The organism is Rhodococcus sp. AB351 (assembly GCF_049538275.1).
In the GTDB taxonomy this organism is placed as follows: domain Bacteria; phylum Actinomycetota; class Actinomycetes; order Mycobacteriales; family Mycobacteriaceae; genus Rhodococcus.
This window is the reverse complement of the sequence record NZ_JBMVFW010000001.1, coordinates 1,144,416-1,198,978: the sequence shown is the minus strand read 5'-3', so window position 1 is coordinate 1,198,978 and position 54,563 is coordinate 1,144,416. Positions and strand designations below refer to the sequence as shown.

Annotated in this window: 66 protein-coding genes and 4 tRNA genes (2 of these 70 cut by a window edge); 18 read left to right on the top strand and 52 right to left on the bottom strand. The window is 68.8% G+C overall.

Annotated elements, in window-relative coordinates; translation table 11 throughout:
* The 15 genes from ACPCXD_RS05615 to ACPCXD_RS05545 all read right to left on the bottom strand — a co-directional run.
* Positions 1 to 142: the 5' end (the start) of an MlaE family ABC transporter permease gene (locus ACPCXD_RS05615; protein WP_006552286.1), read on the bottom strand. 650 nt of this gene lie to the left of the window's left edge; 142 of the gene's 792 nt are visible here — the first part of the coding sequence; it begins with the start codon at positions 140 to 142; the stop codon falls past the left edge of the window.
* An 85-nt stretch (positions 143 to 227) separates the two neighbouring features.
* Positions 228 to 1,304: an ABC transporter ATP-binding protein gene (locus tag ACPCXD_RS05610; RefSeq protein WP_324256240.1), complete on the bottom strand. Its 1,077-nt coding sequence runs from the start codon at positions 1,302 to 1,304 to the stop codon at positions 228 to 230.
* A gap of 314 nt (positions 1,305 to 1,618) precedes the next feature.
* Positions 1,619 to 2,005, bottom strand: a complete 387-nt coding sequence (gene rplL / locus ACPCXD_RS05605) for a 50S ribosomal protein L7/L12 (protein WP_003937621.1) — start codon at positions 2,003 to 2,005, stop codon at positions 1,619 to 1,621.
* A gap of 123 nt (positions 2,006 to 2,128) precedes the next feature.
* Entirely contained in the window at positions 2,129 to 2,656 is a 528-nt protein-coding gene (rplJ, locus tag ACPCXD_RS05600) for a 50S ribosomal protein L10 (RefSeq protein WP_006552288.1), read from the bottom strand.
* Between the two features lie 397 nt (positions 2,657 to 3,053).
* Positions 3,054 to 3,767, bottom strand: a complete 714-nt coding sequence (gene rplA / locus ACPCXD_RS05595; protein ID WP_016694305.1) for a 50S ribosomal protein L1 — start codon at positions 3,765 to 3,767, stop codon at positions 3,054 to 3,056.
* Positions 3,768 to 3,881: 114 nt separating this feature from the next.
* A complete protein-coding gene (rplK, locus tag ACPCXD_RS05590; protein WP_006552290.1) occupies positions 3,882 to 4,316 on the bottom strand; it encodes a 50S ribosomal protein L11 in 435 nt (144 codons plus the stop codon).
* Positions 4,317 to 4,411: 95 nt separating this feature from the next.
* Positions 4,412 to 5,248: a transcription termination/antitermination protein NusG gene (gene nusG / locus ACPCXD_RS05585; RefSeq protein WP_016694306.1), complete on the bottom strand. Its 837-nt coding sequence runs from the start codon at positions 5,246 to 5,248 to the stop codon at positions 4,412 to 4,414.
* A 50-nt stretch (positions 5,249 to 5,298) separates the two neighbouring features.
* Positions 5,299 to 5,724, bottom strand: a complete 426-nt coding sequence (gene secE / locus ACPCXD_RS05580; protein WP_423658733.1) for a preprotein translocase subunit SecE — start codon at positions 5,722 to 5,724, stop codon at positions 5,299 to 5,301.
* A 32-nt stretch (positions 5,725 to 5,756) separates the two neighbouring features.
* Positions 5,757 to 5,829 (bottom strand) — tRNA-Trp (locus ACPCXD_RS05575).
* Between the two features lie 179 nt (positions 5,830 to 6,008).
* Complete coding sequence (hadB, locus tag ACPCXD_RS05570; protein WP_019291230.1) at positions 6,009 to 6,434, bottom strand: (3R)-hydroxyacyl-ACP dehydratase subunit HadB; 426 nt, start codon at positions 6,432 to 6,434, stop codon at positions 6,009 to 6,011.
* On the bottom strand, positions 6,421 to 6,996 hold the full coding sequence (gene hadA / locus ACPCXD_RS05565; protein ID WP_016694308.1) for a (3R)-hydroxyacyl-ACP dehydratase subunit HadA: 576 nt from the start codon (positions 6,994 to 6,996) through the stop codon (positions 6,421 to 6,423). Before hadA ends, hadB begins: the two co-directional genes overlap by 14 nt.
* 84 nt (positions 6,997 to 7,080) lie before the next feature.
* Positions 7,081 to 7,248, bottom strand: a complete 168-nt coding sequence (gene rpmG, locus ACPCXD_RS05560) for a 50S ribosomal protein L33 (RefSeq protein ID WP_003941903.1) — start codon at positions 7,246 to 7,248, stop codon at positions 7,081 to 7,083.
* A 59-nt stretch (positions 7,249 to 7,307) separates the two neighbouring features.
* A tRNA-Met gene (locus ACPCXD_RS05555) sits at positions 7,308 to 7,383 on the bottom strand.
* A 43-nt stretch (positions 7,384 to 7,426) separates the two neighbouring features.
* A tRNA-Thr gene (locus ACPCXD_RS05550) sits at positions 7,427 to 7,499 on the bottom strand.
* Positions 7,500 to 7,861: 362 nt separating this feature from the next.
* Positions 7,862 to 7,944, bottom strand: a tRNA-Tyr gene (locus ACPCXD_RS05545).
* Positions 7,945 to 8,093: 149 nt separating this feature from the next.
* Between ACPCXD_RS05545 and ACPCXD_RS05540 the strand changes: the two genes are divergently transcribed.
* Positions 8,094 to 8,585, top strand: a complete 492-nt coding sequence (locus ACPCXD_RS05540; protein WP_016694310.1) for a YajQ family cyclic di-GMP-binding protein — start codon at positions 8,094 to 8,096, stop codon at positions 8,583 to 8,585.
* A gap of 130 nt (positions 8,586 to 8,715) precedes the next feature.
* On the opposite strand, the gene htpX is transcribed toward ACPCXD_RS05540, so the two are convergent.
* A complete protein-coding gene (gene htpX / locus ACPCXD_RS05535) occupies positions 8,716 to 9,576 on the bottom strand; it encodes a zinc metalloprotease HtpX (protein WP_088897125.1) in 861 nt (286 codons plus the stop codon).
* 102 nt (positions 9,577 to 9,678) lie between these two features.
* Positions 9,679 to 10,725, bottom strand: a complete 1,047-nt coding sequence (locus ACPCXD_RS05530; protein ID WP_088897084.1) for a polyprenyl synthetase family protein — start codon at positions 10,723 to 10,725, stop codon at positions 9,679 to 9,681.
* A gap of 112 nt (positions 10,726 to 10,837) precedes the next feature.
* Here ACPCXD_RS05530 and ACPCXD_RS05525 point away from each other — a divergent pair, with 112 nt between their 5' ends.
* Positions 10,838 to 12,109: a geranylgeranyl reductase family protein gene (locus tag ACPCXD_RS05525; RefSeq protein ID WP_145693280.1), complete on the top strand. Its 1,272-nt coding sequence runs from the start codon at positions 10,838 to 10,840 to the stop codon at positions 12,107 to 12,109.
* 89 nt (positions 12,110 to 12,198) lie between these two features.
* Here the strand turns inward: ACPCXD_RS05525 and ACPCXD_RS05520 are convergent, their stop codons facing one another.
* From ACPCXD_RS05520 to menD, 3 genes are all read right to left on the bottom strand, one after another.
* Positions 12,199 to 12,900, bottom strand: a complete 702-nt coding sequence (locus ACPCXD_RS05520) for a demethylmenaquinone methyltransferase (RefSeq protein ID WP_088897082.1) — start codon at positions 12,898 to 12,900, stop codon at positions 12,199 to 12,201.
* Between the two features lie 82 nt (positions 12,901 to 12,982).
* Entirely contained in the window at positions 12,983 to 13,435 is a 453-nt protein-coding gene (locus ACPCXD_RS05515; RefSeq protein ID WP_145693279.1) for a DUF3592 domain-containing protein, read from the bottom strand.
* On the bottom strand, positions 13,432 to 15,051 hold the full coding sequence (gene menD / locus ACPCXD_RS05510) for a 2-succinyl-5-enolpyruvyl-6-hydroxy-3-cyclohexene-1-carboxylic-acid synthase (protein WP_026061593.1): 1,620 nt from the start codon (positions 15,049 to 15,051) through the stop codon (positions 13,432 to 13,434). Before menD ends, ACPCXD_RS05515 begins: the two co-directional genes overlap by 4 nt.
* Before the next feature lie 52 nt (positions 15,052 to 15,103).
* Here menD and ACPCXD_RS05505 point away from each other — a divergent pair, with 52 nt between their 5' ends.
* Both ACPCXD_RS05505 and ACPCXD_RS05500 read left to right on the top strand, forming a co-directional pair.
* On the top strand, positions 15,104 to 15,709 hold the full coding sequence (locus tag ACPCXD_RS05505; protein WP_019291222.1) for a flavin reductase family protein: 606 nt from the start codon (positions 15,104 to 15,106) through the stop codon (positions 15,707 to 15,709).
* Positions 15,710 to 15,792: 83 nt separating this feature from the next.
* Positions 15,793 to 16,653, top strand: coding sequence for a siderophore-interacting protein (locus ACPCXD_RS05500; protein WP_423658726.1), 861 nt, complete (start codon positions 15,793 to 15,795; stop codon positions 16,651 to 16,653).
* A 91-nt stretch (positions 16,654 to 16,744) separates the two neighbouring features.
* Here ACPCXD_RS05500 and ACPCXD_RS05495 read toward each other — a convergent pair whose 3' ends face one another.
* The 3 genes from ACPCXD_RS05495 to ACPCXD_RS05485 all read right to left on the bottom strand — a co-directional run bounded on the left by ACPCXD_RS05495 (position 16,745) and on the right by ACPCXD_RS05485 (position 18,908).
* Positions 16,745 to 17,185, bottom strand: a complete 441-nt coding sequence (locus ACPCXD_RS05495) for a DUF6918 family protein (protein WP_033096107.1) — start codon at positions 17,183 to 17,185, stop codon at positions 16,745 to 16,747.
* Between the two features lie 98 nt (positions 17,186 to 17,283).
* Entirely contained in the window at positions 17,284 to 18,279 is a 996-nt protein-coding gene (locus tag ACPCXD_RS05490; RefSeq protein ID WP_019291219.1) for an o-succinylbenzoate synthase, read from the bottom strand.
* Positions 18,276 to 18,908 (bottom strand): PaaI family thioesterase, encoded by a 633-nt coding sequence (locus ACPCXD_RS05485; protein WP_160875265.1) that lies wholly within the window; start codon positions 18,906 to 18,908, stop codon positions 18,276 to 18,278. Before ACPCXD_RS05485 ends, ACPCXD_RS05490 begins: the two co-directional genes overlap by 4 nt.
* 64 nt (positions 18,909 to 18,972) lie before the next feature.
* On the opposite strand from ACPCXD_RS05485, the gene ACPCXD_RS05480 reads away from it, so the two are divergent.
* Positions 18,973 to 19,866 carry a 1,4-dihydroxy-2-naphthoyl-CoA synthase gene (locus ACPCXD_RS05480; protein ID WP_016694321.1) on the top strand — a complete coding sequence of 298 codons (894 nt, stop codon included), beginning with the start codon at positions 18,973 to 18,975 and terminating at the stop codon, positions 19,864 to 19,866.
* An 87-nt stretch (positions 19,867 to 19,953) separates the two neighbouring features.
* Here ACPCXD_RS05480 and ACPCXD_RS05475 read toward each other — a convergent pair whose 3' ends face one another.
* Positions 19,954 to 20,250, bottom strand: coding sequence for a DUF4193 domain-containing protein (locus ACPCXD_RS05475; RefSeq protein WP_016694322.1), 297 nt, complete (start codon positions 20,248 to 20,250; stop codon positions 19,954 to 19,956).
* Positions 20,251 to 20,435: 185 nt separating this feature from the next.
* Between ACPCXD_RS05475 and ACPCXD_RS05470 the strand changes: the two genes are divergently transcribed.
* From ACPCXD_RS05470 to ACPCXD_RS05440, 7 genes are all read left to right on the top strand, one after another.
* A complete protein-coding gene (locus tag ACPCXD_RS05470) occupies positions 20,436 to 20,882 on the top strand; it encodes a hypothetical protein (RefSeq protein ID WP_186455303.1) in 447 nt (148 codons plus the stop codon).
* A 2-nt stretch (positions 20,883 to 20,884) separates the two neighbouring features.
* Entirely contained in the window at positions 20,885 to 21,268 is a 384-nt protein-coding gene (locus ACPCXD_RS05465) for a VOC family protein (RefSeq protein WP_145693277.1), read from the top strand.
* Positions 21,269 to 21,461: 193 nt separating this feature from the next.
* The gene (locus tag ACPCXD_RS05460) at positions 21,462 to 22,643 is read left to right on the top strand and encodes an inorganic phosphate transporter (protein WP_229565343.1); all 1,182 of its coding nucleotides are present in this window, start codon (positions 21,462 to 21,464) and stop codon (positions 22,641 to 22,643) included.
* Complete coding sequence (locus ACPCXD_RS05455) at positions 22,640 to 22,900, top strand: hypothetical protein (protein ID WP_016694326.1); 261 nt, start codon at positions 22,640 to 22,642, stop codon at positions 22,898 to 22,900. Before ACPCXD_RS05460 ends, ACPCXD_RS05455 begins: the two co-directional genes overlap by 4 nt.
* Positions 22,901 to 22,912: 12 nt before the next feature.
* Positions 22,913 to 23,212, top strand: coding sequence for a DUF3349 domain-containing protein (locus tag ACPCXD_RS05450; protein ID WP_006552314.1), 300 nt, complete (start codon positions 22,913 to 22,915; stop codon positions 23,210 to 23,212).
* Entirely contained in the window at positions 23,209 to 24,354 is a 1,146-nt protein-coding gene (gene menE / locus ACPCXD_RS05445; RefSeq protein ID WP_145693276.1) for an o-succinylbenzoate--CoA ligase, read from the top strand. Before ACPCXD_RS05450 ends, menE begins: the two co-directional genes overlap by 4 nt.
* 48 nt (positions 24,355 to 24,402) lie before the next feature.
* Positions 24,403 to 25,272, top strand: a complete 870-nt coding sequence (locus ACPCXD_RS05440; RefSeq protein WP_085469622.1) for a 1,4-dihydroxy-2-naphthoate polyprenyltransferase — start codon at positions 24,403 to 24,405, stop codon at positions 25,270 to 25,272.
* A gap of 42 nt (positions 25,273 to 25,314) precedes the next feature.
* Here ACPCXD_RS05440 and ACPCXD_RS05435 read toward each other — a convergent pair whose 3' ends face one another.
* Positions 25,315 to 25,704 carry a phage holin family protein gene (locus tag ACPCXD_RS05435; protein WP_016694329.1) on the bottom strand — a complete coding sequence of 130 codons (390 nt, stop codon included), beginning with the start codon at positions 25,702 to 25,704 and terminating at the stop codon, positions 25,315 to 25,317.
* 111 nt (positions 25,705 to 25,815) lie between these two features.
* On the opposite strand from ACPCXD_RS05435, the gene ACPCXD_RS05430 reads away from it, so the two are divergent.
* A complete protein-coding gene (locus ACPCXD_RS05430) occupies positions 25,816 to 26,802 on the top strand; it encodes a hypothetical protein (RefSeq protein ID WP_160875267.1) in 987 nt (328 codons plus the stop codon).
* Between the two features lie 12 nt (positions 26,803 to 26,814).
* On the opposite strand, the gene ACPCXD_RS05425 is transcribed toward ACPCXD_RS05430, so the two are convergent.
* The 4 genes from ACPCXD_RS05425 to ACPCXD_RS05410 form a co-directional block, all read right to left on the bottom strand.
* Complete coding sequence (locus ACPCXD_RS05425) at positions 26,815 to 27,378, bottom strand: Clp protease N-terminal domain-containing protein (protein WP_202399736.1); 564 nt, start codon at positions 27,376 to 27,378, stop codon at positions 26,815 to 26,817.
* A gap of 5 nt (positions 27,379 to 27,383) precedes the next feature.
* On the bottom strand, positions 27,384 to 27,599 hold the full coding sequence (locus ACPCXD_RS05420) for a helix-turn-helix domain-containing protein (RefSeq protein ID WP_088897076.1): 216 nt from the start codon (positions 27,597 to 27,599) through the stop codon (positions 27,384 to 27,386).
* 75 nt (positions 27,600 to 27,674) lie between these two features.
* Positions 27,675 to 28,772, bottom strand: a complete 1,098-nt coding sequence (gene cds1 / locus ACPCXD_RS05415; RefSeq protein WP_088897075.1) for an L-cysteine desulfhydrase Cds1 — start codon at positions 28,770 to 28,772, stop codon at positions 27,675 to 27,677.
* Complete coding sequence (locus tag ACPCXD_RS05410; protein WP_016694334.1) at positions 28,769 to 29,152, bottom strand: DUF4229 domain-containing protein; 384 nt, start codon at positions 29,150 to 29,152, stop codon at positions 28,769 to 28,771. The genes cds1 and ACPCXD_RS05410 overlap by 4 nt, the downstream gene beginning before the upstream one ends.
* 208 nt (positions 29,153 to 29,360) lie before the next feature.
* On the opposite strand from ACPCXD_RS05410, the gene ACPCXD_RS05405 reads away from it, so the two are divergent.
* Together ACPCXD_RS05405 and ACPCXD_RS05400 are read left to right on the top strand one after the other, a co-directional pair.
* Positions 29,361 to 29,570, top strand: coding sequence for a BldC family transcriptional regulator (locus tag ACPCXD_RS05405; protein ID WP_006552323.1), 210 nt, complete (start codon positions 29,361 to 29,363; stop codon positions 29,568 to 29,570).
* A gap of 190 nt (positions 29,571 to 29,760) precedes the next feature.
* On the top strand, positions 29,761 to 29,961 hold the full coding sequence (locus ACPCXD_RS05400; RefSeq protein ID WP_026061601.1) for a hypothetical protein: 201 nt from the start codon (positions 29,761 to 29,763) through the stop codon (positions 29,959 to 29,961).
* A gap of 25 nt (positions 29,962 to 29,986) precedes the next feature.
* Here the strand turns inward: ACPCXD_RS05400 and ACPCXD_RS05395 are convergent, their stop codons facing one another.
* The 7 genes from ACPCXD_RS05395 to hemL all read right to left on the bottom strand — a co-directional run bounded on the left by ACPCXD_RS05395 (position 29,987) and on the right by hemL (position 37,117).
* Positions 29,987 to 30,952 (bottom strand): MinD/ParA family ATP-binding protein, encoded by a 966-nt coding sequence (locus tag ACPCXD_RS05395; protein WP_106201467.1) that lies wholly within the window; start codon positions 30,950 to 30,952, stop codon positions 29,987 to 29,989.
* A 51-nt stretch (positions 30,953 to 31,003) separates the two neighbouring features.
* Positions 31,004 to 31,993, bottom strand: a complete 990-nt coding sequence (gene ccsB / locus ACPCXD_RS05390) for a c-type cytochrome biogenesis protein CcsB (protein ID WP_229565345.1) — start codon at positions 31,991 to 31,993, stop codon at positions 31,004 to 31,006.
* Positions 31,993 to 33,660: a cytochrome c biogenesis protein ResB gene (gene resB / locus ACPCXD_RS05385; RefSeq protein WP_106201466.1), complete on the bottom strand. Its 1,668-nt coding sequence runs from the start codon at positions 33,658 to 33,660 to the stop codon at positions 31,993 to 31,995. The genes ccsB and resB overlap by 1 nt, the downstream gene beginning before the upstream one ends.
* A complete protein-coding gene (locus tag ACPCXD_RS05380; RefSeq protein ID WP_016696083.1) occupies positions 33,657 to 34,475 on the bottom strand; it encodes a cytochrome c biogenesis CcdA family protein in 819 nt (272 codons plus the stop codon). The genes resB and ACPCXD_RS05380 overlap by 4 nt, the downstream gene beginning before the upstream one ends.
* A 2-nt stretch (positions 34,476 to 34,477) precedes the next feature.
* Entirely contained in the window at positions 34,478 to 35,083 is a 606-nt protein-coding gene (locus tag ACPCXD_RS05375; RefSeq protein ID WP_106201465.1) for a TlpA disulfide reductase family protein, read from the bottom strand.
* Positions 35,080 to 35,730, bottom strand: a complete 651-nt coding sequence (locus tag ACPCXD_RS05370) for a histidine phosphatase family protein (protein WP_016696081.1) — start codon at positions 35,728 to 35,730, stop codon at positions 35,080 to 35,082. Before ACPCXD_RS05370 ends, ACPCXD_RS05375 begins: the two co-directional genes overlap by 4 nt.
* A gap of 61 nt (positions 35,731 to 35,791) precedes the next feature.
* Entirely contained in the window at positions 35,792 to 37,117 is a 1,326-nt protein-coding gene (gene hemL / locus ACPCXD_RS05365; protein ID WP_229565347.1) for a glutamate-1-semialdehyde 2,1-aminomutase, read from the bottom strand.
* 126 nt (positions 37,118 to 37,243) lie between these two features.
* On the opposite strand from hemL, the gene ACPCXD_RS05360 reads away from it, so the two are divergent.
* Positions 37,244 to 39,190, top strand: a complete 1,947-nt coding sequence (locus tag ACPCXD_RS05360; protein ID WP_145693272.1) for an acyl-CoA dehydrogenase family protein — start codon at positions 37,244 to 37,246, stop codon at positions 39,188 to 39,190.
* Here the strand turns inward: ACPCXD_RS05360 and mce1N are convergent.
* The 8 genes from mce1N to ACPCXD_RS05320 form a co-directional block, all read right to left on the bottom strand.
* On the bottom strand, positions 39,172 to 39,660 hold the full coding sequence (gene mce1N / locus ACPCXD_RS05355; RefSeq protein ID WP_423658878.1) for a transport-regulating membrane protein Mce1N: 489 nt from the start codon (positions 39,658 to 39,660) through the stop codon (positions 39,172 to 39,174). The two genes, ACPCXD_RS05360 and mce1N, sit on opposite strands and share 19 nt — an antisense overlap.
* 236 nt (positions 39,661 to 39,896) lie before the next feature.
* Entirely contained in the window at positions 39,897 to 40,430 is a 534-nt protein-coding gene (locus ACPCXD_RS05350; protein ID WP_229565349.1) for a hypothetical protein, read from the bottom strand.
* The gene (hemB, locus tag ACPCXD_RS05345; RefSeq protein ID WP_060650866.1) at positions 40,427 to 41,404 is read right to left on the bottom strand and encodes a porphobilinogen synthase; all 978 of its coding nucleotides are present in this window, start codon (positions 41,402 to 41,404) and stop codon (positions 40,427 to 40,429) included. Before hemB ends, ACPCXD_RS05350 begins: the two co-directional genes overlap by 4 nt.
* 86 nt (positions 41,405 to 41,490) lie before the next feature.
* Entirely contained in the window at positions 41,491 to 43,056 is a 1,566-nt protein-coding gene (locus ACPCXD_RS05340) for a bifunctional uroporphyrinogen-III C-methyltransferase/uroporphyrinogen-III synthase (protein ID WP_016693742.1), read from the bottom strand.
* Between the two features lie 63 nt (positions 43,057 to 43,119).
* Complete coding sequence (gene hemC / locus ACPCXD_RS05335; RefSeq protein WP_016693741.1) at positions 43,120 to 44,130, bottom strand: hydroxymethylbilane synthase; 1,011 nt, start codon at positions 44,128 to 44,130, stop codon at positions 43,120 to 43,122.
* The gene (locus ACPCXD_RS05330; protein ID WP_026061480.1) at positions 44,127 to 45,548 is read right to left on the bottom strand and encodes a glutamyl-tRNA reductase; all 1,422 of its coding nucleotides are present in this window, start codon (positions 45,546 to 45,548) and stop codon (positions 44,127 to 44,129) included. Before ACPCXD_RS05330 ends, hemC begins: the two co-directional genes overlap by 4 nt.
* Complete coding sequence (locus tag ACPCXD_RS05325; protein ID WP_026061479.1) at positions 45,545 to 46,414, bottom strand: redox-sensing transcriptional repressor Rex; 870 nt, start codon at positions 46,412 to 46,414, stop codon at positions 45,545 to 45,547. Before ACPCXD_RS05325 ends, ACPCXD_RS05330 begins: the two co-directional genes overlap by 4 nt.
* A 159-nt stretch (positions 46,415 to 46,573) precedes the next feature.
* Entirely contained in the window at positions 46,574 to 46,864 is a 291-nt protein-coding gene (locus ACPCXD_RS05320) for a glutaredoxin family protein (protein WP_145693271.1), read from the bottom strand.
* A gap of 241 nt (positions 46,865 to 47,105) precedes the next feature.
* Between ACPCXD_RS05320 and ACPCXD_RS05315 the strand changes: the two genes are divergently transcribed.
* Positions 47,106 to 48,062, top strand: coding sequence for an HAD family hydrolase (locus ACPCXD_RS05315; RefSeq protein ID WP_016693737.1), 957 nt, complete (start codon positions 47,106 to 47,108; stop codon positions 48,060 to 48,062).
* Between the two features lie 39 nt (positions 48,063 to 48,101).
* On the opposite strand, the gene ACPCXD_RS05310 is transcribed toward ACPCXD_RS05315, so the two are convergent.
* From ACPCXD_RS05310 to ACPCXD_RS05280, 7 genes are all read right to left on the bottom strand, one after another.
* On the bottom strand, positions 48,102 to 49,085 hold the full coding sequence (locus tag ACPCXD_RS05310) for a lysophospholipid acyltransferase family protein (protein WP_016693736.1): 984 nt from the start codon (positions 49,083 to 49,085) through the stop codon (positions 48,102 to 48,104).
* Positions 49,082 to 50,113, bottom strand: a complete 1,032-nt coding sequence (locus ACPCXD_RS05305) for an NAD-dependent epimerase/dehydratase family protein (protein WP_088897069.1) — start codon at positions 50,111 to 50,113, stop codon at positions 49,082 to 49,084. The genes ACPCXD_RS05310 and ACPCXD_RS05305 overlap by 4 nt, the downstream gene beginning before the upstream one ends.
* 224 nt (positions 50,114 to 50,337) lie before the next feature.
* On the bottom strand, positions 50,338 to 50,439 hold the full coding sequence (locus ACPCXD_RS05300) for a 30S ribosomal protein bS22 (protein ID WP_003402602.1): 102 nt from the start codon (positions 50,437 to 50,439) through the stop codon (positions 50,338 to 50,340).
* A 261-nt stretch (positions 50,440 to 50,700) separates the two neighbouring features.
* Positions 50,701 to 50,937 carry a helix-turn-helix domain-containing protein gene (locus ACPCXD_RS05295; protein WP_006552345.1) on the bottom strand — a complete coding sequence of 79 codons (237 nt, stop codon included), beginning with the start codon at positions 50,935 to 50,937 and terminating at the stop codon, positions 50,701 to 50,703.
* 260 nt (positions 50,938 to 51,197) lie between these two features.
* Complete coding sequence (gene proC, locus ACPCXD_RS05290) at positions 51,198 to 52,058, bottom strand: pyrroline-5-carboxylate reductase (RefSeq protein WP_026061476.1); 861 nt, start codon at positions 52,056 to 52,058, stop codon at positions 51,198 to 51,200.
* 77 nt (positions 52,059 to 52,135) lie between these two features.
* Complete coding sequence (locus tag ACPCXD_RS05285; RefSeq protein WP_229565353.1) at positions 52,136 to 52,993, bottom strand: thioesterase family protein; 858 nt, start codon at positions 52,991 to 52,993, stop codon at positions 52,136 to 52,138.
* Positions 52,990 to 53,655, bottom strand: a complete 666-nt coding sequence (locus ACPCXD_RS05280; protein WP_145693269.1) for a MerR family transcriptional regulator — start codon at positions 53,653 to 53,655, stop codon at positions 52,990 to 52,992. The genes ACPCXD_RS05285 and ACPCXD_RS05280 overlap by 4 nt, the downstream gene beginning before the upstream one ends.
* Before the next feature lie 94 nt (positions 53,656 to 53,749).
* Between ACPCXD_RS05280 and ACPCXD_RS05275 the strand changes: the two genes are divergently transcribed.
* Positions 53,750 to 54,166, top strand: coding sequence for a hypothetical protein (locus ACPCXD_RS05275; RefSeq protein ID WP_145693291.1), 417 nt, complete (start codon positions 53,750 to 53,752; stop codon positions 54,164 to 54,166).
* Here the strand turns inward: ACPCXD_RS05275 and ACPCXD_RS05270 are convergent.
* On the bottom strand, positions 54,125 to 54,563 hold the end of the coding sequence (locus tag ACPCXD_RS05270) for a sugar phosphate isomerase/epimerase family protein (protein ID WP_423658705.1). Its footprint extends 515 nt past the window's final position; 439 of the gene's 954 nt are visible here — the last part of the coding sequence; its start codon lies off the right edge, out of view; the stop codon is at positions 54,125 to 54,127. The two genes, ACPCXD_RS05275 and ACPCXD_RS05270, sit on opposite strands and share 42 nt — an antisense overlap.

Here is a 54,563-nt window from a genome sequence, read left to right as displayed (position 1 = left end):
ACCACGCCTGTTCGATGAATTCCCGGAATTGGAACGGTCGGCGGAAGGTGTTCCGCACGACGTCGACGAACAGTTCGACGATGTTGCCGGCCTGGGTGAGTGCGCCGTGAACCGGCCGCACGAGCGAGCTCCCCGCCCCCATCTACTCTCCTACTTCTCCAGCCTGCGGCTGTGCCACTACTGACGCTGTACCACTGCTGCGGCTGTTGCTACTGCTGCGGCTGTTGCTACTGCTGGGCCTGCTGCTCGTATCCCTCTCCGGTGTAGGCGGGAATGATCTGGGTGTCGTCGTCGGCATAGCCCCGGGCGGTGTGGGGCGCGCCGTTGTGATCGAGCGACTCGAGGATGGCGCTCTGGGCGGCCGGGGGCAGGGTGTGCAGGATCGACCGCACCCGCTCCTGCCGACGCGCCACCGCCTGCCGCTCGGGCATCCCCGGCGTGGCCTGCATCTGCGGCACGATCCCCTCGACATCGTCCACACCACCGGCATGATGACCCGCCTCGACGAGCGCCTGCTCGTGCGCCATCGTCGCCTCGTCCTTCTCCTCCGACATCCCGATCGGACCGATCATCGTGCCGTTGAGGAACTGCTTGACCACCGGCTCGTCCGAGGTCAGCAACACCTCGCGCGGACCGAACATCACCAACTGCCGGCGGAACAACATGCCGATGTTGTCCGGCACCGTGCGCGCCAGATTGATGTTGTGCGACACGATCAGGATCGTCGCATCGATCTCCGCGTTGATGTCGATCAACGTCTGCGAAATGTAGGTGGTGCGCACCGGATCGAGACCCGAATCCGGCTCGTCGACCAGGATGATCTCCGGATCGAGCACCAACGCCCGCGCCAGGCCGGCGCGCTTGCGCATCCCCCCGGAGATCTCACCCGGGAGCTTGTCCTCGGCGCCGAGCAGACCGACGAGCTCGAGCTTGCTCATCACGATCTGCCGGATCTCCGACTCGGACTTCTTGGTGTGCTCGCGCAGCGGGAAGGCGACATTGTCGTAGAGGTTCATCGACCCGAACAACGCACCGTCCTGGAACAGCACCCCGAACAACTTGCGGATCTCGTAGAGCTCCTTGCTCGAGCACTGCAGGATGTCGGTGCCGTCGATGACGATCGAGCCCTCCTCCGGGCGCAGCAGACCGATCAGCGACTTGAGGAACACCGACTTACCGGTACCCGACGGACCGAGCAACGCGGACACCTCACCCGCCGGCAGCGTCAACGTCACGTCCTGCCAGATACGTTGCGAGCCGAAGGACTTGGTCAGCCCCTCGACGGAAACCTCGACTCCCACGATTACCTCCGCTGTCCGATACCGTCGCCCCCGTGTGGGTTGGGTCACTCTATCGCATGAATAGTGGTACCTGTGACAAGCGATCCTACTCATGAGTAAGGACCTCGTACAAGGGGGCATACATATCTGGACTTATGCCGTGACCTGCATGAACACGATGTAAATATCGAATTCTGCCGATATCGGACATATCGCTCGGCATTCTTGTCCGAGAATGCGAAAGGGCCGTTCCCGCGAAAGTGAATTCGCGGAAACGGCCCTGTGCGGAACCGTCCCGGAGAGCGACGAACGCTCGACGGGGAAGTTCGGAAACCGTCTTACTTGACGGTGACCTTGGCGCCGGCCTCTTCGAGCTTGGCCTTGGCAGCGTCGGCAGCGTCCTTGGCGACCTTCTCGAGGATCGGCTTCGGAGCACCCTCGACGAGGTCCTTGGCTTCCTTCAGGCCCAGGCCGGAGACGATCTCGCGAACGACCTTGATGACCTGGATCTTCTTGTCGCCGGCACCCTCGAGGATGACGTCGAACTCGTCCTGCTCGGACTCGGCCTCGGCAGCAGCGGCCGGAGCACCGGCGGCAGCGACGGCAACCGGAGCAGCAGCGGTGACCTCGAAGGTCTCCTCGAATGCCTTAACGAACTCCGAGAGCTCGAGCAGGGTCAGTTCCTTGAACGCGTCGAGCAGCTCTTCGGTGGTGAGCTTCGCCATGGTGGCGGTCCTTCCTGATAAGTCCCATGTCGCTGATCCGCGACCGGATGGGATGGTGCGTGCCGGAGCACGCGCGGATGTATCTTTCGCGGTGATGCGGATTCGCAGTGATGCGGATCAGCGTCAGGCGGCTTCTTCGCCCGCCTTCTTCTCCTGCAGAGCGGCCGCGAGGCGGGCCACCTGAGAAGCGGGGGCGTTGAACAGGCCTGCGGCCTTTGCCAAGTTGCCCTTCATCGCGCCGGCGAGCTTGGCCAACAGCACCTCGCGGGACTCGAGGTCCGCGATCTGGTTGACCTGCTCCACGGACAGCGCAGCGCCGTCCATGTAGCCGCCCTTGATGACGAGAGCCTTGTTGTCCTTCGCGAAGTTCTTCAGAGCCTTCGCAGCGTCCACCGCTTCGCCCTTGACGAACGCGATGGCGGTCGGACCGACGAACAGGTCGTCGAGACCCTCGACGCCCGCCTCAGCGGCGGCACGCTTGACCAGGGTGTTCTTGGCGACGGAGTAGGTGGCACCCTCTCCGAGAGCGCGACGCAGCTCGGTCAGACTTCCCACCGACAGACCACGGTATTCCGTGATCACGGCAGCGGTGGAGGTCTTGAACTGCTCGGTGATCTCCGCAACTGCGGAAACCTTCTCGGGCTTTGCCATACTTCGCCTCCTCTCAGTAACAGTCGTTTTCCCGGTGTCCCGAGTGGGACGCCCCACCGGACGACCGCCGGGACCGGAAAACGACGAACGCCCCGGCGCAGGGCACACGGGGCGTGAAAGGAGGAGGAACTCGAATGCACCCGGAAGGCACATCACGGCTCACATCTCCCCTAACCTCGTCCTCCTGCGTGGGCCGCCGGACAACTCCGGACCTTCAACCGATCCGCACGCGGATTCGGTGACCAACGGTCTTGGGTAGAACATGATCGGGGTGAAGATCGGCGCACGCCGAACTACCCGACCACTGTAGCGGACGATATCCGCGAAATGCAAAACGGCCGGCACAGCGATGCTGTGCCGGCCGCTTCGAATGCACATCCACTGCGTGCAGTGCGAACTACTCCGCGATCTCGAGGAGGTTGCGGGTGCGCTGCGGATCCACCGGGATGCCCGGGCCGGTGGTCGTAGCGATCGTGACCTTCTTGATGTAGCGGCCCTTCGCGCTGGACGGCTTGGCGCGGAGCACCTCGTCCAGAGCAGCAGCGTAGTTCTCGACCAGCTTGGTCTCGTCGAACGAGGCCTTGCCGATCACGAAGTGCAGGTTGGCGTTCTTGTCGACGCGGAAGCTGATCTTGCCACCCTTGATGTCGGTGACGGCCTTCGCGACGTCCGGGGTGACCGTACCCGTCTTCGGGTTCGGCATCAGACCACGGGGACCGAGGACGCGGGCGATACGACCGACCTTCGCCATCTGGTCGGGGGTCGCGATCGCGGCGTCGAAGTCCAGCCAGCCGCCCTGGATGCGCTCGATCAGATCCTCGGCGCCCACGACGTCGGCGCCTGCGGCCTCGGCCTCGGCAGCCTTCTCGCCCACCGCGAAGACGATGACGCGAGCGGTCTTACCCGTGCCGTGCGGCAGGTTGACCGTGCCGCGCACCATCTGGTCCGCCTTACGGGGATCCACACCGAGTCGCATGGCGACCTCGACGGTGGCGTCGTAGTTCTTCGAGGTGGTCTCCTTCGCGAGCTTCGCAGCTGCGAGGGGGCTGTACAGGTTGTCCGAGTCGATCTTCTCGGCCGCGGCGAGGTATGCCTTGCTGCGCTTTGCCATGTTCTTTCCTAACTTCTCACCGGCAGGTGAATGGTTCGGGCGTGGTAGCGGGCCTGGCCGGCCCTCCCACGAGTGCTACTGCAGGCGGGGACGGGTCCCCGGAACAGTGAGGGCTCAGCCCTCGACCGTGATGCCCATCGACCGAGCGGTGCCGGCGATGATCTTCGCGGCAGCCTCGATGTCGTTGGCGTTCAGGTCTTCCTGCTTGGTCTTGGCGATCTCGCGCACCTGATCCATGGTCACCTTGGCGACCTTGGTCTTGTGCGGCTCGCCGGAGCCCTTCTGCACGCCTGCAGCCTTGAGCAGGAGCTTCGCGGCCGGCGGGGTCTTCAGCTTGAAGTCGAACGAGCGGTCCTCGTAGACCGTGATCTCGACCGGCACGACGTTGCCACGCTGCGACTCGGTCGCCGCGTTGTACGCCTTGCAGAACTCCATGATGTTGACGCCGTGCTGACCCAACGCGGGGCCGACCGGCGGAGCCGGGTTGGCCTGGCCGGCCTGGATCTGGAGCTTGATGAGCCCGGCGATCTTCTTCTTCTTGGGGGGCATCTCTATTCCTAGTTTCTTGCTCGGTGTGGTTCTTGCGTACTGCTACTGCAAGCTTGTGCGCGCCGGATGCCGGCGCCGTCGGGTCCCGGGGACCGTCAGATCTTCGACACCTGGTTGAACGACAACTCCACGGGAGTCTCACGGCCGAAGATCGACACCAGGACCTTGAGCTTCTGCTGCTCGGCGTTGACCTCGCTGATGGAGGCGGGCAGCGTCGCGAACGGGCCGTCCATCACGGTGACGGACTCGCCGACCTCGAAGTCCACCTCGATGGCGGGCTTCGCAGCGGCGGCGGGAGCCTGCTCGCCTGCGGCCGGGGCACCGGCCGCCGGCTTCTTCTTCGCCTGCTGCGGGAGGAGGAACTTCACGACCTCCTTGATCGTCAGCGGCGACGGACGCGACGTGGCTCCGACGAAGCCGGTCACGCCGGGCGTGTTCCGGACGGCACCCCACGACTCGTCGTTGAGTTCCATCCGGACGAGGATGTAGCCGGGCAGGACCTTGCGGTTGACCTGCTTGCGCTGACCGTTCTTGATCTCGGTGACCTCTTCGGTCGGCACCTCGACCTGGAAGATGTAATCGGCGAGGTCGAGGTTCTGGACACGGGTCTCGAGGTTGGTCTTGACCTTGTTCTCGTAACCGGCGTAGGAGTGCACGACGTACCAGTCGCCGGGCTCACGCCGCAGCTGCTTCTCGAGGGCCTCGGCCGGATCGACCTCGTCCTCTTCGGCGGGCGCGTCAGCGGCGTCCTCCGCTGCGTCGGAGACATCGGCATCGGACTCGACATCGGTGCCGGACTCGACAGCAGCGTCGGACTCGGAGACCTCGGTGTCCGCATCCGCCGACTCGGCCGTCACGTCGTCAACCAAGGCCTCGTCCGAAACGTGCTCCTCGGCCGAAGCCTCGTACGAGTCGTTCTCGGGGGTGCTCACCGGGCACTTTCCTCTCGTCGATCACATTTTTCGTCTCGCGCGGACAGGCGCTAACCGAACAACCAGCTGACGCCCTGTACGAACGCCAGATCCAATCCGAAGATGAACGCCGTCATGACGGTCACGAACGCAAGGACCACGAGTGTGTAGGTGGTCAACTGCTTGCGGTTGGGCCAGATCACCTTGCGGAGCTCGGCGACGACCTCACGGAAGAAGCGCACGAGTCGCTTGAAGATGTTCTCGGACTTCGCGGCGGGACGATCGCTCACGGCCGTGGCCGAACGCGACGTCGCCTTCATGGACACCGCGCTCGTCGTGGAAGCCGAGGAACCGGCTGCACCACGACGGGTGGCCCGCTTGCCGGTCGGCCGAGCAGCCGCGGAGGAACCGTCGGGGGTCGCGCCGGTAGCCGTTCCAGCGTCGCCGGGGATGTTCCCTGCGGTGCCGCTGTGGCGCTGACCGCGCTCCTCGCTCACATCGTTCCTCTCGGTCGCTGGCAGTCCGGGGGCAGGGGCGACAGGACTTGAACCTGCAACCTGCGGTTTTGGAGACCGCTGCTCTGCCAATTGAGCTACGCCCCTCTGGTCGGACATCCACACTCGTACGAAGCGAGTGTCCGGAACCGACCCATCTGCGACCACATGACACGCGCGCTACCCCGTCGGGCCGTTACGGCCTTCGTAGAGCAGCGCGCTGCTATGCGATCCCAGAAGCCTAAGTGTACTGCATTGCCCCGGGACAAACCCAATCCGCTCGGCCGTCAGGCCAAACGGACCGTTGCCGTGGCCCGACCGAAGATCTTGCGACCGTCGGACTTCGCCACGATAGCGACCACTGCTGTCTTGCTCTCCGCGTCCACCGACTTGATCTTGCCGGTGAACTCGATCTCGGCGGCCTTGTCGGCCTCCACATATACCGGACTGGTGAACCGAACGTTGTATTCGGTCACCGCGCCGGGGTCTCCCAGCCACTCCGTGACGAAGCCGGCCGCGATGCCCATCGAGAGCATGCCGTGCCCGACGACGTCGCGCAAGCCGGCCAGTTCGGCCACCTTGTCGCTCCAGTGGATCGGGTTGGGATCACCCGACACACCTGCATAGTTGACCAGATTTCCGCGCGTGAGTGTGACGACCTTCGACGGAAGCTCGTCCCCTACCGCGACATCCGCGAAACTACGGAGTGTCACTGTGCATCACCACATCCTTGACCGCGTGCGCGATGTTGTCGTCGACCTCGCCACCGGAACGGGCGACGAGCGTCGTCCAGGACGTGAGCACGAGATTGTCGTACTGATCGGTGATCACGTTCTTGGTGGTGATGATGTCGCTGCCGGCAGCCTGACGGAAATCGTCGAGGTAGACGTCGCAGAACAGCCTGTCGCCGGCCTGGATCGGGCGGTGGTAGACCATCCGCTGGTCGGTCTGCATGATCTGGCTCAGGTCGTATCCGGTGACGACCTCTTCGAACAGCTTGCGCTGCGCGATCATGCCGACGATCGAGACGAAGGTCAGCGGCGCGATCACTCCGTCGTACCCCAGCCCGCGGGCTGCGTCGTCGTCGTGATGCGCCGGATGCGAATCGCGCACGGCACGGGCGTACTCGCGGATCTTCTCGCGACCCACCTCGTAGTAGTCGTCCACCCGGTAGTGGTGGCCGACCATGGACTTGGCGTGCGCGGCGGCATCGAACGGGATCCCGGCCTGTTCGGTCGCGTCCACCGATTCCTGGTTCTCGAGTACGTTCGTCATACGCAAAACCTCCGCAATTCCGACGACGCCAACTGGCACGGTCGGTATTGCGGAGACCTTACGCGTCGACGTCGTTCCGACCGGCTACTTGGACTCGCGGTGCGACTGGTGCGTACCGCAGTTCGGGCAGAACTTCTTCAGTTCGAGCCGGTCGGGGTCGTTGCGACGGTTCTTCTTGGTGATGTAGTTGCGGTGCTTGCACACCTCGCAGGCCAAGGTGATCTTCGGCCGAACGTCAGTAGAGGAGGCCACGGGATGCCTTCTTTCGCGTCAATCCGATCAGTATCGATCAGGGTGGATCAATGAACTTTTGGTAGCGGTGACCGGACTTGAACCGGCGACGCAACGATTATGAGTCGTTTGCTCTACCAACTGAGCTACACCGCCTCGGTGCCGAGTGTCGCTACGAAGGCGGCACCTCAATCCAGCGAGCCCCCTGACGGAATCGAACCGTCGACCTTTTCCTTACCATGGAAACGCTCTGCCGACTGAGCTAAGGGGGCGTGGCCTCCGGAGCATCTCTGCTCGCTGCGGCCTCCAAAAGATTACACACACTCGGTCCTGGTGCAAAATCCGCTGGTAGAGGCCCATAAACGCCGCTGCTCTCCGAGCTCTGCGCACCCGCACCCACCCGTGCCCACACGTACGCGCGCGGTGGGCCGGCGGTGGGTACCGGGCGCGGGACGGAACGGCACCGCGTGCCGAGCCGGCCAGAACCTCGGGAGAGTCCCGGGAGAGCAGGACCCACACTCCCGGACCACACTCCAGGGCCTGCGCTACAAGGACCTGCACTACAGAGAATCCGCACTACAGAGACCCCGGAATGCAGAACGGCCCCGGTTCCGAAGAACCGGGGCCGTTCCGGTGGCAGGTGTAGGATTCGAACCTACGTAGGCGTAAGCCGACGGATTTACAGTCCGCTCCCATTGGCCGCTCGGGCAACCTGCCGGGTGCGATCGGGACCGCGTCCTCGATGCGTTTGGAAGAATACAACGCATACCCCCCCGAAACGCAAACCGAGTGGTCACAGCCCCGCGCGACCCGATAGCGTCGGGTGGACAGAACCCTTACAGACCGACCCGGAAGTGGAGTGAGACGTGGCTGATTCGTCGTTCGATGTGGTGAGCAAGGTCGACCGCCAGGAAGTGGACAACGCGCTGAACCAGGCGGCGAAGGAGATCGCCAACCGCTTCGATTTCCGGAACACCGGGGCGCACATCGAGTGGTCGGGTGACGAGGCCATCACGATCTCGGCCGAGACCGAGGACCGCGCACTCGCCGCGCTGGAGGTCTTCAAGGAGAAGCTGATCCGCCGAGACCTCTCGCTGAAGTCCTTCGACGCCGGCGAGCCGACGCAGTCCGGCAAGGTCTACAAGATCACCGGAACCCTGGTGCAGGGCATCAGCCAGGAGAACGCCAAGAAGATCTCCAAGCTCATCCGTGACGAGGGCCCCAAGGGCGTCAAGGCGCAGATCCAGGGCGACGAGCTACGCGTGACCAGCAAGAAGCGCGACGACCTGCAGGCCGTCATCTCGCTGCTCAAGAACGCCGACCTCGACATCGCCCTGCAGTTCGTCAACTACCGCTAGTTCGTCAACTACCGCTGGTTCGTCGAGCACCGCTGGTTCGTCGACCTCTGCTGACGAACCCCTCCCCTACGACACCGCCCGCGACTTCCGTCGCGGGCGGTGTCGTCTGTGGGTGTCGTGTGCCGTCCGGTTAGCGGATCCCGGCCATGCGCTCGAGTCGTTCGATGCGGTCGGCCATCGGCGGATGCGTCGAGAACAGCCGGCTCATCCTGTCGCCCGCCCGGAACGGGTTGGCGATCATCAGGTGCGACTGGGCCGCGAGCTTCGGTTCGGGCGGCAGCGGCGCGGCCTGCGTGCCGAGAGCGAGCTTGCGCAGCGCCGACGCCAGGGCCAGCGGGTCGCCGGTGAGCTCGGCACCGGACTGGTCGGCCTGGTACTCGCGCGACCTCGACACGGCGAGCTTGACGACCGATGCCGCGATGGGGCCGAGCAGGGAAACCAGCAGCAGCGCCAGCGGATTCGCGCCACCCTCCCGGTTGCCGAATGCCGACGCGAAGAACGCGAAGTTCGCCAGACCCGAGATGACGGCGGCCATCGCGCCGGCGACCGACGAGATGAGGATGTCGCGGTTGTAGACGTGGGCGAGTTCGTGGCCGAGCACCGCGCGCAGTTCCCGTTCGTTCAGGATCTCCAGGATGCCCGTCGTGCAGCACACGGCGGCGTTGCGCGGGTTACGTCCCGTGGCGAACGCGTTGGGGGCGTTGGTGGGGCTGATGTAGAGCCGCGGCATGGGCTGGTGCGCTGCGGTCGCGAGTTCGCGCACGATCCGGTACATCGCCGGAGCCTGCACCTCGGTGACAGGCTGGGCGTGCATCGCCCGTAGGGCGAGCTTGTCGCTGTTGAAGTACGCGTAGCCGTTCATGCCGACGGCGAGCACGATCGATATCAGCAGGATCGTCGAGTTCTGGAACAACGCTCCGACGAACACGATCAGCGCGGACATTCCGATCAGCAGACCGGCCGTCTTGAGACGGTTCGAGTATCCGTGCACGTCGCACCCCTTCCGCACCACGATTCCCCACTCGTTCGTCCAACGAACGAGCGCACGGCGCGGTTCCCGCCCCGAAACGGGGCGGGACCACACGACGGTCCGTCAGCCCACGCGGGCGACGGTGAAGTCCACGAGGCGACGCAACGCCTCGTTCGCCGGGCCCTGAGGCAGGGCGTCGAGTTCGGCGTGGGCGCGGGCGGCATAGGTCGCGAGGGTCGCCTTCGCCGCATCCATCCCCGGCGAGCGAACGAGCAGCTCGAGTGCCTCCGCGACGTGCGCTTCGTCCTCGATGGGACCGACGAGCAGTTCGCGCAGGCGATCGGCCTCCGGCCCGGTCTCCTGCAGCGCGTAGAGCACCGGCAGGGTGTACACGCCCTCGCGGAGATCGGTTCCGGGGGTCTTGCCCGACTCCGTGGTGTCGGACGCGATGTCGATGATGTCGTCGACGATCTGGAAGGCGGTGCCGACGGCGTCGCCGAGTCGTTCGAGACGCTCGACGTGTTCCGGATCGGCGCCCGAGAACGTACCGCCGAAGCGACCGCTGGCGGCGATCAGCGAACCGGTCTTCTCCCAGATCACCCGCAGGTAGTGCTCGACCGGGTCGTCGTTGCTGCGCACACCGATGGTCTCGCGCATCTGACCGGTGACCAGCTCGGCGAACGTCTCCGCGATGATCTGCACGGCCGACGGACCGAGGGTCGACACCAGTCGCGAGGCGTGCGCGAACAGGTAGTCGCCGGCGAGGATCGCGACGCTGTTGCCCCAGCGCACGTTGGCGCTCGGAGCTCCGCGACGCATCGTCGCCTCGTCCATCACGTCGTCGTGGTAGAGCGTCGCGAGGTGCACGAGCTCGACGACGGTCGCCGCCGTCACCACGGCGGGATCGGTGGGCTTCGGCCCGAGCTGCGCGGTGAGGATCGTGAACAGCGGCCGGAACCGCTTGCCACCCGCCTTCGCCAGGTGCAGTGCGGCCTCCGTCAGGAAGTCCTCACCGTCGGACAATTCCTCGACCAGGAGCTTCTCGACGCTCGCGAGGCCGTCCCCGACTGTCGCGGCGAGGACCGGATCGCCGAGTTCCACACCGGCCACGACGGTGCTCGGCGCCGCATCGGCCGAACCGGCGGTCCGAGCCGCCCCCTCAGTGCTCACGATGACGTACCCATCCTGTTCTGTCGCCTCGACTTCACCGTAGTGAACCTAGCCGTTCGTTCCCCGATCCACCTCGTCGAGGCGGCCGATCGCGGCCTGAGAAGATGGAGCGGTGGTGGCCGAACACTCCGCGCGAGATCCGCGGCAATCCCAGTCCTGCGTTCCCGACAGTACCGATGTTCTCGTCGTCGGTGCCGGTCCAGCCGGTTCCGCCGCCGCTGCGTGGGCTGCCCGCGCCGGTCGCGAGGTGCTGCTCGTCGATGCCGCGACCTTCCCTCGCGACAAGACCTGTGGTGACGGACTGACCCCGCGCGCCGTCGCCGAACTCGACGAACTCGGTCTCGGCGACTGGCTGCGCACCCGCACCGTCAACCGCGGTCTGCGTCTCGAGGGCTTCGGTGGCCGCTTCGAACTCCCCTGGCCCGACTCGTCGTTCCCCGTCGTGGGCAGTGCCGTGCCGCGCACCGAACTCGACGCCCGGATCCGGCAGGTCGCGCTCGACTCGGGTGCCCGCGCCGTGGACGGGACGAAGGCCGTCGACGTCGAACGCGACGGCGACCGGGTCTCGGCCGTGATCTTCCGCACCGCCGACGGACCGCGGACCGTCCGGTGCCGCATGTTGATCGTCGCCGACGGGGTGCGCTCTCCCCTCGGCAAGGTGCTCGGACGTCGCTGGCACCGCGACACCACCTACGGCGTGGCCGCGCGGGCCTACGCCACCTCCCCGCGCAGCGACGATCCGTGGATCACCTCGCACCTCGAACTGCGCGACGACGCGGGCGCCGTCCAGCCGGGTTACGGCTGGGTGTTCCCGCTCGGCACCGGCGAGGTGAACCTGGGGGTGGGCACCCTCGCGACCGCCTCGCGACCCGCGAACGGATCGCTGCGACCGCTCATCGACCTGTACGCGCGGCAGCGCCGCAGCGAATGGGAGCTCGGTGAGGTGACGCGGGTGGCGTCGGCGCTGCTGCCCATGGGCGGAGCCGTGTCGGGGGTCGCGGGCAGGAACTGGGCGTTGATCGGCGACGCCGCAGCGTGCGTCAATCCGCTCAACGGCGAGGGCATCGACTACGGACTCGAGGGCGGGCGGCTGGTCGCCGGGTTGCTCGACTCCGACGACCTCACCGAACTGTGGCCGGCGACGCTGCGCTCCCACTACGGCCGGGCGTTCTCCACCGCGCGTCGCCTCGCGAACCTGCTCACGATCCCGAAGTTCCTGCCGGCGACGGGTCCGATCGCGATGCGGTCGCGGACGATGATGTCGGTCGCGGTGCGGGTGATGGGCAATCTCGTCACCGACGAGGACGCCGACTTCGTGGCCCGGGTGTGGCGGACGAGCGGTCATCTCTCGATGCGCTGGGATCGGCAGCCGCTCTTCGCCTGAGCCGCTACATGTGCCGCGCGGCTACTTGCGTACCGCGCTGCACCGATGCGCGCGGCTACGTGCGTACCGCGCTGCACCGATGCGCGCGGCTACGTGCGTACCGCGCGGTGCAGGGCGGTGATGCCCCCGGTGAGATTGCGCCACTTCACGTCGCTCCAGCCCGCGGCCTCGATGCGCCGGGCGAGCTGTTCCTGATCGGGCCAGGCCCGGATCGATTCGGCGAGGTAGACGTAGGCGTCGGGATTGCTGCTGACCGCCCGCGCGACCCGCGGCAGCGTCCGCATCAGGTACTCCATGTAGACGGTGCGCAGCGGTTCGCGCACGGGCGTGGAGAACTCGCACACCACGAGGCGTCCACCCGGCTTGACCACGCGGGCGATCTCGCGCAGTCCCTCGTCCGGGTCGGCGACGTTGCGCAGGCCGAAGGAGATGGTCGCGGCGTCGAAGACGGCGTCGGCGAACGGCAGTCGCATCGCGTCGCCCGCGACCATCGGGACGTTGCGGAACTCACCGGCGTGCAGCATGCCCGTGGAGAAGTCGGTGGCGACGACCCATGCGCCGGACCGTCCGAGTTCGACGGTGGAGACCCCGGTGCCGGCGGCCAGGTCGAGCACGCGCTCGCCGGGCTTCAGGTCGAGGGCGGCACGGGTCGCGCGACGCCACCCGCGGTCCTGCCCGAACGACAGGACGGTGTTGGTCAGGTCGTAGCGTGCAGCGACCCCGTCGAACATGGACGCGACCTCACGCGGGTCCTTGTCGAGCGACGCGCGTGATCCGTGAGTTGTTGCCACGGCCGAAACGTTACCCGCTCCCCTGCGCCGTCCCGGCCGTCGTGCCGTCCCGGGAGCGACGTCGAGACGGACGTTGCGTTCGTCACACCCGAAGTTCCCGACCCTTCTCGTCGGAGGGGGCTGCGGCAGCCGCGTTCCTCTTCCGCCTGAGCCAGATCGACACGGGCATGGCGATCAGCCATGTGACGACAATCACTGATCCGGTGGGGATCAGTGCGACGCGAGCGTCCCGACCGGTCACGCGAACGAGATCGGGATCACTCCGGGCGTATTCGACGGCGATCCGCTGCCCGGTGGTCAGCCCCGTCGGATACAGAACACCCAGCTCGGGATTGTGTGTCACGCCGTCGGGGGTGACGAAACTCACCGCGGACCGGAGGGATCCGGCCGAGAGCACCTCGGCGACGGCCGTACCCGTGTCGGAGCGGATGGTGAGGTCGTTGCGGAGAGCGCCGAGGAACAGGATCACCGCGAGGGCGGAGATCGCCGCCGCGACGATGAGAACCGCGCGCCGCGCGCGCTCGGGTCCGCTCACAGCTGCGCCCGCACCGCCGCGTGCAGTTCGCGCAAGCCGGCCCGATCCGTGGTGACCTCGACCACACGGATGCCTGCGGGCGGCACCGTGTCGTCCGCGAGCGCCAGCGCGAGGCCCTGCAGATCCACCCGCTCGTGCGGGACGCGGTAGGCCGCGCACAGTGCCGCGAGGTCCATGCCGTGCGGCGTGCCGAATACACGCTCGAAGACACCTGCGTACTGCGGGTCGCCCTGTTCGAGCAATTCGAAGATTCCGCCGCCGTCGTCGTTCGCGACGACGATGGTGAGGTTCTGCGGACGCGGCTCCGACGGTCCGATGAGCAGGCCCGACGCGTCGTGCAGGAAGGTCAGGTCGCCGAGCAGCGCGACGGTCCGTCCCTGCTCGTAGGCGAGTGCGGCACCGACGGCGGTGGAGACCGTGCCGTCGATCCCGGCGACACCGCGGTTGGACAGCACCTTCACGTCCGGCTTCGGGTAGCTCACGAGCGCCGCGTCGCGCACCGGGTTCGACGCCCCGAGCAGCAGCTGGTCGCCGGGCTTCAGTGAATCCGTCACCACCGCGGCGACGTGCAGTCCGGTGGCCTTCGGATGCCCGTCGAGCTGGGCGCGCACGGCCTTGTCGGTGTGCGCCGAGAGCTGGCGGCATCGTTCGAGCCACGCCTCGTCGGGTGCTCCCGACACCACGGCGCGGGTGCCGGTGGCGATGACGTTGCCCGAGACGTCGGGCCAGCGCGGCCCGGTGGTCAGCGCGTAGACGGTGACGGCGGGGTCGGCGAGCAGGTTCGACACCGGCCGATGCAGCGTGGGCCGGCCGGTGATGATCGCCTGGCGCGGCTTCAGGTGCGGCAGCGCCATCGGATGCACCGGGATGCCGTGCAGCGGTGCGGTGGGTTCGGCGACGGTCGGCAGCCCGGACAGCTCGGGGCGGTGAGCGGAACCGTGACCGGAGACGACGATCGTGTCGGGGGTCAGATCGATCTCGAGCGGGACGTCGAGGGTGGCGTTCACCGTGGTGGTCCAGGCCTTGCCGTCGGGACGCCCCTCGGGCACCGGTCCCTTCGCGTCGAGCTCGGGCACGAGCGGTTCGCGCAGCGGGATGTCGAAGTGGACCGGGCCGGCGTTGCCGGAGCGGGTTCCGCGGGCGGCGGCGAGCACTCGGGAGACCGCCGAACGCCACTGGCTGTTCTGTTCGGTGCCTTCGGCGAGTCCGAGGCTGATGGTCGCGCGTACCTGGGTGCCGAACATTCCGAGCTGTTCGACGGTCTGGTTCGCGCCGGATCCGAGCAGTTCGTAGGGGCGATTGGCGCTGAGCACGACCAATGGGACGCGGGCGTAGTTCGCCTCGAGCACGGCCGGTGCGAGGTTGGCCACGGCGGTCCCGGAGGTCATGACAACCGGGACGGGACGACCCGAGGCGAGGGCCAGGCCGATCGCGAGGAATCCGGCGGTGCGCTCGTCGATACGCATGTGCAGGCGCAGACGTCCTGCGTTGTCGGCGGCCTGGAGCGCGAAGGCGAGCGGCGCGTTGCGCGAGCCCGGGCACAGCACGACGTCCCGAACACCGCCCCGGGCGAGTTCGTCGACGACAGCAGTGGCCTGGGCAGTGGACGGATTCACGGAGTCCAGGGTAATTGCGCCGGAAGTGTGGCCGGGTCCAGGTGTGGTCAGAATGGAGGCCGTGCGCACAGTCTTCGATCCCGCCGAGTCGAGTCCCGGCCGCTTCTACCGCCTTCTCACCGCGACAATCGTGCCGAGACCGATCGCATGGGTGTCGACCGAGGCCGAGGACGGTGTGTTCAATCTCGCTCCGTACAGCTTCTTCACGGTGGCGAGTACGGCCCCGCCGGTCGTGCAGTTCACGTCCGTGGGCCGCAAGGACAGCCTGCGGAACATCGAGCAGACGGGCGAGTTCGTGATCAACATCGCGACCGTGCCGTTGATGGAGAAGGTCAACGCCTCGTCGGCGGCGTTCCCGCACGACATCGACGAGTTCACGGAGGTGGGTCTGCACGCCGAGCCGAGCGAGCGGGTGCGGCCCCCGCGGGTCGCGGAGGCACCCGCCTCGATCGAGTGCCGGCTGCATCGAGTGATCGAGATCGGCGACTCGTTCGTCGTGATGGGCGACGTCCTCGCGGTGACGGTCGACCCCGAGGTGCTGGCGGAGGACGGTGCCCCGGATTTCGCGGCGCTCGGCGCGGTGAGCCGGTTGGGGCGGACGGAATGGGGCCTGACGCCCGCGGTGCGGAGACTGGAGCGGCCCGGCACTCCCGGGTGAGAACACAGGTTAGGCTCCGCTGAACGATCGTCGGGATGCTGCACGTCGTCAGTGATGGCATCCGAGCAACCTCGGAGGGCCGCATGGCGAAGAGCACCGGAACCGCACGGCGCAACCCCTATCTCAAGCCCGGGTCGCGGCGGATGGTGCGCGCGCAGGTACTCGCCGCCGAACGCATCAGCCCGACCTTCGTGCGCATCACCGTGAGCGGCGACGACGTCGACTCGATCGCACCGATGGGCTTCGACCATTGGTTCCGCATGTTCTTCCCCACCCCGGAGCAGCAGGAACTGACCCTCCCCGGGGCGACGGACGACCGTTGGTGGCCCGAATATCAAGAGCTCCCCGAGGAGCGGCGGCCCGTGCTGCGGAACTACACGTTCCGCCGCGTGCGACCTGCGGGAACCGGGCTGTTCGGCCCGACTTCCGAGATCGAGATCGATTTCGCGTCGCACGGCGATCTGGGCCCGGCCTCGGCATGGGCGGAGCGGGCACAGCCCGGCGACGAGATCGGCATCCTCGACGAGGGCATCAGCAACCTCCCTCTCGACGAGGCGCGGTCGTGGCTGCTCGTCGGTGACGAGAGCGCCGTGCCCGCCGTGGCCGGCATCCTCGACTCGATCCTCGCCCTCGATCCGCTCGCGTCCGTCGAGGTCTTCGTCGAGGTTCCGCACCCCGACGACCTCACCGCCCAGGACCTGCCGACGGGAGAGAACGTGCGGGTTCATCCGGTGATCAGGACCGATGCCGAGGCGGTACCGGGCAGTCTCGTCGCCGACGCGGTGCGGAAGTCGACCCCGTCGTCGGATTCCGCCCACGCATTCGTCGCGGGCGAGTCGTCGCTCGCGACCGGCGTGCGCCGTCATCTCGTGCGCGAGTGCGGCTGGGACCGGTCGGCGGTGACCTTCATCGGATATTGGAAGTACGGCGAGCCCGTCTACTGACGGTCCGAATCTTCCCCGGAACGACGAACGTCGCGGTACCGACCGGCGAACCGGTTCGGGACCGCGACGTCCGGATGTCGCTGGTGTCGGCTCAGCCGGCGTGCTTCTGGATGAGATCACCCAGGCGCGGCAGGGCCTCGACGACGTGCTTCTTGGCCGAGGGGCGCAGCGAGTCGTAGACCTTCTTGACGCCGGACTTCGACGTGCCGGCGATGCGCTCGTCGGTCACCCCGAGAAGAGCGTCGGCGACGACCTCGCCGCGGGCGACCAGGAAGTCCGAGAACGAACCGTTGCCTGCGTACTCCACCCAGAACGGCTGGAGCTTCTCGACGAATTCGGGCAGCAGACCTTCGACGGCACCCGGCACGATGCCCGGGCCGACCTTCTTCACTGCTGCGTAGCCACCCTTGAGGGCGAGACCGGACGCACCCTTCTTGTCCGACACCTCAGCATCGATCAGGGCTTCGACGTCTGCCTTGACCGCCGGGAACTTGTCGGCGCCGAGGAGGGCATCGCCCAGAGCTGCAACCACTTTCACTGCCTCCGTAGATGTGACACTTGTGACCGTTGGGACGCGGGGAACGATATACGACGATTCCGTGCCGTCACAGTCCGCGTCCGGCGAGGTCGTCACAGTCCGCGTCCGGCGAGCACCGTACGGCACCGACGCACCCGTTCGCACCACCACTCGACTCGATCGGGATCGGCCCGCAGCGCATCGAGCCGCTCGGGTTCGGGCTCGACCGCGACGACGTCGAGCGCTCCGTCGGACATGTGCAGAGCCGGCGCGACGTCGGCTTCGAAGAAGCCACCCGTGCCCAGCCCGCAGGCGTACGGGAGGTCGGGCAGGGCAGCGGCCGCCGCGAGACCGGTGGCGATTCCCACCGCCGAGTCGAGAGCGCTCGAGACGACCACCTCGACGCCGTGTCCGGCGAGTTCGTCGGCGAGCGCGACGAGGCGTCGGACCCCGCCGAGCGGCGCGACCTTCACGATGGCGACATCCGCTCCCCCGGCCCGCACGACCCGCAGGGGATCCTCGGCGCGGCGGATGCTCTCGTCCGCCGCGATGCGCACCCCGGGCAGTCGCCGGCGCACCTCGACGAGTTCGGGGACGGTCGCGCACGGCTGCTCGGCGTATTCGAGCGGACCGTCGGCGGTGAGTGCCGTGAGCGCACGGACGGCCTCGTCCACGCTCCAGCCGCCGTTCGCGTCGATCCGGACGTTGGGCACGTGCTCGCGCACGGCCCGGACACGAGCGACATCCTGCGCGAGATCCTGGCCCGGCTCGGCGACCTTCACCTTCGCGGTGCGCGCGCCGGGGAACCGGGCGAGCACCTCGGGGACGCGCTCCGGGCCGATGGCGGGCACGGTCGCGTTGACAGCGATCCGGGAGCGGCGCGGAGCCGGATGGCCCTGCCAGGCGGATTCGATCGCCGACTGCAACCAGTGCGCCGCCTCGTCGTCACCGTATTCGGGGAACGGCCCGAACTCGCCCCACCCGGCGGGTCCGCGCAGCAGCAGCACCTCGCGTTCGGTGATGCCGCGGAACCGGACGCGCATGGGCATCGAGACGACGACCGCCCCGTCGAGCAGCTCGTCCGCGGACGGGAGGGGTAGGGAGGTCACGGCTGGCCCGGCAGCAACTGGACCATCAGCGCCTCGCAGTCGGCGAGGAGGTTGCCGTCGACATCGCGCAGTTCGGCCTTGCAGAAGGCCTTGCGACCGTCCACGCGGTCGACCCAGCCGTCGACGACGAGTTCGGTCTCGATCGGGGTGATCCTGCGGTAGTTGACGTGGAGATAGGCAGTGCGGGCGATCGGCCGGCCGTTGGCGTGGATGACCATGCCGAACAGGTCGTCGAACAGCAGCGGCAACGTGCCGCCGTGCGCGGCCCCGTTGCCTCCGAGGTGGTAGCGGCGGAAGACGCCGCGTTCACGGACACCGTCCGGTCCGTACTTCTCGATCGTCCACGGCAGCAGCAGCGCACTGCCGCGTCCGGGCAGGTCCACGTTGAAGCCGGCGGGCGAGCGGCCCTCGGGCACGGCGTGCTCGGCGAGCAGATCGACCAGGGCCTCGGTCTGCTCGATCGCGCGGTCGACGACCTCGTCCGGCGGGTTCGTGGCGACCATCAGATCCTGCAGACGCCGGAAGGTCTCGACGAAGCGACCGTAGTTCGGCCCCGCCTTCACCGGTTCGTAGACCGGAAATCCACCGTGGTGTTCGTAGTCGTCGCGGGGATCGGTCTGCTCGCTCATGGTTGTGCACGTTATCGGGCGGCAGCACACATCGTCGCGATGCCCGGCCCTTTATGGTGACGAGGTGACCTTCGATCCAGAATTGTGGCGCCCGGTACCCGGGTTCGAGAACCTCACCGACATCACCTATCACCGACACGTCACGCAGGGCACGGTCCGCGTCGCGTTCGATCGTCCCGAGGTGCGCAACGCCTTCCGCCCGCACACCGTCGACGAGCTCTACCGCGTGCTCGACCACGCGCGGACCACCTCCGACGTCGGCGTCGTGCTGCTCACGGGCAACGGCCCGAGCCCGAAGGACGGCGGATGGGCGTTCTGCTCCGGCGGCGACCAGCGGATCCGGGGCCGCAGCGGCTACCAGTACGCGAGCGGCGAGACGGCCGACACCGTCGACAAGGCCCGCGCCGGCCGCCTGCACATCCTCGAGGTCCAGCGGCTGATCCGGTTCATGCCGAAGGTCGTCATCGCTCTGGTCAACGGCTGGGCCGCCGGCGGCGGGCACAGCCTGCACGTCACGTGCGACCTGACGCTCGCCTCCCGCGAGCACGCTCGCTTCAAGCAGACCGACGCCGACGTGGGCAGCTTCGACGGTGGCTACGGCAGCGCCTACCTCGCCAAGATGGTCGGCCAGAAGTTCGCGCGGGAGATCTTCTTCCTCGGCGACACCTACACGGCCGAGGAGATGCACCACATGGGTGCGGTCAACAAGGTCGTCGACCACGACGAGCTCGAGAACGTCGCGCTGGAGTGGGCGCAGAAGATCAACGGCAAGTCGCCGCAGGCGCAGCGCATGCTCAAGTACGCCTTCAATCTGCAGGACGACGGACTCGTCGGCCAGCAGTTGTTCGCGGGCGAGGCCACGCGCCTGGCCTACATGACCGACGAAGCGATCGAGGGTCGCGACGCCTTCCTGGAGAAGCGCGATCCCGACTGGTCGCCGTACCCCCACTACTACTGATCCTGACGCGACGAACCGGGCTTCGCCCCTGCTACAGCAGGTGCAAGGCCCGGTTCGCCACGCAAGGAGGGGTCGTCGGACGGAAGGTCAGACGCAGTCGCGGCAGAAGGCCTGCTCGCCGTCGCCCGTCGCGCGGCGGCTGTGGTGCTGGACGAGGAAGCAGCCCATGCAGGTGAACTCGTCCGACTGCTTCGGCAGGACCTGGACCGAGAGCTCCTCCGCCGACAGTGCCGAGAGGTCGGCGCCGGGCAGGTCGAGGGTCTCGAGGATCTCACCCTCGTCGGTGTCGGCGGCCGCGGTGGGCTTGATGTCCAGCTCGTCCAGGGCAGTGCCACCGCCGCCCAGGATGTCGGTGGTGCGGGGAGCGTCGTAGTCGGTCGCCATGGCAGGTCTCCTCACTCGTTGTCGGCGGTGCCGCGCAGCCGCGGATTACGGCTGCGTCGGACCCGCTGTGGCAGGCCGGCGCTGTCATGGGCACCGTTGCCGTCAGTAATGTCCCACCCGAAGCTTCGTCAAACACATATGTCCAGTTACGTTCGAACTGTGTGCTCTCGGGCACACTGTGGGACATGACCGATCGCCAGAGTCCGCGAACCGCCCACACCCGCCCGGAAGGCGTCTCCGACGCCACTGTGAAAGCGACCGGCAAACTGTCCGAGGCCCTCGAGACCGTCGAGCAGGCGCGGGGCCATCTCTATGCCTTCCACCAGCTGATGGGCCGCGCCGATCTGCTCACCGGCGACGCCGAGGAGTTGTTCCGCGAGGCCGGGCACGACGAGATCGCCGAGCGTCTCGACACCGAGATCATCGGACGCAACATCGCCGAGGGTCGCTGGACCTTCCAGCTCGTCGAGGAGTTCGACGACGGCTACTGGTCGGACTTCCGCACCTTCGAGAAGCAGGTGCGCGACGAACTCGTGCAGGGCCGGCGCCATCTGTTCGAAGCAGAGATGAAGGAATCGCGGCGCACACACGGCCGCCGCCATCACGAGGCCCGCCCGGCCGAGGAGCAGTGACGGTGGAGATCCTCAGCAGCCGCACCATCCTCCGCCCGCGTGATCAGGAGGCCGCCCTCGAGTTCTACGGCTCGACGCTGGGACTGGCGGTCGCCCGCGAGTATCCCGGCGGAACCGTCTTCTTCGCGGGGCAGTCGCTCATCGAGATCGCCGCCCACGGCCGGTCCGACGACAGCGACGAGGTGTTCCACGGCGCCCTGTGGCTCCAGGTGCGCGACGTCTACGACGCCGAGGCCGAGCTGGCACTGAAGGGTGTACGCATCGTCCGGGGTGCGAAGCAGGAGCCGTGGGGACTGCACGAGCTGTGGATCGCCGATCCCGACGGGATTCCGATCGTCCTGGTGCAGATCCCCGAGGACCATCCGTTGCGCCGCGACCTCCGCTGACGAACGGAGGTACCCGGGCACGACCGCAGGCAGTCGCGCGGCGCCGGTGATCTTGCACACAAGCCGCGCGGTCTGCTCTGCACTCCGCTCATGGTCGGAGTCCGAAAGAACCGGTCGGGCGTGACGGCGAGACGCAGAATTCACACCCCCGTCGCTGTACATTCACGTGCCCGCTACCCCACAATCGACAGACGTGACCGCAGAGTTCGTCGTGCTCCTGGTGGTGGTCGTCACTGCCCTCGCATTCGATTTCACCAACGGCTTCCACGACACCGGCAATGCCATGGCGACATCCATCGCCACCGGCGCCCTCAAACCCAAAACCGCGGTCACTTTGTCCGCGACCCTCAACCTCGTCGGCGCCTTCCTGTCCGTGGAAGTCGCCGCGACCGTCGCGAAGGGTGTCGTCGACCTCGACACCGTCGGCGGTACCGATCTGTTGCTCATCGTCTTCGCCGGTCTGGTCGGAGCGATCCTCTGGAACATCTCGACCTGGCTGTTCGGCCTTCCGTCCAGCTCGTCGCACGCCCTGTTCGGCGGTCTCGTCGGCGCTGCACTGGCGTCGATCGGTGTCCAGGGCGTGGTGTGGGACGGAGTGCTCGGCAAGGTCCTGATCCCCGCCGTGCTCGCGCCCGTCATCGCGGCGCTGGTGTCCACGGTGGGCATCTGGTCGATGCACCGCCTGACCCGCTCCGTCTCCAACGAACACCGCGACCGCGGCTTCCGGCTGGGACAGATCGGCACGGCGTCCCTGATGTCCCTCGCGCACGGCACCAACGACGCGCAGAAGACGATGGGCGTGATCTTCCTGGCCCTCGTCGCCCACGGCACCATCACCGCCGACACGGACATGCCGTTCTGGGTGAAGGTCGCCTGTGCCGTCGCGATCGCACTCGGCACCTATCTCGGCGGCTGGCGCATCATCCGCACGCTGGGCAAGGGTCTCGTCGAGATCGCCCCGCCGCAGGGCCTGGCCGCCGAGTCGTCGTCGGCCGCCATCATCCTCACCTCGAGCCATTTCGGTCTGCCGCTGTCGACCACGCACGTCGCCACGGGCTCGATCCTCGGCACGGGTCTGGGCACCAAGGGCGCGGAGGTGCGCTGGTCGGTGGCGCGACGGATGGTCGTCGCGTGGGTCATCACCCTGCCGTGCGCCGCGGTCGTCGGAGCGACCTGCTGGGGGCTCGCCCACCTCATCGGCGGCATGCCCGGCGTGCTCGTCGTGTTCGCGATCCTGTGCGCCCTGGCCGTGTTCATGTGGCTGCGCTCGCGCCGACAGCCCGTCGACGCCTCCAACGTCACCGCCGACTGGGACGACAAGCTCGCCCCGGCGCCGGGTGCCTCCGAAACGGTCACCGGGGAAGGACGCTCGTGAACCTGCTGACGCACACCCTCGACTCCCTGTGGCAGGTCGTTCTCGTGGGCCTGCTGCTCGGCGCCGGCCTGCCCTCCCTGTTCGCGCTGGGGGTCCGCGCGCTCGACACCGGTCGCGGCAGCGACGGCACACCGAATCCGGCGGCCCGGACCGCCGCGGTGCTGTGCTTCGCCGTGGTGGCCTGCGCGATCCTGGCGGGCATCCTCCTGCTGGCGTCCGATTTCCTCGCCGGAACATTCGGCATCGACATCTTCTGATCGGAGTGACGGGTGGCCCTCCCGCCGTTTCTCGCTTCCATCGTCGAGTGGCTCCGCGCCGGTTACCCCGAAGGGGTGCCGGAACAGGACTACGTACCCCTGTTCGCACTGCTCGCGCGGCGCCTGTCCGACGAGGAGGTCGCCCAGGTCGCCGACACCTTGGTCGAGGACGGTGACCTCTCGATCAACCGCATCGACATCGCGGTCCTGATCAGCAAGATCACCAACAACATGCCGTCGCCCGACGACGTGGACCGGGTCCGCCGCCAACTCGAAGCGGGCGGATGGGACACGACACAATACGATCTGTGACCACACTCGAGCTCCTGCCCGTCCCGGCCGGGTCCGCCGTCCGATCCGTGCTGCCCGCCCTGCAGCGCATGCTCGACGGTGACGGACCGGCGCTGCTCCCCGTCCCTGCCGGGGACGAGCGGGAGACACTCCGCCTCACCGATGCGCTGAGCCCCGGTGAACCCGTCGCCGACGGGGTGGGACTGGTGGTCGCGACCTCCGGCACGACCGGGACCCCGAAGGGCGCCCTGCTCTCCGCGCAGGCGCTGCGCGCGAGCGGCGACGCCACCCACGCCCGGCTGGGTGGGACGGGCTCGTGGCTCCTGGTCCTGCCCGCCCATCACATCGCCGGCATGCAGGTGCTGCTGCGCGGCCTGCTCTCCGGAACCGAACCCGTCGTCGTCAACGTGTCCGCCGGTTTCGATCCCGCGGATCTGCCGGCGGCGGTGGACGCCATGCCGGGTCCTCGCCGGTACAGCTCGATGGTTCCCACCCAGCTGATCAAGGCCCTCGATCATCCCGACGCCACCGCGGCGCTCGCCCGCCTCGACGCGATCCTGCTCGGTGGGGCCGCGACTCCCGTGCCGGTCCTCGAACGTGCCCGCGCGGCCGGTATCACGGTCGTCCGCACCTACGGCATGAGCGAGACCTGTGGCGGCTGCGTCTACGACGGCGTGCCGCTCGACGGGGTGCACGTGCGCGTCGACGGCGACTCGCGGGTGTGGCTCGGCGGCGCCACGCTCGCCTCGGGCTACCGGAACCTGCCCGATCATCCCGCCTTCGCCGAACCCGGCTGGTTCCGCACCGACGACGCAGGCACGCTCGACGACGGGGTCCTGCGCATCCTGGGACGGCTCGACGAGGCCATCTCCACCGGCGGGCTCACCGTGGTCCCCCAGGTGGTCGAGGCCGTGCTCGTCGAGCACCCGGCCGTCCGGGAGGTCGCGGTGGTGGGTCTGCCCGACCCCCGGCTCGGGCAGCGCGTCGCGGCCGTCGTCGTTCCCACCCCCGGCACGACGCCGACGCTCGCCGAGCTCCGGGACCACGTCGAGGCCACGCTCGATCCCACTGCTGCGCCGCGTGAGCTGCAGGTCGTCGACACACTGCCGCTGCGTGGGCCGGGCAAGGTGGATCGCCGAGCCCTCGTCTCGCGCTTCTCCTGACGGGGTGCGCACGACGCGGCAGGCGGGCCCGGGTGCGAAGATCGATCCATGGCAACGGCTGGTCAATGGCTCGAAGGCGCTCGTCCGCGCACCCTCCCCAATGCGATAGCACCCGTCCTGGCAGGCACGGGCGCTGCGGCGTGGCTCGGTGAGGCCGTGTGGTGGAAGGCGCTGCTGGCACTGGTCGTCGCGCTCGGATTGATCATCGGCGTGAACTTCGCCAACGACTACTCCGACGGCATCCGCGGCACCGACGACGAGCGGGTCGGGCCGATGCGGCTGGTGGGCTCGGGCGCGGCGAGCCCCGGTGCCGTCAAGCGCGCGGCGTTCGTGTGCTTCGGCATCGCGGCCGTCGCGGGACTCGCTCTCGCCGTCACGACCGCCTGGTGGCTCGTGCTCGTCGGCGCGGTCTGCATCGCCGGGGCCTGGTACTACACCGGCGGGAAGAACCCGTACGGCTACAGCGGCTTCGGGGAGATCGGCGTCTTCGTCTTCTTCGGGCTCGTCGCGGTGCTCGGCACGCAGTTCGTGCAGGCCGGTCGCGTCGACTGGGTGGGTCTGGCGTGCGCGATCGCCGTCGGCTCGATCTCGACGGCCGTGCTGGTGACGAACAATCTCCGCGACATCGCGACCGACGCGGAGACCGGCAAGCGGACCCTGGCGGTCAAGCTGGGCGATCCGAGGACCCGCACGCTCCACCTGGTGCTGGTCGTGGTGCCGTTCGTGATGTCGCTGGTGCTGGTCGCGGCGACGCCGTGGGCGCTCGCCGGCTTCCTCGCCGCGCCGTTCGCGGTCCGCGCGCACAAGCCGGTGCGGGCCGGTGCCCTCGGTCTCGCGCTGATCCCGGCATTGAGCGATTCGGGTGTGGCGATGCTCGTGTGGGCGGTGGCCACCGCGCCCGCGCTGGCCTTCGGCTGACCAGGACGCGGGCACGGCGGAATCTGCCGCGGACGGGCGGGATCAGTCGCGGTCCGGGACGACCAGTCCGAGGACGAAGTTGACGATCGCGATGATCACGCCGCCCCACAGTGCCGCCCAGAAGCCGTCGATCGTGAGGCCGTACTCGGTGAAGCCGCTCAGCCACGCGGTGAGCATGAGCATCAGCGCGTTGACGACGAGCAGGAACAGCCCGAGGGTGAGGATCACCAGCGGCAGCGACAGCAGCTTCACCAGCGGCTTCACGAGTGCGTTGACGACGGTGAAGATGGCGGCCAGCACGACGAGCGTGATGACCGCGCGGGTCGTGTCGGAGGTGCCCGCGGGATCGGTGAAGTCGATCCCGTCGACCAGCTCGACCGCGAGCCACAGACCGACCGCGTTGATGATCAACCGCAGTATCAGAGAAATCATGGTGCCACTGTGGCACACGGAACCCGGTCTCGTAACGGGCAAATCGGACGCATGCGGGGTCGCCCCTCCCCCTCAGGGGCCTCTCAGCGACGGACGGTAGCGTCGGCCGGCGTGCGTTCACGTCTTCTCCCCCTGCTTCTCGCCGTGACCGGACTGCTCCTCGTGGGCACGGGTTCGGTCTTCGCCTGGCTCGACCGTCCCGAGACGGCGGTCGCGACCGTCGCGGAAGAGCCGAGTCCCTCGGCGGACGGCGTCGACGAGGCGCGGAGCAACCTGCAACGGGCCGGACTGCCGCTGTCGGTGCTCGACGGCGGGGTCGGGCAGCTGACGGAGGGCAGCACCCAGCTCGACGACGGTGCCCGTCAACTCTCCGACGGCCTCCGGCAGGCTCGCGACGGTGGCGAGCAGCTCGCCGACGGCCTCGGGCAGCTCGACGGCGGTGTCGACATGCTCGGCGACGGCGCCCGCCAGGTGAGCGGTGGCGTCGACGAGGTGGTCGACCGGCTCTCCGGTTTCGGGGAGATGCAGGGCGACGTCACGGCGCGCCTCACGGCCGTCGCCGACACGCTCGGTGCGTCCGCGGATCCGGTCTCGCAGGGCGCGGCCGGCCAACTGCGCGGACTCGTCGAGACCCTCGACACGCAAGGCCTCGGGCCGGACACCCTCGACCAGCTCGGGCAGTTGCGCGACGGCGCACGGCAGCTCGCCTACGAACTCACCGATCCGAACGCGCAGTTCGTCGCGGGCATGGCGCAGGCCGCCGACGGCTCGCGGCAGCTCCGCGACGGCCTCGTCCTCCTCGACGACGGTGGCCGGGCCCTGACGGACGGCACCGGACAGCTCGTCGACGGTGTCGGGCCGGTGGCCGATGTCGTCGGTGGCATCGCCGACAACGTCCGGTCCGCCACCGAAGCGCTGCCGCGCACCGCGCCGGCCGCTCCGGACACGCAGGCCGCGGAGGTCACGGCGACGTCGGATCGTCAGTGGTGGCCGTTCGCGACGATCGCGGTCGGCACGCTGCTGCTCGTCGCGGCGACGGTCGTCCCGCTCGTCGCCGGGCGTCCGCTCGCCGTCGTTCCCGCCCAGCCGACCCGGTAACCGCCCGAAGGATCAGGCGGCGGCGTCGAGGTGGCCGTTCAGTCGCTCACGGAGCTGCGCGCGCGGCACGTGCGCTTCCACGAGGGCGACGGTCGCCGGATCGTCGCTGCGCAGCAGTCCGAGCAGGATGTGCTCGGGACGGATGACGCGTTCGCGGCGTGCGATCGCCTCCCGCAGCGCGAGTTCGAGCGACTTCTTCGCCGCCCGGTCGAACGGGATGTGGCCGAGCCGGTTCGCGCCGCCCCGCCGATCGGCGCTCTTCCCGTCGAGCACCCCCTTGCCGAAGGCGGCTTCGAGACGGCTCCGGACCTCGTCGAGATCGATGCCGATCGCTTCGAGTGCCGCGGCGTCCTCCTCACCGAGTGGGGCGTCGGTGGTCCGGGCGGCCCGGTCGGAGCGGAGCCCGTCGACCGTGAGACCTTCTTCCGCGAGCAGGACCCGCAGCGGTTCCTCCGCGGCGACGGCGACACCGATGAGCAGGTGTGGCGCCTCGATCCGGGGATCGTGCACCCGGATCGCTTCCTGTTGTGCTGCGACGACGACGGATCTGGCACTGTCGGCGAATCGTTCGAACATGTCGATCACCTGCGCTTCCGGTTGTGCTTCTGATGGACCGCCTGCCGGCTGACGCCGAGTTCGTCGGCGATGGCCTGCCAGGACCAACCTCGATCCCGGGCATTCGCGACCTGGACCTCCTCGAGCCGTTCCAGCAGCCGGCGCAGGGCACGCACGGCGCGCAGGCCCACTGCGGGATCGGAGCTCGCGGCGGCAGCGGCGAGGGTGGTGGCTTCACTCATGGTGTCAATATAGGTTGACAACTCCAGCGCGTCAACGAAGATTGACAAGAAGCGGGATCCGCGCAGGTGGACGATCTACCGAGGCCACCGACCGGTGGTCGCGAACTTCTCCAGCATCGCGAGCGGTGCGGCGAGATCCATTCCCTCGGCAACGACCCATTCGTCGGAGAAATAGGTGTCGGCGTAGCGCTCGCCGCCGTCGCACAGCAGCGTCACGACGCTGCCCTCACGGCCCTCCGCGAGCATCTCGGCGATCAGACCGAAGGCTCCCCAGAGGTTCGTGCCGGTCGAGCCGCCCACCCGGCGTCCGAGCGCGGCACTCGCGTGCCGCATGGCGGCGATGGACGCCGCGTCGGGCACCCGCACCATCCGGTCGACGACCTCGGGCACGAAGGACGGCTCGACGCGCGGACGCCCGATCCCCTCGATGCGCGAGGGCATGCCGGTGGTGTAGTCGGCCGAACCCGTCTCGAACCCACCGAAGAACGCCGAGTTCTCGGGGTCGACGACCGCCAGCCGCGTCCGGTGACGGCGATAGCGGATGTAGCGGCCGAGAGTCGCGCTCGTGCCGCCGGTCCCGGCGCCGACGACGATCCACTCCGGCACGGGATGACGCTCGAGACGCATCTGCGAGTAGATGCTCTCGGCGATGTTGTTGTTGCCTCGCCAGTCGGTGACCCGCTCGGCGTTCGTGAACTGGTCCATGAAGCAGCCGCCGAGCTCGTCGGCGAGCCGCTGCGCCTCGGTGTAGATCTCCGGCGGGCGGTCGATGTAGTGGCACCGGCCGCCCTGGGCCTCGATGAGCGCGACCTTCGCCGGTGAGGTGCGGCGCGGTACGACGGCCACGAAGTCGAGGCCGAGGAGTCGCGCGAAGTACGCCTCGCTGACCGCGGTGGACCCGGACGACGCCTCGATGATCGGGGTCCCTTCACGGATCCAGCCGTTGCACAGGGCGTAGAGGAACAGCGAGCGCGCGAGGCGGTGCTTGAGACTGCCGGTGATGTGCGTCGACTCGTCCTTGAGGTACAGGTCGATGCGCCAGTCCGCCGGGAGCGGGTAGCGGAGCAGGTGGGTGTCGGCGCTGCGCTGAGCGTCGGCCTCGATGAGCCGGACGGCGTTGTCGACCCAGTCCCGGGGTGCGCTGCGGTCGACGACCGCGCCGGTCGCCGTCACCGCCCGTTCTCGCCGCGCATGCGCTTCTCGAGGTCGGCGCGTTCGGTACGCCGGCGCTCGTCGACCGCGGCGATGCTCTCGTTGACGCGACGCCGCAGCGAGGCGAAGAGCACGAGCGAGACGGGCAGGGCGATGAGCACGGCGAACAGGGCCGCGACGAGGAGGGGGATTTCCACCCCGAATGCCCGCGGAACGTAGAGAATGAGCAGTGTGAGCACGACGACGAGGGCGAGCCGTGCCACGGAGTACAACGCGACGTCCCGGATCAGGGACCCGGTCCCCGCTCGACGGCCTGCGGCCGTGGCGCCCTCGCCGTGAGGGTGTGGAGTGCGCTGGGAGGGGGTATCCGAGGGTTCGTTCCGGCGTTCGTCGTTCACCACTCCAGGTTAACCGGCCGTCAGGACGACGAGTTCCGCGACGATTTCCGGAAGTCGGACATCCGTCCGTTTTGTCTATTACTTCCGCTTTACCAACCGTAGACCGTTCGAGCAACCAGGGGTATCGGTGCCACCATGGGCTTGGACATCCCGATCGAACAACTCGATCGCGTCGAACAACACGATCACGACAACCGGGAGGACATTCGCAATGAGCGCACCCACTTTCAACGGCGCGAAGGAATCCCTGCTGACCCCGGGCCAGGTGGCAGCACTGTTCCATGTGGATCCCAAGACCGTCACCCGGTGGGCCCACGCCGGCCGATTGGGCTCGCTGCGGACCCCCGGTGGCCATCGCCGCTTCCGTGAGTCCGAGGTCCTGGCGCTGCTCCGCTCCCTGACGACCGAAGCGACGCGCTGATCCGAGACAGCAGAATCCGCACCTCCGGCGTGCACCTGCCGGACCCCGGCCGACCACCCGCGGAACCCACGTGCCGGACCGGGTTCCGCCCACCTAGAATGTGGACGAACCGGTCTGCGGTCGCCGCGGCCCGGAGGTGCACGGCGAGGGCACGTCCTCGTCCGGCACCGCCACGGTCAGGAGGTGCAACGTGCTCTATCTGTTGGCACTCATCGGTGCGGTGACACTCGCAGTCCTGCTGTGGAAGGCGTACGGTCCCACGTCCCGTCCGCCGACCCGCGTGATGGGTCCGGACGACGATCCCGACTTCCTGTGGAAGGTCGATCGCGAGGTGCACCGCCGCCGCAGTGGCGACGGCACCGGCGAGTCCGATCAGGAACGGGGCGACTGACCCTTCACCGTGTGCGGTGAGCCTGTCACCGCGCGGCGAACCCGTCGGCGATATCCGCGGCGAGTCCGAGAAGGGCGCGCCGCGTACCCGACTGCAACCGGTCCAGATCGATCTCCGCCCCCTCTTCGAGGTGGGGGTCGAAGGGTAGGACGTGGACCGCGCGGCACCGCTGTTCGAAGTGCCGCACCACGAGGTCGAGATCGACCTTGCCCGACCTCGGCCGCACCGCGTTGACGACGGCCACCGACCGCTCGACGAGTTCGCGATAGCCGTGCGCGTCGAGCCAGTCGAGGGTGGCCGACGCGCTGCGGGCGCCGTCCACCGAACCGGAACTGATGACGACCAGAGTGTCGGCGTTCTCGAGGATCGCGCTCATAGCAGAGTGCATGAGCCCGGTCCCGCAATCCGTGAGCACGATGCTGTAGAACCGCTCGAGCAGACCCAGCGTCCGCTCGTAGTCGTCGGCGCTGAAGGCCTCCGAGACCGCCGGATCGGTGTCCGAGGCGAGCACCTCGAGACGATGCGTGTTCTGCGAGGTGTAGGCGCGCACGTCCGCGTACGTCTCGAGCAGTTCCTGATCACGCAGCAGCGTGCGCACCGTGGCCGGCGTCTGTTCGGCCACCTTCTGACTCAACGTCCCGCGGTCCGGATTGGCGTCGACCGCGACGATCCGATCGCCACGCAGCTCCGCAAAGGTCGAACCGAGCGTGACCGTGGTGGTCGTCTTGCCCACCCCGCCCTTGAGACTCAGCAGGGCGATCCGATGGCAGCCGTGCAGCGGTACACGCACCCGCTCGGCCGATTCCTCCTTGCGCTGCTGCCGGGGGCTCTCCCCCACATGGACGCGACCACCGGTCGCCCGGTAGACCACCCGCCGCCAGCCCTTCCGCGGCGGCGCGGCGACCGGGCGTACCAGTAGCGACGAGTCCAGCGCCGTCGCGTCCAATGCGTGTCCGCCGAGCCCCGACGAACCGTTGTCGGCCCCATCCACCGCGTTCTCCCCCCGTCGACTGTCACGGACGACGGCGCGACGATAGCAGCCTCAGTTGAGCCCGGCGTACGAGTGCAGGCCCGAGACGACCATGTTGATGATGAACAGGTTGAACAGCATCGCGACGAAACCGGCGACGTTGATCCAGGCCGCGCGGGTGTTGCGCCAACCGGAGGTCGCACGGGCGTGCAGGTAGGCGGCGTAGACGACCCACGTGATGAACGAGACCGTCTCCTTCGGGTCCCAGCCCCAGAAGCGTCCCCAGGCCGCCTCGGCCCAGATGGCACCGAGGATGATGCCGGCACCGAACAGCGGGAAACCGATGATCGTGGTGCTGTAGGCGAGACGGTCGAGGGTCTGGGCGTCGGGCAGACGCTCGGCGAGCGACGCGAACACACCGCTGCGCTCCTCACCCTTCGGGAAACGGATGCGCAGGAGGAACAGCAGGCTCGCGACACCCGAGACGAGGAAGATGCCGCTGCCGACGCTGATGATCGTCACGTGGATCGGCAGCCAGAACGAGCGCAGCGCGGGAACCACCGGGGCGGCGTCGGCGTAGAGCACGGTCGCCGCGAGGAACATGAGGATCAGGACGGGAACCAGCAGGTACACCCACATGGTCCGGTAGGCCGGCTTGCGCAGGACGATCAGGCCGAAGATCACGGCGGCGGTGCACGCCATCGCGACGAACTCGTACATGTTGCCGAGCGGGAAGCGCTCGGTGGCCAGGCCTCGGAGCACGATCGAGGCGACCTGCAGTCCGGCGACCACGACGACCAGCGCTCGGCCCATGTTGCCGAGACGCTGCGACAGGGCGCGCTTCGGCGCCTCCTCGACGCGACCCGGGCCGGCGGTGCGTTCGACGCTGTCGGAGGCCGGTCGCCGGCCGGCCGCGACGAGTTCGCGTTCCCGTTCGGCCACGACGTCGGCGCGGTGGGTCGCATATTCGGCGACGAGCAGCACCAGCGCCAGCACGAGCACCGCGAACGCCGATTCGAAGGCCCAGTCGCTGTACCGCGCCAGGGTGTCGTTCTGTGTCATCAGTTCTTCTTCTCCTGTGCCGCCGGGGCGGAGGGTGCATCGTCACCGAGGAGTCGCTCGACCAGTCGGTCGAACTCGTCTCCCCATCCGGCCTGATCGGTCCGTGCGAGACCACCGAGTTCTACTACGGTTCGTCGTTCACCGTCGTTCACTGTACCGCTCGGGTACGCGCGCGCCCACACTCTGCGTCGTTTGACCAGCAGCGACACGAGCAGACCGGCCATCATCGCGATCGCCGCGACGAGCACCCACTGCTGCGCCGGGTCGTGCGAGACCTGCAGGTTGACGAAGTCGGTGGCCTTGTCGAACCGAACCTCGGTGCCGTCGGCGAGTGTCACGCTCTCCCCCGGACGCAGGTTCACGCGGTCCTGCTTCACGAGGCGGCCCTGGTTGATCAGTTCCTTGTTGAGCGAGAACAGCGACTGCGGGCTGCCGGTGTCGAGACCGGAGTCGCCCTTGTAGACGTCGATCGCGACGGCGGGGTCCATCATCGCCGGGAAGATCGACGTGAGCAGCGTGCCGTGGAAGGACGCCGTCGGCGCGAACAGTCCCTCGAGCGCGATCTGGTTCTTCCGGCGCTCGTCGGCGTCGGGGTACATGCCGCCGGGAGGGTCGAAGCGCATGGCGCCGCTGCTGAGGAAGGTCGTCGCGTCGTCGGGCGCCCACTGCATCGTCTCGGTGCGGGTCTCGCCGTTCGGCCAGGTGACGGTGAAGGTCGGGGCGTAACCGTGACCCTGCAGGTACACGCGGTCGCTGCCGACCCGCAGCGGATGGTTGACCTTCAACTGCGCGTCGCGCCAGGTGTTCGTGACGAGGTCGTCGCCGTACTGGTACTCGATGTCGGAGGTGAACATCTCGGCCTGGCCGTTGTCGAGATAGTCGGCGGCGAAGGTGTTCACCCGCACGCACATGGGGTTCAGGCCGGTGCCGTCGAGCGTGCTGCCGGCGCGGAACGAGTCGAAGGAGGCGGGCGAGGTGGTGCAGAACTCCTCGCCGTTCGCGACGAGGATGCGCTGCCCCTCGTAGCCGAAGAGCTTGCCGGCGGCGACGGCGACGAGCAGCCCGACGAGGGAGATGTGGAAGACCAGGTTGCCGGCCTCGCGCAGATAGCCCTTCTCGGCGGACAGGGTCATCTCGCCGTCACGTCCGCGGGCACCGCCCTCGCGGCGCACGACCTTCCAGCCGCGCAGTTCTCCCTGGATCCGATCGAGGGCGTCGGCGGGGCTGTCGGCCACGGTCGTCTGCGTGTGGTGCGGTAGGCGCTGCAGGTTGCGCGGCGCGGCGACCGGCGGGGTGCGCAGGGCGTGGAAGTGCTCGACGCACCGCGGCAGGATGCAGCCGACCAGCGAGACGAACAGCAGCACGTAGACGGCGGTGAACCAGAAGCTGCCGAAGACGTCGAACAGCTCGAACCGGTCCATGATCGGTCCGAGCGTCGGGCGGGCCGCGATGTACTCGTCGACCTTCTGGGTGTTGAGGCTGCGCTGCGGCAGGAGTGCGCCCGGGATCGCGGCGAGCGCGAGCAGGAACAGCAGGACCAGCGCGGTCCGCATCGACGTCAGGCCGCGCCAGGTGTTCCGCACGAAGGCCGTGGCACGTCCGAGCGCGCCCTGTCGCGGCGGAGGCGACGGTTGCGGTGCGGGGGTCGGGGTGTGTGTCGCGGTCATACGGGCAGAGTCACTTCCGAGATGAACGAGTCACGGACCCAGGACACGAACAGGTCCCACGCGCCGGTGACGAGAGCGATGCCGACGGCCATGAGCATCAGGCCGCCGACGATTTGCACGGTCCGCGCGTGGGTGCGCAGCCAGCCCACCCCGCGCAGCGCCCGCGCCGAGCCGAGCGCGAGCACGACGAACGGCAACCCGAGGCCGAGGCAGTAGGCGACGATCAGCGTCACCCCCCGTGCCGCGGTGGTGCCCTCGGTGCCCGCCGCCAGCGAGATGACGCCGGCGAGGGTGGGGCCGAGGCACGGGGTCCACCCGAGCGCGAAGACCGCGCCGAGCAGCGGGGCGCCCGCGAGGTTCGAGATGCGCCGGGGCGCCGGGCGCGTGTCGCGCTGCAGGGCCGGGATGAGGCCGATGAAGACCAGGCCCATCACGATGGTGACGACACCGCCCACCCGCATGAGCAGTTCGCGGTTGACGGCCAGCGCGGAGATCGCCCCGAACACCGAGGCGGTCGCGAGGACGAACACCACGGTGAATCCGAGGACGAACAGCCCGGCGGCACCCGCCACCCGGAGGCGACCGTCGCTGCGGACGGTCGTGGTGCGGGCACCGGCCTGCTCGGCGGTGACGGCGGGAGCCTCGGCTCCCACCACCCCGGCGAGATAGGACAGATAGCCGGGAACGAGCGGCACGACGCACGGCGACGCGAAGGAGACGAGACCGGCGAGCAGGCACGCGCCCATCGCCAGCAGCAGCGGACCCGACAGGGCCGCGTTCTGGAAGGTCTCCCCGACACCCGACGCAAGGATCACTGTTACTGCTCCGAATCCGGTTCCGCCGCGACCCGCTCGACGACCGGTTGCAGGTCCTCGGCGAGCAGTTCGGTCAGGTAGACCGCGGCCACGCGGTGCTCGCGGTCGAGGACGACCGTCGTCGGCACGACCGAGGTCGGGTAGTTCCGTCCGAGGGCGAGCAGCGAACGCATCGGCGGGTCGTAGATCGACGGGTAGCCGATCTGCTGGTCGGTGACGAAGTCCTGGGCCTTGTCGCGCTGGTTGTCGCGGACGTTGATGCCGAGGAACTGCACCCCGAGATCCTTGGTGGCCTCGTAGACCTCCTCGAGATCGTCGGCCTCGCTGCGGCAGGGCGCGCACCACTGGCCCCACACGTTGAGCACGACGACCTGGCCCTCGTAGTCGTCGAGGGAGATGGTCTCCCCCTCGTTCATGAGGTCCTCGCCGGTGAGCTCACCGAGGGTGCCGCGTTCGGCCGGGGGATCGTAGAAGATGCGGGTCTGCCCGCCGGGCGAGACGAAGTCGAACGTTCCCCCGGTGGCGACGGCGTCGTCCCCGGTGGCGCAGGAGGTGAGCAGGACGGCACCGCATATCGCGGCGACCGTCGCCCGGAACACCTTTCTCATGCGCCGTGGACGTTCGGGTCGGAGGCGCCGGCCGGCTCGGAGTAGACCAGGTCGACGAGGGTGTCGCCCTCGTAGACCAGGGAGGTCAGCGAGGCGAGGCTGCACTGGCGGCGACGCGGGTCGTGCCACAGGCGCTCGCCCTCGAGGAAGCGGCGCAGCGTCCACACCGGGAGCTGGTGGCTCACGCACACCGCTTCGCGTCCCGCCGCAGCCACGCGGGCCGCGTTGACGGCGGCGAGCATGCGGTGGGCGATCTGCAGGTAGGGCTCGCCCCAGGAGGGAGTGAACGGATCGCGCAGCTTCCACCAGTGGCGCGGCTTGCTGAGCGCGCCGTCGCCGACCGAGACCTTCAGGCCCTCGAAGTCGTTGGCCGCCTCGATGAGGTTCTCGTCGGTGCGGATCTGCAGGCCGTGCTTCTCCGCGATCGGGGTGGCGGTCTGCTGGGCCCGTTCGAGCGGGGACGCGACCACGTGCGCGATGTCGTGGTCGGCGAGCGACGCCGCGACCGCTCGTGCCTGGGCCTCGCCGGTCACCGACAGCCGGAAGCCGGGCAGGCGGCCGTAGAGGATTCCGGAGGGGTTGTGGACCTCTCCGTGGCGGAGCACGTGCACGATCGTGCGGGTCTCGGACGGGGCGGCGTCGGTCACGTCGATGTTCCTCGAGGGGTGTGGGAGGGGCGGGTTCGTGTGAGCAGGCAGGAGAGCGGCGCTACGGCGCGGTCGCCGCGGCGGCCGCGCGAGCGGCATGCGGCAGCGCGTCGGCGATCCGCGAGAACGCGTCGTCGTCGAGCGCGGACGAGACGAACCATGTCTCGAAAGCGCTGGGGGGTGCGTAGACGCCGCGCTCGAGCAGCGCGTGGAAGAAGGCCGGGAAGCGCCAGGTCTGCGCGGCCTTGGCCTGCTCGTAGTTCGTCACCGGCTCGTCGGTGAAGAACACGCTCAGCAGCGTGCCGGCGTTCTGGACGCGATGCGGCACCCCTTCTGCGGCGAGTGCCTCGCCGAGCAGACGACCGAGGGTCTCGGCGTTGCGGTCCAGGGCGGCGTAGACGTCGGCGTCGGCGGCACGCAGGCTCGCGAGGCCCGCGGCGACGGCGACGGGATTACCGGACAGGGTGCCGGCCTGGTAGACCGGTCCGTTCGGGGCGAGATGGGCCATGACATCGGCGCGACCACCGAAGGCCGCGGCGGGCAGACCACCGCTCATGACCTTGCCGAAGGTCATGAGGTCGCCGGAGACCCCGTCGATGCCGTGCCAGCCGGTCGGGCTCGCGCGGAAGCCGGTCATCACCTCGTCCATGATCAGCAGCGCGCCGTGCTCACGCGTGAGCTCGCGCAGACCCTCGTTGAAGCCGGGGACCGGCGGGACGGTGCCCATGTTGCCGGCGGCGGCCTCGGTGATGACCGCGGCGATCTCACCGGGGTTCGCCTCGAAGGCGGCACGCACGGCGGCGAGGTCGTTGTAGGGGACGACGACGGTGTCGCCCGCCTGGGCGCCCGTGACGCCGGGAGAGGTGGGCAGACCGAAGGTGGCGAGGCCGGAACCGGCGTCGGCGAGCAGTGCGTCGACGTGACCGTGATAACAGCCCGCGAACTTCACGATCTTCGACCGGCCGGTGAATCCGCGCGCGAGACGGACGGCGCTCATCGTCGCCTCGGTGCCGGAGTTGACGAGCCGGACCTGCTCGACGGGCGCGATGCGGGCGACGATCTCTTCGGCGAGTTCGACCTCGCCCTCGGTGGGGGCACCGAACGACAGACCCGCCAGCGCGGTCGATCGGACGGCCTCGACGACCGCGGGATGCGCGTGCCCGAGAATCATCGGACCCCAGGAACACACCAGGTCGACGTATGTTTTTCCGTCGACGTCGGTGAGCAGCGGACCCGATCCCGATGCGAAGAAGGGAGGATTGCCGCCGACCGATCCGAACGCGCGGACCGGAGAGTTGACGCCCCCCGGTGTCACCTTCGATGCCCGGTGGAAGAGTGCGGCGGATCGAGTGTCGTGGGTGGACGAAGCATCGGGGGTCGCAGTCACGACTTCCAGTGTCCGTAGTTTCGCGGGATTTGCCAAAAACAGAGGTCCTCAAACCTCATGTGTTTTTTCTCCCTTACCAGGAAAAAGGGACACCGTGAGTGACTTGTCGCACCTATCGTCTGAGGCATGCCGACGACAGCCGAACACCTGCGCATCGCACTCGACGGTGCGTGGCACGAAGCACGCGAACGCGCACGCAAGGATCTCGCGCACGAGAAGTTCGCGCCGCACTACACCCCCGAGACCGACAAGGCCCGCGCCATCACGCTCGAGCAGATGCGCATCCTCGCCGAGCACGGCTACGCCGCGGCGGGCTTCTCCGTCGAGTCCGGCGGCACGGGCGACGCGGGCGGTGCGGTCGCATCCATCGAGATGCTCGCGATGTCCGACCTGTCGCTGATGGTCAAGGCCGGCGTGCAGTGGGGACTGTTCGGCGGTGCCGTCGAGAACCTCGGCACCGAGCGGCACCACGAGAAATACGTCAAGCGGCTCATCGATCTCGATGTGCTCGGTTGCTTCGCGATGACCGAGACGGGGCACGGCAGCGACGTGCAGTCGCTCGAGACCACGGCGACCTACGATCCGGACAGCCAGGAGTTCGTGATCCACTCCCCCACCCCGTCGTCCCGCAAGGACTACATCGGTGGCGCGGCGCAGCACGCCCGGTTCGCGTCGGTCTTCGCGCAGCTCGTCACGCAGGGTGAGACACATGGCGTGCACTGTTTCGTCGTCCCGATCCGCGACGAGGACGGCAACGACCTGCCGGGCGTGACGACCTCCGACTGCGGTTACAAGGGCGGCCTGCCGGGTGTCGACAACGGCCGCATCGTCTTCGACCAGGTCCGCATCCCCCGGGAGAACCTGCTCAACAAGTACGCCGACGTCGAACCGGACGGCACCTACGTCTCGGACATCGACAACCCGAGCCGGCGGTTCTTCACGATGCTCGGCACGCTCGTCCGCGGTCGCATCACCGTCGGCGGCTCGGCGGGTGCGGCGGCGCGGGTCGCGCTGAGCATCGCCACCCGCTACGCCGAGAAGCGCCGCCAGTTCGACGCCCCCGGACGCGACGGTGAGGTGCCGATCATGGACTATCTCGTCCACCAGCGTCGCCTGCTCCCGCTGATCGCCCGCTCGTACGCGCTCGGCTTCGCCCAGAACGAGCTGCTCACGACGATGCACCGGCTGCAGTCGACGTCGCTGCAGGAACTCGACGCGCAGGAACAGCGCGAACTCGAGGGTCGCGCGGCGGGCCTCAAGGTCGCCAACACCTGGCACGCGTCGCGGGCGATCCAGGAGTGCCGCGAGGCGTGCGGTGGTGCCGGTTACATGGCCGAGAACCGGCTGACGGCGCTGCGCGCGGACGTCGACGTGTTCACCACCTTCGAGGGCGACAACCACGTCCTGACCCAGCTGGTCGCGAAGGAACTGCTCACCGCCTACGCCGACGAGGTGCAGGGCATGAGCCCGGTGGAGTGGATGCGCTTCGCCGCGACCACCATCTCCGACATCGTCAAGAAGCGCACCGCGGCGCAGCAGATCATCCAGACGATCGTCGACACCCGCCAGGACAACGAGGAGGACGGCAGCCTCTTCAACCGCGGCACCCAGGTAACGATGTTCGAGGACCGCGAGCAGTACCTGCTGTCCACCGCGGCCCGGCGCCTGCAGGCCGCGATGAAGCGCGAGGACAACCCGTTCGACGCCTTCAACTTCGTGCAGGACCACGTGCTGCACGCCGCCCGCGCCCACATCGACCGCGTCGTGCTCGAGGCGTTCGTCGCCGCGATCGAGGACTGCAAGGACGAGACCGCCGGCGACCTGCTGTCTGAGCTGTGCGATCTCTACGCGCTGACGATCATCGACGAGGACAAGGCGTGGTTCATGGAGCACCGCCTGCTGTCGGTCGAACGTGCCAAGGCCGTCACGCGCGGGATCAACGAGCGGTGCCGCAGCCTGCGTCCGCACGCGCTGACGCTCGTGGACGGGCTGGGTGTGCCCGACTACCTGCTCGGCTCGGCCATGCTCGACCGTGAGGGAGCGGTCGTCCCGCCTCAGGAAGTCGCGGTCTGACCCGGGTCGCCGACGAGCTCACCGAGCCGTGCTCGCAGCTCGTCGGCGTCCTTCGCCCACGCCCGCACGAACGTCCCTCCGGTGAGCCGTAGTCCGACGGGCTTGCGGCCGCGCGGCACGTCGGCCAGTTCGCCGAGGCTCCGGGCGGTCTCCCAGCGTTCCGGATCGCGCCGGCCCTCCGGTGGCGGCGGCAGCACCGCCTCGATCTCGGCGACCGGTAGTTCCTCGGTGCCCTGCCGAAGGGTCGTGGAGGTGAGCTCGACACTGACGTGCCGACGGGCCGCCACGACCATCACGTAGGAGAAACCGGCGAGCACGATCGCGATGATCGGCAGTGCCGCCCAGTGCACGACGGGACCGGTGAGCAGTTCGACGACCAGGGCCACGACGCAGAACAGCGGACCGATGGCGACCGTGCGCCATCGCGCCCCGGGTTCGTGGAACAGCGGCCCGGTCGCGTCGGTGCCCATCGGGTCGGGGGTCGTCGGGTCGGTCAAGCGGCGAACGCGCCGGGGATCACCAGCAGCACGGTGGTCACCAGGCCGAGGAGGGCGATGAGAGCGATCAACACCAGTTCGCGACGGCGCCCATAGGGCCGCGGTTCCACCTGCATGACGTCCTTTTCGCTCGACGGAAAGGGCCGTGCGGCCCACATGGTGAGCCCACCGTACTCTTCCGTCGCGCCCGACGAAACCGAGTGGTACGTCTATTCTTCCGGCAGTCGCAGGAAGAACCGGTTGGCATCCCGCCGGTGCATCAGCACGATCGCTCCGACGGTCGCGACGGCTTGCAGAATGCCCACCACACCGAGTATCCAGCCCGCGCCGCCCTCCCCGACGCCCACACCGAAGACGGTGGGCAGGGTCGACAGCGACATGAACACCCCGAGCAGGGTGAGCAGCATCCGGGCCCAGTTCTTGGCCTTCAACAGCTGCCTGACCACCAGATACAGCAGTCCGACGATCACCAGGCCGATGCCGGCGGTCAGCGCGACCAGCACCGGAACCGCCGATTCGAGCTGCTCCGTCGTGACCCCCTCGACGGCCTGATCGGTGGCCATCATCGTCATCAGATCGAGCAGTTCGTCGCGTCGACCGAGCAGATCGGCGAGACTTGCCGCCAAACTCACGACGGCGAGAGCGAGTACCCCGCACCACAATTGGTAGGCCGTCGTGACGTCTCCGGGAACGGGACGATTCGCCGCGGGACCGGGCCCGACAGGAGGTGCGGGGAAGCTCATGACAGGCGACCCGCGACCTCGGCGGCCCAGTAGGTGAGGACGACGTCCGCGCCGGCCCGCCGGATGCCGACCAGCGATTCGAGGATCGCCGCGTCGCGATCGATCCAGCCCTTCTGCGCGGCCGCGGTGATCATCGAGTACTCCCCCGAGATCTGGTAGGCGGCCACCGGGACGGGCGATCGGTCGGCGACCTCGCGCAGCACGTCGAGGTACGACATCGCCGGCTTGACCATCACCATGTCGGCGCCCTCGGCGAGGTCGAGGTCCACCTCGTGCAGCGACTCGCGACGGTTCGCCGGATCCTGCTGGTAGGTGCGGCGATCGCCCTCGAGGGACGAGCCGACGGCGTCGCGGAAGGGACCGTAGAACGCCGAGGCGTACTTCGCGGAGTAGGCGAGCTGACCGACCTCGGTGTGCCCGGCCTCGTCGAGCGCCGACCGGATGAAGCCGATCTGACCGTCCATCATGCCGCTCGGGCCGAGCAGATGCGCTCCGGCCTCGGCCTGCGCGACGGCCATCTCGGCATAGCGCTCCAGGGTGGCGTCGTTGTCGACGACACCGGTGTCGGTGAGCACACCGCAGTGGCCGTGATCGGTGAACTCGTCGAGGCAGGTGTCGGCCATGATCACCGTGGAGTCGCCGAGTTCGCTGCGCAGCGACCGCAGCGCGCGGTTGAGCACACCGTCGGGATCGCTCGCCGCGGAACCGCGGGCGTCCTTGTCCTCGGGGCGCGGCACACCGAAGAGCATCAGGCCGCCGACACCGGCGGACACGGCCTCGGCCGCGGCCTTGCGGAGCGAATCGGCGGTGTGCTGGTACACACCGGGCATCGACGCGATCTCGCGCGGCTCGTCGAGACCGTCGGCCACGAACATCGGTAACACGAGGTGGCGGGGTTCGAGGGAGGTCTCTGCCACGAGTCGTCGGATGGCAGGTGTGCTGCGAAGCCGGCGGGGACGGATGTCGGGAAACATGGGGAGAACACCTTCCATACGGGCCGTGCGCGGCCCCGGTAGTGGCGACTACCGGAACCGCGCACGGATCATCGGATCACGAGAGATCAGCGGCGGGCGCGGGACTTCTTCCGCGGCGGGGGCAGCGCGCCCTCGGCGCGGAGCCGGGCCGCGTGCTCGGCGAGCGCGTCGACCAGGGGCCCGATCTGCGCGGTCTCGGGCTGCACGTCCACCCGCAGACCGAACTCGATCGCCGTCTCGGCCGTCTTCGGGCCGATGCACGCGACGATCGTGCGGGCGTGCGGCTTGCCGGCGATACCCACGAGATTGCGGACCGTCGACGACGACGTGAAGCACACCGCGTCGAAACCACCGGTCTTGATCATCTCGCGGGTCGCGGCCGGCGGCGGAGCGGCACGCACGGTGCGGTAGGCGGTGACGTCGTCGATCTCCCAGCCGCGCTCGCGCAAGCCCTCGGCGAGGGTCTCGGTGGCGATGTCGGCGCGCGGCAGCAGCACCCGGTTGACCGGGTCGAAGACGTCGTCGTACGGGGCGAACTCCGCGAGCAGGCCGAGGCTGGACTGTTCGCCGCTGGGCACGAGCTCGGGGATGATGCCGAACGAGCGCACCTTCGCGGCGGTGGCCTCACCGACGCACGCGATCTTGACGCCGGAGAACGCCCGCGCGTCGAGACCGAACGCCTCGAACTTCTCCCACACCGCACGCACCGCGTTGGTAGAGGTGAAGACCACCCACTGGTAGCGGCCGTCGACCAGTCCCTTGACCGCGCGTTCCATCTGCGCGGGACTGCGCGGCGGCTCGACCGCGATGGTCGGCACCTCCATCGGGATGGCGCCGTGCGTGACGAGCCGCTCGCTCATCTCGCCGGCCTGATCCTTGGTGCGGGGCACGAGCACGGTCCAGCCGTACAGCGCGCGCGACTCCCACCACGACATCTTGTTGCGGTGCGAGACGACCTTGCCGACGGTGACGACGAGCGGCCCGACGAGCTCGGAACCCGCATCGTTCAGGGTCGCGAGGGTGGCCTCGACGGTGCGCTGCTGGCGGGTGGTGCCGCGCACGGTGATCGCGGCGGGGGTCTGCGGCGCGAGACCGTGCTCGACGAGCGCGCTGGCGGTCTCGGCGAGGTGACCGGAGGTCGCGTGGAGAACGAGGGGGCCGGGGGCTGCGGCGAGCGCGGCCCAGTCGACCTCTCCGCGCACGTCGACCTCGGTGTGGCACGAGCCGAGCGCCATGCCGGCGTAGCTCGGCACCGACGACCCGGCGGGCAGGCCCGGCAGGACCTCGAAGACCACCTGGGTGCGGGCGACGGCGTTGACCTCGGCGATCACCGAGTCGGTGGTGAGGGGGTCGCCGGCGACGAGGCGCACCACGTCGCGTCCGGCCTTCGCCTCGGCGACGAGCGTCTTGGCGACCTCGGCGGGCTCGCCGAGCGCGGGGCGGACCTCGGCGACGGGCTCACCGGTCTCCGGGTCGGTGCCGTGATCGACACCGACGAGGGCCACGACACCCTTGTCGACATCGGGGTCGGTGAAGGCGATCGTGGCGCCCGCCAGCACGTCACGCGCGCGCACGGTGAGCAGCGCAGGATCGCCCGGACCCGATCCCACGAACAGGATGCGCCCGGGGTTGTGCTTACGGACTCGGCTCATCGGTCATTCTCCAGTGCGGTCAAATCAGCGGTAAGGGCAAATCGGGTGACGGTGACGGCTGGGTCAATCATCGGCAGGTCTCGTCTCGGGGACGACCCCGTGCTCGACCATGAGCTCGCGCGCACCGAGCTCGAGCAGTTCGCGGGCGACACGACGACCGAGTTCCTCGGCCTTCTCCGGCGCCCCCACCGCGCTCGCTCGCAGCACATCCGATCCGTCCATGGCGGCGGCGCATCCACGCACCGACAGTTCCTCGATCACCCGGCCGTCGTCGTCGAGCGACTCGACGACGTCGGCGATCGCCCCCACCGGTGCGGTGCATCCGGCTTCGAGTTCGGCGAGCAGCGAGCGCTCCGCGACGACGGCGGCGCGGCTCGGCGCGTGGTCGAGTCCGGCGAGCAGCTCGATCATCTCGGGATCGTCCGACCGGCACTCGACGGCGAGTGCACCCTGCGACGGTGCGGGCAGCATCTGCACCGGTTCGAGGGACTCGGTGACGCGGTCCAGGCGTCCGATGCGCGACAGTCCGGCACGCGCGATGACGATCGCGTCGAGTTCGCCGGAGTCGACCTTGCCGATGCGGGTGTCGATGTTGCCGCGCAGCGGTTCGATCTGCAGTCCCAGGCCGAGCGCGGCGAGTTGTGCCCGCCGGCGCGGCGCCGAGGTACCGACCTTCGAGCCGGGCGGCAGCTCGCCGAGGACGAGTCCGTCGCGGGCGACGAGCGCGTCACGCGGATCCTCCCGCTCGGGGACGGCCGCGACGACCAGACGCGGATCCTGGAAGGTCGGCAGGTCCTTGTAGGAGTGCACGGCGACGTCGACCTCACCGGCGAGCAGCGCCTCGCGCAGCTCGGCGGTGAACACGCCGACGCCGATGCGCTGCACCGGGCCGGGCGTCACGTCGCCCTTCGTGGTGATGACGACGAGCTCTGCCGGGCGACCCGCGGCGATGAGTGCGTCGCGCACGGTACCGGCCTGGGTCGTGGCGAGCACGCTGCCGCGGGTACCGATCCGCAGAGGACGATCCTGCCGAGCAACATCGTCGCGGGAAACCGATGCGGCTTCGGTGCTCATGCGGTGCCGTCCTTTCGTGAGGCCTGGAGTTCGGTGGTGACAGCGGGGTCCAGCGCGGCGGACAGATCCCCCGAGAGGGTGGGATCGGTCAGCGAGCTCAGATCCTTGGTGGGTGTCGCGACCGCCTCGACCGAGCCCGGGCGCAGCTCGAACAGCTCGCGCAGGGCCTCGGCGTACTGGTCGCCTCCCGGCGTCGACGCGAGCTGCTTGACGCGCACCGTCGGGGCGTGGAGGAGCTTGTCGACGACCCGGCGCACGGTGCGGGCGACCTCGCCGCGCTGGCCGTCGTCGAGATCGGGCAGTCGCGATTCGAGGCGCATCAGTTCGCCCTCGACCACCTCGGCGGCGCGCTGACGCAGTGCCGTCACGGTGGGGGTGACCTCGGCGAGTCGCTGCGCGGTGAGGTACTGCGACAGCTCGGCGGCGACGATCTTGCGGGCGGCCTCCGCGTCGGTCGCGGCGGCACCGGCCGACGGGTCGCGTTGCAGCGACTCCATGTCGAAGACCTGCACGCCCGGCAGACCGGCCACGGCGGTGTCGACGTCGCGGGGCAGACCGAGATCGCAGATCGCGAGGGGGCGTTCGCCGCGGCCGGGCTGCGCGAGTGCGCGGTGCGCGTCGGCGAGGGTGACGACGGCGCCCACCGCTCCGGTGCAGGTGACGGCGACGTCGGCGCGGCTCAGCGCGGTCGCGAGATCGTCGAATCCGACGACCTCGGCGTCGACACCGGCGGCCCGTGCGGTCTCGGCGAGTCGCTCGGCACGGTCGCGGGTGCGGTTGGCGACGACGATCGAGCCGACCTCGGCGCGGACGAGATGCGCGACCGCGAGGCCGCCCATGGCGCCGGCGCCGATCACCGCGGCGGTGCGACCCTTCAGGTCGCCTCCGAGGAAGTTCGCGGCCTTCTCGAGCGCGACCGACACGACGGACGCACCGGCGGCGTCGATGCCGGTCTCCGAGTGCACCCGCTTGCCGACGCGCAGCGCCTGCTGCGCGAGTTCGTGCAGGGTGCGGCCCGCGGCCTGCTGGGCGTCGGCGGCGGCGTAGGCGGTGCGGATCTGGCCGAGGATCTGCTGCTCCCCCACGACCATCGAGTCGAGCCCGCTGGCGACGGAGAAGAGGTGTTCGGCAGCGGCCTCGCTGTACCGGACGTAGGCGTGCTTGTGCAGTTCGGTGACGGGCAGACCCGAGTGCTCGGCGAGCAGTTCGCTGACCGCGGCGAGCGCGCCGTGGAAGGCGTCGACCACCGCGTAGATCTCCACCCGGTTGCAGGTGGAGACGATCATCGCTTCGGAGATCTTGTCCGACGCCAGCATCTTGTCGGTGAGCTTGGGACGGTCGGTGTCCGTGACCGCCACCTTCTCGAGCACCGGGACCGGTGCGCTCCTATGCGATATCCCGACGAGGAGAACACTCACGGTGCGATCACCGATCCGTTTCTGGTCGCGGCCGAGCCCATCGGACCCGCCTTTCCTGTTGTGGTACGCCGTGCAGAGCTCCGGGTGGACACCCGCGGGATGCCGGCGGGGCGTACGTCGCCGGCTGCAGGACGAACGTCAGCGGTCGCGGCGCGGGGGGTCTCCCCGTTGCGCGTGCTGTTGAACGAGAGAACCTGCATCTCGACGGACAGATCGACGCGTCGGATCTCGACGTGGTCGGGGACATCGAGTTCGACGGGAGCGAAGCTCAGGATGCTGCGCACTCCTGCGAGCACGAGCCGATCGCACACCTGCTGCGCTGCCTCGTCGGGGGTGGCGACGACACCGATGGTCGCGCCGAGTTCACGGGCTCCGTTCTCGAGATCGTCGACGTGACGCACGACGAGATCGCCCACACGTGTGCCCACCACGTCGGGATCGGAATCGAAGAGTCCGGCCATCGTGAATCCGCGGCGGTCGAAGCCCGGATACCGGGCGAGGGCGCGGCCGAGGCTGCCCACTCCGACGAGCACGACACGATGGCCCCGGTCGAGTCCGAGAGCTGCTTCGATGCGGGACTGGAGGCGCAGGACGTCGTAGCCGACGCCGCGCACTCCGTTGGGTCCGAGGAAGGACAGATCCTTGCGCAGTTTGGCCGAACCGACCCCGGCCGCGGCCGCGAGTTCCTCACTGGAGACGATGAGGGTGCCCGCTTCGGCGAACGCACCGAGGACCCGGAGGTAAGTGGCGAGACGCGTCACAGTAGCCTGTGGGATATCGCGGACCGGAGGGGTGGGAGTGGCACCCTCGCCGGACTCGGCGGTGCCGCGAGCGTCCTCGCCCTGCGGTGGGTGCAACTGCGTCACGGTACGTGGCTCCTCGTCCGGCCGGTGGATACACGCCTGGCCTCACGGTGATCCGGGAATTCGTTCACACCACGGTAACCGCTTGTGAAGCCATGCACAAAGTTGCTCGAAGCACCCCGAATGTGCTTCCCACCTGCTGTACGACAAGGACCTGCCGACTCAGCGGGCGAGATCTGCGCGCAGTCGCGGCTCGTCCACCTCCCAGTAGCTGTGCTCGCGTCCGTCGAGGAGAACGACGGGCAGACGGTCCCCGAATTCGGCCCGCAGATCGGGATCGGTTGCGGCAGCGACATCCACGTCGATGCAGGTGACCTCGACGCCGAGCTCCTCCGCGAGCGCCTCGAGCTGCTCGCGCGCCGGACCGCACGCACCGCACCCGGCGCGCACCAGAAGGGTCAGGTGATGACGGCTCACGGAGCCGCTCGTTGCCGATGACGATTGCTCACTCATGCCTCCACTGTGCGGCACGACCTGTCGAGATGAACGTCACACCCGGTCACGGGGGCGACGGCCTCCCGGTGACGGGCCGTATCGCGGGCTAGGCTTGGCGCGGGTCACCCGTGTATGCGGGCGCCGTGTGCGCGGCGCCCGGAGCACAGGGGTCACACGGGGCCCGCCCGTTTCGACAGCCCCGCCCGTTACGACACCGGAGGTGCGAGTGCCAGGACGTTCGTTTCCCTACGGATGGGGCATGGGTGAGACGTGGGCGCGCATCATCCGTCCCGGACGTCGGCTCTTCTCTCGCAAGTTCGGGCCCAGCGAGGAAGAGGTCCGCGCCAATCTCGCAGGTGAGGCGAGCGCCGATGCCGCCCTCGCGTTGCAGGAATCCCGTGTCGAGCCCGAGCCCTCCCCCGACACCACTCCCGTCCCGCGCGATCTGACCGCGGCGGCGTTCTTCGACGTCGACAACACGATGGTGCAGGGCGCGTCGATCATCCACTTCGCCCGTGGCCTCGTCGCCCGGGACTACTTCGACAAGTCCGACCTGTTCGAGTTCGCCTGGCAGCAGGTCAAGTTCCGCCTGACGGGCAAGGAGAACATGAACGACGTCGCGTCCGGTCGCGACAAGGCTCTGTCGTTCGTGCAGGGCCGCTCCACCGAGGAACTGCGCCGGCTCGGCGAGGAGATCTACGACGACATCATCGCCGACAAGATCTGGCCGGGCACCCGCGCGCTCGCGCAGATGCACCTCGACGCGGGCCAGCAGGTGTGGCTCGTGACCGCGACGCCGGTCGAACTGGCCGACGTCATCGCCGAACGCCTCGGCCTGACCGGTGCGCTCGGCACCGTCGCCGAGTCGGAGGACGGCGTCTTCACGGGCCGCCTCGTCGGCGACATCCTGCACGGTCTCGGCAAGGCGCACGCGGTGCGGGCCCTCGCGATCCGTGAGGGTCTGAATCTCAAGCGCTGCACGGCCTATTCGGACAGCCACAACGACGTGCCGATGCTCTCGGTGGTCGGCACGGCCGTCGCGATCAATCCCGATCCGGACCTGCGGCAGGTCGCTCGCACACGTGGGTGGGAGATCCGCGACTTCCGGACGGCGCGCAAGGCCGCGAAGGTCGGGGTTCCGACGGCGCTCGGCCTCGGTGCCGCGGGTGGTGCGGTCGCGGTCCTCGTGGGCCGCCGCCGCGACCGAGCGGCCTGACAGTACAGCCGCGACCGAGCGGCCTGATTTCCGTCTTTCTCAGCCGAGGAAGACGTTCCGCCGGCGCGTGAGCAGCTTGTAGAGGGTCTGCTGGATCGTCTCGCGCACGTGGTCGGTGACCTCGAACAGGACCATCGGATCCTCCGCCGCGGCGTCGTCGTACACGTCGGTGACGATCGGTGTGCCGAACTCGATGTACCACTTCGACGGCAGCGGCACGATTCCGAGCGGGCCGAGCGCCGGGAACAGCGGGGTGATCGGGAAGTAGGGCAGGCCGAGCAGACGCGCGAGCGAGGTGAGGTCGGCGATGTTCGGGTAGATCTCCTCGGAGCCGACGATCGAGCACGGCACGATGGGCGCCTGGGTGCGCAGGGCGGCCGACACGAAACCGCCGCGGCCGAACCGTTGCAGTTTGTAGCGCTCCTTGAACGGCTTGCCGAGTCCCTTGTAGCCCTCGGGGAAGACCGCGACCACCTGGTCCTGCCGGAGGAGCCGTTCGGCGTCGGGATGGCACGCGAGGGTGTGGCCGGCCTTGCGCGTCACCGTTCCGACGACGGGCATACCGAAGGCGAGGTCGGCGGCGAGCATCCGCAGGTGACGATCCGCGTGATCGTGCACGGCGACGGAGGTCATCAGTGCGTCGACGGGGAGCGTGCCGGCGTGGTTGGCGACGACGAGTGCGCTGCCTTCGGCGGGGATGTTCTCGACGCCTCGGACCTCGACGCGGAACCACTTGTCGAACAGGGGTCGCAGGACCGGCAGGACGACGTTCTCGGTGAAGTGCGGGTCGAAGCCGAAGTCGTCGACCTCGTAGTCGCCGGTCATCCGGCGACGGACGAACTCGGCGGTGGCGGTGACCTGTTGTGCGAGGGTGCCGCGCAGGTCGTCGAGGAACCGGTCGGTGCGGCTCACCTGTTCGGGGGTGGGCGGTGGCCCCATCGACGGATGGGGTGTGCGTGTGACCCGTTCGCCGGGACGGCGGTTGCCGGCGTGCAACGGGATGACCTTCGCGACCTCCGTCATCGCGTCTCCCTCGTCTCTCCGAGCACGGAGAGCGCCATCGACTCGGCCTTGTCCACCCATTCGGTCTTCACGATGCGGGTGAGGGCGAGGCCCCGGGCGAAATCGTCGAGCGCTTCTCTCGTGGTCCAGCGTGGTTCGAATCCGAACTCGTTGCGCATGCGCGTGGTGTCGAGTCCGCATCCGAAATGGAAATAGTCGAGTTCTTCCTTGGTGAAGGAGTTCATCACGGAACCCATGAGTGCGTGCCCGGCCGTGCGGAACAGCGCGTAGGGCATCGGCACGGTGACGCCCCCGGCCCGGCGCACGGCCTGGGTCATCATGACGATGCCCTCACCGGCGATGTTGTACGTCCCGGGTGGTCCGGCGACGACCGCGTGTTCGAGCGCGCCGAGCGCGTCCTCCTCGTGCAGCAGCTGCAATCGCGCGTCGCGGCCGAGCACGTTGGGGACGAGCGGGGAGGTGAGATAGCTCGACACCGAGCCGGGCAGCCGGTTCCCGACGGTGGGTGCGAGCCGGAGGATGGTGGTCGCGATGTCACTGCGCCGGCGGGCGACGCCACGCAGGTAGCCCTCGACCTCCATCATGTCGCGGGCGAAGGCGCCCGTGGGCCGGCGGCGGGCGCTCATCTCCTCGGTGAACTTCGCGGGATCCTTGGCACTCGAGCCGTAGACGACGGACGACGAGCGCAGCACGATCCTGCGCACCGAGGGTGCCTTCTGGCACACCGCGAACAGCTGCATCGCGCCGAGGACGTTCATGTCCTTCATCGCCGTGCGGCTCCCCGACTTGGGGGCCTTCGTGACGGCGGACGCGTGGACGACGGTGTCGACGTCCATGTTGCGGATGATCTTGCCGATGAGAGGGTTGCGGATGTCGGCGAGCACGAACTCGGCCCGCCCCATGCGCCGGAGCATGTCCTTCGACGGCGACTGGGTGTCGACGCCGATCACCCGCTCGATGTCCGGATTCTGAGCGAGCCTGGTGACGAGGAAACCACCCAGGAACCGACTTGCTCCGGTGACCAGCACGACTCGTGGACGTGCCACTTCGTGCCCCTGCGAAACCACTCGTGAAACCCCCTGCTGCACCACACGCGTCATCGGTCACATTCGCCCCGACGCGGTATGCCGTCCCACAATACGGCCACTTCGCTGCCATCGCACGACTCGCGGGTGAACTTCCGGGTACCGGGATGCACAGACGAACGATGCCCGTCACCATGGAGGTGACGGGCATCGGACAGGCGCAGGGCTTACTTGCCGAGTTTACGACGCTGCACTCGGGTGCGGCGGAGCAGCTTGCGGTGCTTCTTCTTCGACATGCGCTTACGGCGCTTCTTGATCACAGATCCCATGTGGGCATCCCTCACGTTCCTTGTAGCGTTCCTGCGCACGCCGGTGACGTACGCCTGATGTATGTCGACGCTGGGCCTCGTGGCGACGAGTAACAGCGCCTCACGACACCGGCTGGCCGGTACGACGACAAGCAATCCTACCGGGGCGGCCCACCCGGCGTGAAACCGAGGTCCGCCCCGGAACGCGACTTCCCTCGCGCACCGGATCCGTTCGTCGTACCGTCGTCCCCCGACGACGCGCCGACCGTCCCTGTCCGACCTCTATCCGACGTCGAAGTACGACGTCTCGAGGTAGTCGTGGACGGCCTTCGCATGCACGCGGAACGAGCGTCCCACGCGCACTGCGGGTAGTTCGCCACTGTGCACCAGCCTGTACACGGTCATCTTCGACACCCGCATGAGAGCTGCCACCTCGGCAACCGTCAGGAACTGGGTACCGGCGAGAACCGACTGTCCGTCTTGAGGTTGACCCTTCGACGGCGTGTTTCCTGAAACCATTACACACCTCCGGCACGCCCGCGCCGCCGGCTTCCCCTCCGGCGGAACAGACACGCACGTGCTGATTCGAGCTTAGCGTGACGAATGGTTCCTGTGCGACGATGCAGCTGGGGAATTTCCGGCGGGCGGCTGTTCGTCGCCACGCTACGCCCCGCAGTGACGTCTGTCAGCGTTCCGCAGTGACGCCTGTGAGCGTTCCGCAGGGACGCCTGTGAGCGCTCCGCAGTGACGCCCTGCGAGAGCCTCGGGTGGACGCCCTGTCAGGCGGTTCCGGACAGCCCCTCCCGGGCCGCGGGCGACGGCTGGTCCGATGCCGCCCCGAGCTGCGCGGAGCGACGCTTCGCGGCGTCGAGCGCCTCGTAGAAGGCCGTACGCAGCCCTCCACGCTCGAGTTCACGGATGGCAGCCGCCGTGGTGCCACCCGGCGAGGTGACCGCGGCGCGCAGATCGGCGGCGTTGTCCCCCGAACGCGCGAGCATCGCGGCCGAGCCGGTCATCGTCTGCACCACCAGATCGGTGGCCACGGCCCGCGTCAGGCCGAGCGAGACACCGGCGTCGATCATCGCCTCCGCGACGAGAAAGAAGTAGGCGGGGCCGGATCCGGAGACCGCGGTGACCGCGTCGATCTGCGATTCCGGGACCACCGAGACCGTTCCCACGCTCGCGAGGATCTCGCGGACCGTGTCGAGATGCTGCTGCTTGACGTACCGGCCGGCGGACAGCACGCTCGCGCCCTCCCCGACGAGCATCGGGGTGTTCGGCATCACGCGCACGACGGGGAAGCCCGCCGGGAGCTTGGTCTCGTAGCGAACCGTCGGGATGCCTGCGGCCAGCGACACCAGGATCTGCTCGTCGTCGTTCCCGGCGTCGACCGCTGCGAGAGCGGTGACGACGACGTCCACGTCGTTGGGCTTGACGGCCACGACCACCACATCGGCGCCTTCCGCGGCGTCGGCGGTGCTGTCGGTGACCCGGATCGAGTAGGTCCGCGACAGTTCCTCGCGCCGTTCCTCGAACTTCTCGGCGACCACGAGGTCCTTGGTCGCGAAGCCGTTCTTCAGCAGACCCGAGACCAGCGCCTCGCCGATCCTGCCGCCACCGATCACTGCGATTCTCGTCATGGGGACAGCCTGCCACGACCGTCCGTGCGGCCTACACCACGGTCGCCGCCCGTCGGGACGGGCCGCTGTCGGGCGGATCAGCGCGGCATCATGGCCAGCTGACGCGACTGCACGACCACCTGGCCGGTCGAGTCGACGACGGTGTGGTCCTCTTCGAACCAAGTGTTGCCGAGGACGCTGCTCTCGGCGATGACGCGCAGCCATCCCGGAGCCGGCACCCGCCGCAGATATGCGGTGAGTTGCACCGTCGGCGCCCAGCCGAAACGGCCGAGGTTCATCGCGACGGGAGCCGACACGTCGCCGCACATGAGCGCGAACAGCACCGAGGTGTCGACATCGGCCTCGTCGCCCGGCGACGGCCGCGTCCACATCGACACGAGCGGTTCGCCCTGCTGCCCGTCGAGGAAACGCGCGGTGGCGGAGTCGATCCGGAGGCGGGAGGTGGCGGCGAACTTCACGATCTGCCCCATGGGGTGCTCGGGGGTGACGAGCACCGACTCGGCCGGCGGGTCGGCGGGCATGGTGGTCGCGCGGTGCGGCACGGTGTGGAAGGGCTCCTCGGAGTCCGGCGTGCCGAGGGTGACGCTCGCCCGCACCGCCACGCGTCCGGCCTGGGACAGTTCGACGTCCACGAGACCGATCTGCTTGCCCTGTTTGCGCAGCACGGTGGTGATCTCGACGTCGCCGGGATCGGGCGCGGCGACGAACGAGGTGCTGACGGCGAGGGGCTGGGTGAGCGGGTCGACGCCGGCGTCGAGCACCGACCTGCGCGCCGCGGACGCGCACACCGCGAGCATGCATCCGCCGTGCACCTTGGGTCCGATGGTCCACACCGGATCGATGTGCGCCTGCCAGGCAGAGGTGCCGTCGGGGTGGTCCCCCGGCACCCGGGTGACCGAGGTCAGGTCGAGGAAGGGCCGGTCGGTGAGGGTCACTGCTGCTCCTGGTCGTCGTTCGGGGCCTGATCGGCGCCGGTCGTGGGGAGTTCACCGGACCCGAACATGCGGGCGGCGAGATGTTGGTGGGCCAGTCGGCGCATGGCCGTGAGGACCGGTTCGTACAGGGCCGTCCCGAGCACGGCCGCTTCCACGGTGGCCTCCCGGGAGTGCGTCGGCAGCAACTCGAGATCGACTTCGGCGATGGCGCGGACGTGCCGGCCGTAGGCGTCGATCCGGCGGTCGTCCATCCGCAGGCCGGCGGCCTCGAGGGCCGCGAGCGCGTGTTCGAGTTGGGCCACGCCCGCGAACCGCGGGTCGTAGATCTGGCCGAGGTGTTCGAGCACGCGGCGGGCGCGGGGGTAGTCGGGGCCGATCGAGTCCTCGACGTAGGGCGGCAGCGCGGCGATGGCGTGGCCGAGTTCGACGAACAGGTCGTCGCGCGGGTTGTCGACGAGGTCCACGACGGTCTTGATCTTCTCGAGGGGCAGACCCTGCGCGGCGAGAGCGCGGACCAGACCCAAACGGCGGACGTGCCGGTCGTCGTAGGTCGCCGAGGTGACGCTCGTCGCCACGCCCGGCATGAGCAGCCCTTCACGCAGGTAGTACTTCACCGTCGGCAGCGGTACGCCGCAGCGCTCGGCGAGTTCCGAGATACGCACAGATCACCTCCATCCCTTGACACCGGATACTACAACTATCCAGTATTGGATAGTGAAACTATCCAGTGATGGAGTCCCGGCCGAGGAGGCCCTCATGCATCCGCTCGTGACCATCGTTCTCGGGAGCACCGTGCTCACCGTCGCAGGCATCGCCTTCGGAGGCACCTTCCTGCTGCGCGTCGCCGCGGGCGGCGTACCCACCAACGACCTGCAGAAGACGTTCTTCCGTGCCGGTCACGCCCACGCGGGAGTACTCGTCACGCTCGGGCTGCTCATCGCCGTTCTCACACACGTCGTGGGCGCATCACCCGGTTGGTCGGCGGCCGGTGCCATCGCCGTGCTCGTCGCCGCGATCCTGATCCCGGCAGGCTTCTTCCTGTCGGTGCTCGGGCCCGATCCGGCCCGGCCCGGCCCGATGTTCGCGGCGGTCCGGCTCGGCGCCGTCTCCCTCACCGCGGGCGTGCTGATCTCAGGCGTCGCCGTGCTCGCCGCCGGAATCGCGGCCCTCTGAGGCGGGGACGCGCGCAATGTTCGTGTGCCGGGGACTCTCGGGGCCGGCGGTGATCGCACGCGTCGCCGAGCGATCCAGGTGCGTGCGCGCGAAGGCCAGCGAACGTGCCAGCATCCCGGCGCGCTCGGCACGCGTCCGTGCGCTCTGGGTGCTGATCTCCAGGACCACGTGACCGCCGAAGTCGCTCGCGGCGAGCCGGCGGCACACGTCCGCACAGGGTTGCGTGCCCGTTCCCGGGACGAGATGTTCGTCGAGCGAGGAGCCCCGGCCGTCGGCGAGATGGAGGTGAGCGAGCCCCTCCCCCATCCGATCCGCGAGCGCGAGGGCGTCGGCCCCGGCGGTCGCGGTGTGCGACAGGTCGAGCGTGTAGTGCGCGAAACCGGTGTCGGTGGGGTCG

Excerpts from the sequence above, each read along its gene's own strand:
- hadA (WP_016694308.1), bottom strand. The coding sequence starts at position 6,996 with ATGACGAACGTACTCGAGAACCAGGAATCGGTGGACGCGACCGAACAG.
- ccsB (WP_229565345.1), bottom strand. The coding sequence starts at position 31,993 with ATGACACAGAACGACACCCTGGCGCGGTACAGCGACTGGGCCTTCGAA.
- ACPCXD_RS05435 (WP_016694329.1), bottom strand. The coding sequence starts at position 25,704 with ATGATTTCTCTGATACTGCGGTTGATCATCAACGCGGTCGGTCTGTGG.
- ACPCXD_RS05420 (WP_088897076.1), bottom strand. The coding sequence starts at position 27,599 with ATGAGTGAAGCCACCACCCTCGCCGCTGCCGCCGCGAGCTCCGATCCC.
- ACPCXD_RS05505 (WP_019291222.1), top strand. The coding sequence starts at position 15,104 with ATGGAGGCCGTGCGCACAGTCTTCGATCCCGCCGAGTCGAGTCCCGGC.
- ACPCXD_RS05350 (WP_229565349.1), bottom strand. The coding sequence starts at position 40,430 with ATGAGCTTCCCCGCACCTCCTGTCGGGCCCGGTCCCGCGGCGAATCGT.
- ACPCXD_RS05315 (WP_016693737.1), top strand. The coding sequence starts at position 47,106 with ATGGGTGAGACGTGGGCGCGCATCATCCGTCCCGGACGTCGGCTCTTC.
- ACPCXD_RS05360 (WP_145693272.1), top strand. The coding sequence starts at position 37,244 with ATGCCGACGACAGCCGAACACCTGCGCATCGCACTCGACGGTGCGTGG.
- mce1N (WP_423658878.1), bottom strand. The coding sequence starts at position 39,660 with ATGGGCACCGACGCGACCGGGCCGCTGTTCCACGAACCCGGGGCGCGA.
- proC (WP_026061476.1), bottom strand. The coding sequence starts at position 52,058 with ATGACGAGAATCGCAGTGATCGGTGGCGGCAGGATCGGCGAGGCGCTG.
- ACPCXD_RS05340 (WP_016693742.1), bottom strand. The coding sequence starts at position 43,056 with ATGAGCCGAGTCCGTAAGCACAACCCCGGGCGCATCCTGTTCGTGGGA.
- ACPCXD_RS05440 (WP_085469622.1), top strand. The coding sequence starts at position 24,403 with ATGGCAACGGCTGGTCAATGGCTCGAAGGCGCTCGTCCGCGCACCCTC.
- ACPCXD_RS05320 (WP_145693271.1), bottom strand. The coding sequence starts at position 46,864 with ATGAGTGAGCAATCGTCATCGGCAACGAGCGGCTCCGTGAGCCGTCAT.
- rplK (WP_006552290.1), bottom strand. The coding sequence starts at position 4,316 with ATGCCCCCCAAGAAGAAGAAGATCGCCGGGCTCATCAAGCTCCAGATC.
- ACPCXD_RS05375 (WP_106201465.1), bottom strand. The coding sequence starts at position 35,083 with ATGAGAAAGGTGTTCCGGGCGACGGTCGCCGCGATATGCGGTGCCGTC.
- ACPCXD_RS05310 (WP_016693736.1), bottom strand. The coding sequence starts at position 49,085 with ATGACGGAGGTCGCGAAGGTCATCCCGTTGCACGCCGGCAACCGCCGT.
- ACPCXD_RS05500 (WP_423658726.1), top strand. The coding sequence starts at position 15,793 with ATGGCGAAGAGCACCGGAACCGCACGGCGCAACCCCTATCTCAAGCCC.
- ACPCXD_RS05300 (WP_003402602.1), bottom strand. The coding sequence starts at position 50,439 with ATGGGATCTGTGATCAAGAAGCGCCGTAAGCGCATGTCGAAGAAGAAG.
- hemB (WP_060650866.1), bottom strand. The coding sequence starts at position 41,404 with ATGTTTCCCGACATCCGTCCCCGCCGGCTTCGCAGCACACCTGCCATC.
- ACPCXD_RS05275 (WP_145693291.1), top strand. The coding sequence starts at position 53,750 with ATGCATCCGCTCGTGACCATCGTTCTCGGGAGCACCGTGCTCACCGTC.
- ACPCXD_RS05425 (WP_202399736.1), bottom strand. The coding sequence starts at position 27,378 with ATGTTCGAACGATTCGCCGACAGTGCCAGATCCGTCGTCGTCGCAGCA.
- hemC (WP_016693741.1), bottom strand. The coding sequence starts at position 44,130 with ATGAGCACCGAAGCCGCATCGGTTTCCCGCGACGATGTTGCTCGGCAG.
- ACPCXD_RS05405 (WP_006552323.1), top strand. The coding sequence starts at position 29,361 with ATGAGCGCACCCACTTTCAACGGCGCGAAGGAATCCCTGCTGACCCCG.
- ACPCXD_RS05475 (WP_016694322.1), bottom strand. The coding sequence starts at position 20,250 with ATGGCGACCGACTACGACGCTCCCCGCACCACCGACATCCTGGGCGGC.
- resB (WP_106201466.1), bottom strand. The coding sequence starts at position 33,660 with ATGACCGCGACACACACCCCGACCCCCGCACCGCAACCGTCGCCTCCG.
- ACPCXD_RS05470 (WP_186455303.1), top strand. The coding sequence starts at position 20,436 with ATGACCGATCGCCAGAGTCCGCGAACCGCCCACACCCGCCCGGAAGGC.
- rplA (WP_016694305.1), bottom strand. The coding sequence starts at position 3,767 with ATGGCAAAGCGCAGCAAGGCATACCTCGCCGCGGCCGAGAAGATCGAC.
- rplL (WP_003937621.1), bottom strand. The coding sequence starts at position 2,005 with ATGGCGAAGCTCACCACCGAAGAGCTGCTCGACGCGTTCAAGGAACTG.
- rplJ (WP_006552288.1), bottom strand. The coding sequence starts at position 2,656 with ATGGCAAAGCCCGAGAAGGTTTCCGCAGTTGCGGAGATCACCGAGCAG.
- ACPCXD_RS05295 (WP_006552345.1), bottom strand. The coding sequence starts at position 50,937 with ATGGTTTCAGGAAACACGCCGTCGAAGGGTCAACCTCAAGACGGACAG.
- ACPCXD_RS05485 (WP_160875265.1), bottom strand. The coding sequence starts at position 18,908 with ATGAGCGAGCAGACCGATCCCCGCGACGACTACGAACACCACGGTGGA.